At 71.9% G+C, this 56,118-nt stretch carries 51 protein-coding genes and 1 pseudogene (1 of these 52 only partly in view); 17 read left to right on the top strand and 35 right to left on the bottom strand.

What is annotated here, in order from left to right; translation table 11 throughout:
- The first annotated feature begins 94 nt into the window (after positions 1–94).
- Together AB0G15_RS28925 and AB0G15_RS28930 are read left to right on the top strand one after the other, a co-directional pair.
- Positions 95–1,015 carry an NAD(P)-dependent oxidoreductase gene (locus AB0G15_RS28925; RefSeq protein ID WP_362845802.1) on the top strand — a complete coding sequence of 307 codons (921 nt, stop codon included), beginning with the start codon at positions 95–97 and terminating at the stop codon, positions 1,013–1,015.
- 433 nt (positions 1,016–1,448) lie between these two features.
- Positions 1,449–2,990 (top strand): methionine--tRNA ligase, encoded by a 1,542-nt coding sequence (locus tag AB0G15_RS28930; protein ID WP_362845804.1) that lies wholly within the window; start codon positions 1,449–1,451, stop codon positions 2,988–2,990.
- A gap of 142 nt (positions 2,991–3,132) precedes the next feature.
- Here AB0G15_RS28930 and egtD read toward each other — a convergent pair whose 3' ends face one another.
- From egtD to AB0G15_RS28980, 10 genes are all read right to left on the bottom strand, one after another.
- The gene (egtD, locus tag AB0G15_RS28935; protein ID WP_362845806.1) at positions 3,133–4,113 is read right to left on the bottom strand and encodes an L-histidine N(alpha)-methyltransferase; all 981 of its coding nucleotides are present in this window, start codon (positions 4,111–4,113) and stop codon (positions 3,133–3,135) included.
- An 84-nt stretch (positions 4,114–4,197) separates the two neighbouring features.
- Positions 4,198–4,914, bottom strand: a complete 717-nt coding sequence (gene egtC, locus AB0G15_RS28940) for an ergothioneine biosynthesis protein EgtC (RefSeq protein ID WP_362845808.1) — start codon at positions 4,912–4,914, stop codon at positions 4,198–4,200.
- On the bottom strand, positions 4,915–6,327 hold the full coding sequence (gene egtB / locus AB0G15_RS28945; protein ID WP_362845810.1) for an ergothioneine biosynthesis protein EgtB: 1,413 nt from the start codon (positions 6,325–6,327) through the stop codon (positions 4,915–4,917). It abuts the gene before it with no gap.
- A gap of 149 nt (positions 6,328–6,476) precedes the next feature.
- On the bottom strand, positions 6,477–7,727 hold the full coding sequence (locus AB0G15_RS28950; protein ID WP_362845812.1) for a glutamate-cysteine ligase family protein: 1,251 nt from the start codon (positions 7,725–7,727) through the stop codon (positions 6,477–6,479).
- Positions 7,728–7,931: 204 nt separating this feature from the next.
- On the bottom strand, positions 7,932–8,324 hold the full coding sequence (locus AB0G15_RS28955) for a zf-HC2 domain-containing protein (protein ID WP_362845814.1): 393 nt from the start codon (positions 8,322–8,324) through the stop codon (positions 7,932–7,934).
- A gap of 84 nt (positions 8,325–8,408) precedes the next feature.
- Positions 8,409–9,059: a sigma-70 family RNA polymerase sigma factor gene (locus tag AB0G15_RS28960; protein WP_362845816.1), complete on the bottom strand. Its 651-nt coding sequence runs from the start codon at positions 9,057–9,059 to the stop codon at positions 8,409–8,411.
- A gap of 315 nt (positions 9,060–9,374) precedes the next feature.
- Positions 9,375–11,276, bottom strand: a complete 1,902-nt coding sequence (locus AB0G15_RS28965; RefSeq protein ID WP_362845818.1) for a DUF2264 domain-containing protein — start codon at positions 11,274–11,276, stop codon at positions 9,375–9,377.
- On the bottom strand, positions 11,273–12,121 hold the full coding sequence (locus tag AB0G15_RS28970) for a carbohydrate ABC transporter permease (RefSeq protein WP_362845820.1): 849 nt from the start codon (positions 12,119–12,121) through the stop codon (positions 11,273–11,275). Before AB0G15_RS28970 ends, AB0G15_RS28965 begins: the two co-directional genes overlap by 4 nt.
- A complete protein-coding gene (locus AB0G15_RS28975; RefSeq protein ID WP_362845822.1) occupies positions 12,118–13,086 on the bottom strand; it encodes a sugar ABC transporter permease in 969 nt (322 codons plus the stop codon). Before AB0G15_RS28975 ends, AB0G15_RS28970 begins: the two co-directional genes overlap by 4 nt.
- An 18-nt stretch (positions 13,087–13,104) precedes the next feature.
- Positions 13,105–14,322 (bottom strand): ABC transporter substrate-binding protein, encoded by a 1,218-nt coding sequence (locus tag AB0G15_RS28980; protein ID WP_362845824.1) that lies wholly within the window; start codon positions 14,320–14,322, stop codon positions 13,105–13,107.
- 184 nt (positions 14,323–14,506) lie between these two features.
- On the opposite strand from AB0G15_RS28980, the gene AB0G15_RS28985 reads away from it, so the two are divergent.
- The 3 genes from AB0G15_RS28985 to AB0G15_RS28995 all read left to right on the top strand — a co-directional run bounded on the left by AB0G15_RS28985 (position 14,507) and on the right by AB0G15_RS28995 (position 17,145).
- Complete coding sequence (locus tag AB0G15_RS28985) at positions 14,507–15,868, top strand: ROK family protein (protein WP_362845826.1); 1,362 nt, start codon at positions 14,507–14,509, stop codon at positions 15,866–15,868.
- Positions 15,869–16,023: 155 nt separating this feature from the next.
- Positions 16,024–16,482, top strand: a complete 459-nt coding sequence (locus AB0G15_RS28990; RefSeq protein WP_362845828.1) for a winged helix-turn-helix domain-containing protein — start codon at positions 16,024–16,026, stop codon at positions 16,480–16,482.
- Positions 16,483–16,872: 390 nt separating this feature from the next.
- The gene (locus AB0G15_RS28995) at positions 16,873–17,145 is read left to right on the top strand and encodes a hypothetical protein (RefSeq protein ID WP_362845830.1); all 273 of its coding nucleotides are present in this window, start codon (positions 16,873–16,875) and stop codon (positions 17,143–17,145) included.
- 79 nt (positions 17,146–17,224) lie between these two features.
- Here AB0G15_RS28995 and AB0G15_RS29000 read toward each other — a convergent pair whose 3' ends face one another.
- The 4 genes from AB0G15_RS29000 to AB0G15_RS29015 form a co-directional block, all read right to left on the bottom strand.
- Positions 17,225–17,851 carry a hypothetical protein gene (locus AB0G15_RS29000; RefSeq protein WP_362845832.1) on the bottom strand — a complete coding sequence of 209 codons (627 nt, stop codon included), beginning with the start codon at positions 17,849–17,851 and terminating at the stop codon, positions 17,225–17,227.
- A gap of 312 nt (positions 17,852–18,163) precedes the next feature.
- Positions 18,164–18,430, bottom strand: a complete 267-nt coding sequence (locus AB0G15_RS29005) for a hypothetical protein (protein WP_362845834.1) — start codon at positions 18,428–18,430, stop codon at positions 18,164–18,166.
- 60 nt (positions 18,431–18,490) lie between these two features.
- Complete coding sequence (locus AB0G15_RS29010; protein ID WP_362845836.1) at positions 18,491–18,880, bottom strand: hypothetical protein; 390 nt, start codon at positions 18,878–18,880, stop codon at positions 18,491–18,493.
- A 4-nt stretch (positions 18,881–18,884) separates the two neighbouring features.
- Positions 18,885–19,250, bottom strand: a complete 366-nt coding sequence (locus AB0G15_RS29015; RefSeq protein WP_362845838.1) for a hypothetical protein — start codon at positions 19,248–19,250, stop codon at positions 18,885–18,887.
- A 113-nt stretch (positions 19,251–19,363) separates the two neighbouring features.
- On the opposite strand from AB0G15_RS29015, the gene AB0G15_RS29020 reads away from it, so the two are divergent.
- Positions 19,364–19,774, top strand: a complete 411-nt coding sequence (locus AB0G15_RS29020; protein ID WP_362845840.1) for a hypothetical protein — start codon at positions 19,364–19,366, stop codon at positions 19,772–19,774.
- Positions 19,775–20,042: 268 nt separating this feature from the next.
- Here AB0G15_RS29020 and AB0G15_RS29025 read toward each other — a convergent pair whose 3' ends face one another.
- Complete coding sequence (locus tag AB0G15_RS29025; protein WP_362845842.1) at positions 20,043–20,237, bottom strand: CsbD family protein; 195 nt, start codon at positions 20,235–20,237, stop codon at positions 20,043–20,045.
- A gap of 523 nt (positions 20,238–20,760) precedes the next feature.
- Between AB0G15_RS29025 and AB0G15_RS29030 the strand changes: the two genes are divergently transcribed.
- On the top strand, positions 20,761–21,339 hold the full coding sequence (locus AB0G15_RS29030; RefSeq protein WP_362845844.1) for an ATP-dependent Clp protease proteolytic subunit: 579 nt from the start codon (positions 20,761–20,763) through the stop codon (positions 21,337–21,339).
- A gap of 52 nt (positions 21,340–21,391) precedes the next feature.
- Here the strand turns inward: AB0G15_RS29030 and AB0G15_RS29035 are convergent, their stop codons facing one another.
- On the bottom strand, positions 21,392–21,589 hold the full coding sequence (locus AB0G15_RS29035) for a hypothetical protein (protein WP_362845846.1): 198 nt from the start codon (positions 21,587–21,589) through the stop codon (positions 21,392–21,394).
- 192 nt (positions 21,590–21,781) lie between these two features.
- The gene (locus AB0G15_RS29040; protein WP_362845848.1) at positions 21,782–22,507 is read right to left on the bottom strand and encodes a DUF2470 domain-containing protein; all 726 of its coding nucleotides are present in this window, start codon (positions 22,505–22,507) and stop codon (positions 21,782–21,784) included.
- Positions 22,508–22,600: 93 nt separating this feature from the next.
- On the opposite strand from AB0G15_RS29040, the gene rpsD reads away from it, so the two are divergent.
- The gene (gene rpsD, locus AB0G15_RS29045) at positions 22,601–23,215 is read left to right on the top strand and encodes a 30S ribosomal protein S4 (protein WP_362845850.1); all 615 of its coding nucleotides are present in this window, start codon (positions 22,601–22,603) and stop codon (positions 23,213–23,215) included.
- Here rpsD and AB0G15_RS29050 read toward each other — a convergent pair.
- The 3 genes from AB0G15_RS29050 to AB0G15_RS29060 form a co-directional block, all read right to left on the bottom strand.
- Positions 23,203–24,333, bottom strand: coding sequence for an ion transporter (locus AB0G15_RS29050; RefSeq protein WP_362845852.1), 1,131 nt, complete (start codon positions 24,331–24,333; stop codon positions 23,203–23,205). The two genes, rpsD and AB0G15_RS29050, sit on opposite strands and share 13 nt — an antisense overlap.
- 221 nt (positions 24,334–24,554) lie before the next feature.
- Positions 24,555–25,172 (bottom strand): glyoxalase, encoded by a 618-nt coding sequence (locus tag AB0G15_RS29055; protein ID WP_362845854.1) that lies wholly within the window; start codon positions 25,170–25,172, stop codon positions 24,555–24,557.
- 38 nt (positions 25,173–25,210) lie between these two features.
- Complete coding sequence (locus AB0G15_RS29060) at positions 25,211–25,543, bottom strand: VOC family protein (RefSeq protein ID WP_362845856.1); 333 nt, start codon at positions 25,541–25,543, stop codon at positions 25,211–25,213.
- Positions 25,544–25,693: 150 nt separating this feature from the next.
- On the opposite strand from AB0G15_RS29060, the gene AB0G15_RS29065 reads away from it, so the two are divergent.
- Positions 25,694–28,474, top strand: a complete 2,781-nt coding sequence (locus AB0G15_RS29065) for a LuxR C-terminal-related transcriptional regulator (RefSeq protein WP_362845858.1) — start codon at positions 25,694–25,696, stop codon at positions 28,472–28,474.
- A 133-nt stretch (positions 28,475–28,607) separates the two neighbouring features.
- On the opposite strand, the pseudogene AB0G15_RS29070 reads toward AB0G15_RS29065, so the two are convergent.
- From AB0G15_RS29070 to AB0G15_RS29080, 3 genes and pseudogenes are all read right to left on the bottom strand, one after another.
- Positions 28,608–28,700: pseudogene (locus tag AB0G15_RS29070) on the bottom strand (TetR family transcriptional regulator); the annotation flags it as partial.
- Between the two features lie 77 nt (positions 28,701–28,777).
- On the bottom strand, positions 28,778–29,011 hold the full coding sequence (locus AB0G15_RS29075) for a hypothetical protein (protein WP_362845860.1): 234 nt from the start codon (positions 29,009–29,011) through the stop codon (positions 28,778–28,780).
- Between the two features lie 4 nt (positions 29,012–29,015).
- Positions 29,016–30,377 (bottom strand): S8 family serine peptidase, encoded by a 1,362-nt coding sequence (locus AB0G15_RS29080; protein WP_362845862.1) that lies wholly within the window; start codon positions 30,375–30,377, stop codon positions 29,016–29,018.
- Between the two features lie 171 nt (positions 30,378–30,548).
- Between AB0G15_RS29080 and AB0G15_RS29085 the strand changes: the two genes are divergently transcribed.
- The gene (locus AB0G15_RS29085) at positions 30,549–32,639 is read left to right on the top strand and encodes a spermidine synthase (RefSeq protein WP_362845864.1); all 2,091 of its coding nucleotides are present in this window, start codon (positions 30,549–30,551) and stop codon (positions 32,637–32,639) included.
- 276 nt (positions 32,640–32,915) lie between these two features.
- Here AB0G15_RS29085 and AB0G15_RS29090 read toward each other — a convergent pair whose 3' ends face one another.
- Together AB0G15_RS29090 and AB0G15_RS29095 are read right to left on the bottom strand one after the other, a co-directional pair.
- On the bottom strand, positions 32,916–34,403 hold the full coding sequence (locus tag AB0G15_RS29090; protein ID WP_362845866.1) for an LCP family protein: 1,488 nt from the start codon (positions 34,401–34,403) through the stop codon (positions 32,916–32,918).
- Between the two features lie 828 nt (positions 34,404–35,231).
- Complete coding sequence (locus tag AB0G15_RS29095; RefSeq protein WP_362845868.1) at positions 35,232–36,194, bottom strand: neutral zinc metallopeptidase; 963 nt, start codon at positions 36,192–36,194, stop codon at positions 35,232–35,234.
- Between the two features lie 921 nt (positions 36,195–37,115).
- Between AB0G15_RS29095 and AB0G15_RS29100 the strand changes: the two genes are divergently transcribed.
- The 3 genes from AB0G15_RS29100 to AB0G15_RS29110 all read left to right on the top strand — a co-directional run bounded on the left by AB0G15_RS29100 (position 37,116) and on the right by AB0G15_RS29110 (position 39,765).
- The gene (locus tag AB0G15_RS29100) at positions 37,116–37,985 is read left to right on the top strand and encodes a LysR family transcriptional regulator (RefSeq protein WP_350966547.1); all 870 of its coding nucleotides are present in this window, start codon (positions 37,116–37,118) and stop codon (positions 37,983–37,985) included.
- A 97-nt stretch (positions 37,986–38,082) separates the two neighbouring features.
- The gene (folP, locus tag AB0G15_RS29105) at positions 38,083–38,916 is read left to right on the top strand and encodes a dihydropteroate synthase (RefSeq protein WP_362845870.1); all 834 of its coding nucleotides are present in this window, start codon (positions 38,083–38,085) and stop codon (positions 38,914–38,916) included.
- A 231-nt stretch (positions 38,917–39,147) separates the two neighbouring features.
- Positions 39,148–39,765: a VOC family protein gene (locus AB0G15_RS29110; RefSeq protein WP_362845872.1), complete on the top strand. Its 618-nt coding sequence runs from the start codon at positions 39,148–39,150 to the stop codon at positions 39,763–39,765.
- A 296-nt stretch (positions 39,766–40,061) separates the two neighbouring features.
- Here the strand turns inward: AB0G15_RS29110 and AB0G15_RS29115 are convergent, their stop codons facing one another.
- The 5 genes from AB0G15_RS29115 to AB0G15_RS29135 all read right to left on the bottom strand — a co-directional run bounded on the left by AB0G15_RS29115 (position 40,062) and on the right by AB0G15_RS29135 (position 46,752).
- Positions 40,062–41,846 carry a S8 family peptidase gene (locus tag AB0G15_RS29115; RefSeq protein WP_362845874.1) on the bottom strand — a complete coding sequence of 595 codons (1,785 nt, stop codon included), beginning with the start codon at positions 41,844–41,846 and terminating at the stop codon, positions 40,062–40,064.
- Positions 41,847–42,015: 169 nt separating this feature from the next.
- On the bottom strand, positions 42,016–43,446 hold the full coding sequence (locus AB0G15_RS29120) for an aspartate aminotransferase family protein (RefSeq protein ID WP_362845876.1): 1,431 nt from the start codon (positions 43,444–43,446) through the stop codon (positions 42,016–42,018).
- Positions 43,447–43,714: 268 nt separating this feature from the next.
- Entirely contained in the window at positions 43,715–44,359 is a 645-nt protein-coding gene (locus tag AB0G15_RS29125; protein WP_362845878.1) for a TetR/AcrR family transcriptional regulator, read from the bottom strand.
- Between the two features lie 58 nt (positions 44,360–44,417).
- Complete coding sequence (locus AB0G15_RS29130) at positions 44,418–46,088, bottom strand: HAMP domain-containing sensor histidine kinase (protein ID WP_362845880.1); 1,671 nt, start codon at positions 46,086–46,088, stop codon at positions 44,418–44,420.
- Entirely contained in the window at positions 46,078–46,752 is a 675-nt protein-coding gene (locus AB0G15_RS29135) for a response regulator transcription factor (RefSeq protein ID WP_362682642.1), read from the bottom strand. The genes AB0G15_RS29130 and AB0G15_RS29135 overlap by 11 nt, the downstream gene beginning before the upstream one ends.
- 173 nt (positions 46,753–46,925) lie before the next feature.
- Between AB0G15_RS29135 and AB0G15_RS29140 the strand changes: the two genes are divergently transcribed.
- From AB0G15_RS29140 to AB0G15_RS29150, 3 genes are all read left to right on the top strand, one after another.
- On the top strand, positions 46,926–48,125 hold the full coding sequence (locus AB0G15_RS29140) for a DUF2092 domain-containing protein (protein ID WP_362845882.1): 1,200 nt from the start codon (positions 46,926–46,928) through the stop codon (positions 48,123–48,125).
- A gap of 333 nt (positions 48,126–48,458) precedes the next feature.
- Positions 48,459–49,499, top strand: coding sequence for an ABC transporter ATP-binding protein (locus tag AB0G15_RS29145; RefSeq protein ID WP_362845884.1), 1,041 nt, complete (start codon positions 48,459–48,461; stop codon positions 49,497–49,499).
- A gap of 13 nt (positions 49,500–49,512) precedes the next feature.
- Positions 49,513–50,484, top strand: coding sequence for an ABC transporter permease (locus AB0G15_RS29150; RefSeq protein ID WP_362845886.1), 972 nt, complete (start codon positions 49,513–49,515; stop codon positions 50,482–50,484).
- Positions 50,485–50,698: 214 nt separating this feature from the next.
- Here the strand turns inward: AB0G15_RS29150 and AB0G15_RS29155 are convergent, their stop codons facing one another.
- The 3 genes from AB0G15_RS29155 to AB0G15_RS29165 form a co-directional block, all read right to left on the bottom strand.
- Complete coding sequence (locus AB0G15_RS29155) at positions 50,699–52,057, bottom strand: sugar ABC transporter substrate-binding protein (protein WP_362845888.1); 1,359 nt, start codon at positions 52,055–52,057, stop codon at positions 50,699–50,701.
- 366 nt (positions 52,058–52,423) lie between these two features.
- Positions 52,424–53,161, bottom strand: a complete 738-nt coding sequence (locus tag AB0G15_RS29160) for a YcnI family protein (RefSeq protein ID WP_362845890.1) — start codon at positions 53,159–53,161, stop codon at positions 52,424–52,426.
- Between the two features lie 41 nt (positions 53,162–53,202).
- Positions 53,203–53,754 carry an MFS transporter gene (locus tag AB0G15_RS29165; protein WP_362845892.1) on the bottom strand — a complete coding sequence of 184 codons (552 nt, stop codon included), beginning with the start codon at positions 53,752–53,754 and terminating at the stop codon, positions 53,203–53,205.
- 103 nt (positions 53,755–53,857) lie between these two features.
- Between AB0G15_RS29165 and AB0G15_RS29170 the strand changes: the two genes are divergently transcribed.
- Positions 53,858–54,334, top strand: coding sequence for a hypothetical protein (locus AB0G15_RS29170; RefSeq protein ID WP_362845894.1), 477 nt, complete (start codon positions 53,858–53,860; stop codon positions 54,332–54,334).
- 96 nt (positions 54,335–54,430) lie between these two features.
- Here AB0G15_RS29170 and AB0G15_RS29175 read toward each other — a convergent pair whose 3' ends face one another.
- Entirely contained in the window at positions 54,431–55,894 is a 1,464-nt protein-coding gene (locus AB0G15_RS29175) for an ATP-binding protein (RefSeq protein ID WP_362845896.1), read from the bottom strand.
- 50 nt (positions 55,895–55,944) lie between these two features.
- On the bottom strand, positions 55,945–56,118 hold the 3' end of the coding sequence (locus AB0G15_RS29180) for a helix-turn-helix transcriptional regulator (RefSeq protein WP_362845898.1). It continues 657 nt past the right edge of the window; only the last 174 of its 831 coding nucleotides appear in the window; its start codon lies beyond the right edge, outside the window — the gene reads right to left on this strand; it ends in the stop codon at positions 55,945–55,947.

The raw sequence follows: 56,118 nt of genomic DNA on the forward strand, positions 1-56,118 counted from the left end.
CAAGAGAGAACGCATCTACCAGGGCACCATCGACGTCGCCTCGATCCGCATCTGGCTCCGCGACCCAGTCAAATGATCCGCGGGACACTGCCTAGTGGCAGGAGCGACCGGAGCGATGGGCACGCAGCTGGTGCCGCGTCTGATCGGCGCGGGATACGAGGTCTTCGCCATGACACGGAACGAGTCGAACAAGGCCAGGCTGTCCGAGCTGGGCGCGGTGCCGGCCGTCGCCGACGCGCTCGATCGCGGCCAGGTCGAGGCAGCCGTGCGCGAGGCGAAGCCGGATGTGATCGTTCATCAGCTGACCGCCATCGGACACGTGGACACACGCCGTTTCGACCGCAGTTTCGCCGCCACCAACCGGCTGCGGATCGAGGGCACCGACAATCTCCTCGCGGCAGGGCGCGCGGCAGGTGTGCGGCGGTTCGTGGCGCAGAGCAACGGCGCGTTCACCTATGCCCGAACGGGTGGGCCGGTGAAGAACGAAGAGGACCGGCTGGATCCGTCGCCGGTCAGCCAGATGGCCCCGATGATCGCCGCGATCGGGCATCTGGAGAGGGCCGTGCTGGGTGCCGACTGGACCGAGGGGATCGTGCTTCGCTACGGCGCCTTCTACGGACCGAGCACCTCGATGGAGCCGGGTTCCGAACAGCTCGAGATGATCCGAAAGCGCAGGTTTCCGATCGTCGGCGAGGGCGGCGGGGTGTGGTCGTTCATCCACATCGCCGACGCGGCCGAGGCGACCGTCGCGGCGGTCGAGAACGGCGCCCGCGGTGTCTACAACATCGTCGACGATGACCCCGCCCCGGTCGCCGAGTGGCTGCCGGAGCTGGCCCGGATGCTGGGCGCCAAGAAGCCGATGCGCGTGCCGCGGTTCGTCGGGCGGCTGGCCGCCGGGGAGGCCGGCGTCGTGCTGATGACCGAGCTTCGCGGCGCGTCGAACGCGAAGGCCAAGCGCGAGCTGGGCTGGCGCCCGGCGCACCCGACCTGGCGGCAGGGCCTCCGGACGTCATGACTCCAGGCCGATCTCGTTGCCGGACAGGGTCATGAGCAAGGGAGCGGAGTAGCCGTCTTCGGCCAGGTGAGTGAGCCGGGAGCGGAGTAGCCGTCTTCGGCCAAGTGAGTGAGCCGGGAGCGGCGAAGCCGGCCGAGGGTGAAACCGCGCCTGCGGGCGTCGTGCTGCCGGGTGTCCTGCTTGACAGGTACTCGGCGCGTTCGTATGACAGGCGGCCCCGGCCGGTGCTCGGGCAATGGCCGCCCGCTGTGAAACCACCGGCTCGCGCCGGGCGGCGGGTGTTAGCCTGACCGCATGAACGCGTCCGCATGTCAGGTGACGATGCCCCGCTCACGGGGCCGCTGACGCTACACGGACGATCGTTTCCGAGGCCCGCTCACGGGGCCTCGACGCGTTCTCACCGGTCGGAGCCCCCGTTCTCCCGGAGGTTCCGATGACCGCACCGCACACCTACGTCACCACCACCATCCCGTACGTCAACGCCCGTCCCCACCTGGGATTCGCGCTGGAACTCGTGCAGGCCGACGTGCTCGCCCGGTTCCGCCGGGCGCGGGGCGAGCGGGTGCGGTTCCAGACCGGCACCGACGACAACTCCCTGAAGAACGTGCTGGCCGCCGAGGCCGCGGGTGTTCCCGTCCAGGAGTTCGTCGACCGCAACGCCGAGGCGTTCGTCGCGCTGCGCGAGCCGCTGGCGCTCGCGGTGGACGACGTCATCCGTACCAGCCGCGACCCTCGCCACCGGGTCGGGGTGGAGCGGCTCTGGCGGGCCTGCGCCGACGCCGGTGACCTCTACCGCAAGCACTACGAGGGTCTCTACTGCGTCGGCTGCGAGCAGTTCTACACCCCGGACGAGCTCACCGGCGGACGCTGCCCGGAACACGGCGTCGAGCCCCAGCGGGTCGCCGAGGAGAACTGGTTCTTCCGCCTCTCGCGCTACGCGGACCGGCTCCACGACCTCGTCTCCGGCGGGCGCCTGAGGGTCGAGCCCGCCGAACGCCGCAACGAGGTCCTCGGCTTCATCGCCGGTGGACTGGAGGACCTCTCGGTCTCCCGGTCGACCGCCCGCGCCCGCGGGTGGGGGATCCCCGTTCCCGGCGATCCCGGCCAGGTCGTCTACGTGTGGTGGGACGCGCTCGGCAACTACGTCACGGCCCTGGACTACGGCACCGGCGGTGAGAACTACCGGCGCTGGTGGACCGGCGCCGGCCGCCGCGTCCACCTGGTCGGCAAGGGGGTGTTGCGCTTCCACGCCGTCTACTGGCCGGCGCTGCTGCTGTCGGCCGGGCAGCCGCCGCCCACGGACGTGGTGGTGCACGACTACCTCACCGCCGGTGGCCGCAAGATCAGCAAATCCGGCGGGGGCGCGGCCGACCCGGCCGCCCTGGCCGGGCGGTACGGCACCGACGCCGTCCGCTGGTGGCTGCTGCGTGAGGTGCCCCGCGTCGGGGACGCCGACTTCACGGTCGACCGGCTCGTCGCCCGCGCCGACGACGAGCTCGCCAACGGGCTGGGCAACCTCGTCAACCGGGTCGTCACCATGGTCCACCGTTACCGCGACGGGCACGTTCCCCGGCCGGAGCCCGGAACCGGCGCCCCGGGAGGGGAAGGTCTGGAGGAGGCCTGCCGCCGGGCGCCGGAGCTCGTCCGCGCGGCCCTGGACGACTTCGAGTTCCGCCGGGCCACCGCGCCGGTCTGGGCCATCGTGGACGAGGCCAACCGCTACGTCGAGCACAGCCGGCCCTGGGCACTGGCCCGGGCCGAACGCGACGGCGACCCCGGCGCCACAGCCCGGCTCGACGCCGTCCTGGTGGCCCTCGTGCGGGCGTGCCAGACGCTGGGCGATCAGCTGGCGCCCTTCCTGCCGGGTACGGCCGCCCGGGTCGCCGCGCAGTGCACGGCCCGGGACGGCAGGCTTCCCGAACCGTGCCCGGTCTTCCGGAGGATCACCGTCCCGGAGCCGGGAGCCGCGCCCTGAGCGTCATCGCGCACGACGGCCGGGAGTCGTGTCCCGATCGTCGCCGCGTACGACGGCCGGGAGCCGTGCCCTGACGACCCTCACCGTGACGCGACGGCGACGGCGGCGGCGGGCGGCGTGGACACGTCGCGGCGGTCGGGGATCACGGGTGGGCCAGGACGAGGACGAAGTCGCCGGTCGGGTCGGTGTACTGGCGGATCATCCCGAAACCGGCCGCGAGGAGCTCCCGTCGCAGTCCTTCCGGGCGGAACTTGGCGCTGATCTCGGTCCGCATCTCCTCCCCGGCCGCGAAGGAGACCCGCAGGCCGAGGTCGCCGATCCGCACGCGCATGGCGCGGCTCGCGCGCAGCCGCATCTCGATCCACTCGTTCCTCGCGTCGTACAGCGCGACGTGCTCGAAGGCGTCCGGCTCGAAGTCGGCGTCCAGCTCCCTGTTGATCACGTGCAGGACGTTCCGGTTGAAGGCGGCGGTCACCCCGCTCACGTCGTCGTACGCCGCGACGAGCCGGTCGGTGTCCTTGACCAGGTCCGCGCCGAGCAGGAAGGTGTCGCCGGGACGGAGGGTGGCGCGCAGCTCCTTCAGGAACACCTCGCGTGCCGCCGGGGCCAGGTTGCCGACGGTCCCGCCGAGGAAGGCCACCATCCGCCGTCCGGTACGGGGCAGCAGGGCCAGGTGCACCTCGAAGTCGGCGCAGATCGCGCGTACGGTCAGGCCCCGGTAGCGGGAGGCGAGCCGGTGCGCGGCCTCGCCCAGGGTGGCCGCGTCGACGTCCACCGGCGTGTAGGCGCGCAGCGTTCCCGTGGCGGAGAGGGCGTCCAGCAGCAGGACGGTCTTCTCGCTGGTCCCGGAGCCGAGCTCGACCAGGGTGTCCGCGCCGCCGCGCACGGCGATGTCGAGGGCCTCCCTGCGCAGGATGGCGAGCTCGCGGCGGGTGGGGTAGTACTCGGGCAGCCGGGTGATGCGGGAGAACAGCTCGCTGCCCGCCTCGTCGTAGAACCATTTGGGCGGTAGCCACTTCGGCGTCGACGTCAGCCCGGCGCGGACGTCGTGTTCGAGTGCCTGGCGAAGATGGTCGCGGCCGAGATGGTTGACCAGGCTGATGGCTGACTGGCTGACGGACACGGGGCCTCCTGGGTGTGTGGGCCACGGTCCCGCTCGCCGGTCCGTGGCCGGGTGCTGTCTTTCCTGCGGTCTCGCTCCGCCCGGTCACAGGGACTGGACGCGCACCCCGTCGGGTGAGGCGAGGACCAGGCTGTGGTCCGGCACGGCCCGCCAGCCGGGCCGGTCGTCCAGCGGCTCGCTCGTCACGATCACGCCGTCGTGCGGGTGGCCGTCGAGGCGGAGGAAGAGCGTGTCGCCCCAGACGGTCGCGGCGATCGACGTACCGTCGCAGGCGAGGAGGTTCAGGCGGGCGCGGGGATCCTTCAGCCCGGCGCGGGTGACGACCTCCGCGAGGGCCTCGCCGAGCGGATCGCCGGCCCGGCGCCGGAGGAACACCGCGGCGGCGAGCCACGCGGAGTCGCACGAGCTCTCCGCGTCGTCGGCGAGTTGCCTGGCCACCTCCCGCGCGACACGGCCGTTGTGGCTGAGCAGCCACGGCCCGTCGGTGAAGGGCGCCGTCGCGGTCTCCTCGATCGGCATCCCGGCGCTGGCCGACCGCACGGCGGCCAGCAGGCAGCCGGAGCGGGCCGTCCGCGCGAGGCCCGCCAGGTTGGCGTCCGTCCAGGCGGGGATCGTCCGGCGGTAGCGGACCGGCTCCGCGCGGGCGGCGTCGTACCAGCCCATGCCGAAGCCGTCGGCGTTGATCGTGCCGTGGCGCTGCAGGCGCGGGGCGTAGGACTGCCGGAGCAGGCCGTGGACCGGCTCGTGGATCAGCGAGGCGAGGGTGCGGGGCGCACCCAGCCAGGACGCGTGGCGGCACATCTACCCTCGCCCCGCCGAGCGCCCCGGGGAGCGCTTCGGAAAGTGCCCAGGGGGGTTCGCCGTGGAACCCGGGGAGCGCTTCGTGGAGTCCTGGGAGTGTCCGGGGGAGTGCTCGGGGGAGGCCGAGCGGGCGCACCGGAAGCCGGAGAAGATCTGCCTGCGGGCCGGGCGGTCCCAGTTCCTGAACGTGGTGCGGACCACGGCCGGGTCGGAGGCCCAGGATCCGCCGCGCAGCACCCGGTAGTGGGCGCCGAAGAACACCTCGCTGTACTCGCGGTAGGGGAAGCTGCGGAAGCCGGGGTGGGGCAGGAACCACGAACCGGTCCACTCCCACACGTCCCCGATCATCTGCTCCGCGCCGCAGGGGCTCGCTCCCGCGGGGAAGGCGCCGAGCGGCGCGGGCCGTGCCGCCCGGTGCCCGAGGTTCGCCATGCCGGGCCCGGGGGCGTCGTCGCCCCACGGGTAGGTCCGCGCCCGCCCGGCCTCGGCGTCCCAGCCGCAGGCCTTCTCCCACTCGGCCTCGGTGGGCAGCCGCCGCCCCGCCCACCGGGCGTAGGCGTCGGCCTCGTACCAGCACACGTGCTGCACGGGCTCGTCCATGGGGACGGGCTCGGTCCTGCCGAAACGGGTACGCCACCAGGTGTCGCCGTCCCTGGTCCAGAACAGCGGGGCGAAGGCGCGGGTCCGCCGCAGCCAGCGCAGGCCGTCCGGGGCCCACCAGCGGGGGTCGTCGTAGCCGCCGTCCTCGATGAAGTCCGCGTAGGCGCGGTTGCCGACGGGCAGCCTGTCGATCCAGTAGCCGGGAAGGTCGAGCCGGTGGGCGGGGCGCTCGTTGTCGTAGGCCCACGGCTGGGTGTCGGTGCCCATCATGAAGGGGCCCGCGGGGACGAACACCTCGTCGGCGCCCTGCGTCCGCCGGGACCCGCCGGGCGGCAGGTCGCCGTCGCGGACCAGTCCCGGCCGTCCCGACAGCTGCAGGGTGGCGAGCATCGTCTCGTCGTGCTGGTGCTCGTGCTGGATCACCAGGCCGAAGACGAAGCCGTACCGCCGCAGCGGATCGGGGTCGTGCAGGTCGACCGTGTCCAGGACGTCCAGCACCCGGCCGCGCACGCCCTCGATGTAGTGGCGCGCCTCCACCGGTCCGAGGATGGGCAGGGACGGGCGGTCGGCGCGCGGGTGCCTGAACGCGTCGTACAGGTCGTCGATCTCCGGGCGGAGCGGGGTGATCCCGCCGACCTGCCGCAGCACCCACAGCTCCTCGTAGTTGCCCACGTGGGCGAGGTCCCACACCAGCGGTGACATCAGCGGTGAGTGCTGCGTGACCAGCAGGTCGTCCTCGGCGTCGGTGTAGGCCGTGGAGCGGTTCCGCGCGGCGGTCAGCTCGGCGGCGATCCGTTCCTTGAAGTCGCTCATCAAATACCTCCAGCGTGGAGACCCCGGGCTCTTCCGGCCCGGGCTCCCGGTCCCGTCTGCGCCGGTCCGGCTCCGGTCCGGTTCCGGTCCGGCTCCGGTCCGGCTCCGATCCGGTGCCGGACCGGGAGCGGCCCGGTTCCGGGGGGAGCTCAGATCCGTCCTTCCTGGGCCAGCCAGTCCGGCAGGCGCCCTCCCGGTCCTCTCGCCAGGTCCAGCAGGTCCGCGGCGGGGGCACGGCCGGGCGTCACGTGGCGGTCGGCGAACGCGGCCACCTCGCAGACCAGGGCCGGGCCCGCCCCCAGCCGGGGCAGCGCCGAGAGCGCGGCACGGAAACAGGCTCCGGCGGCCCTGCGCAGCCGGGGCTCCGACAGGCCGTGGCGCGCCGCCGCCGACCACATCCCCGCGCACGGTCCGGCCGCGGCCAGCGCCGCGTCGGCCGCGCGGTCGTCCGTCACCAGGGCGTGGGTCACCGCCGCGCACACCGGCCAGCTCGCCGGATGCTGGGCGTCGAGATAGCGGATCTCCAGCCAGCCGCGCGGCCGTACGGGCGGGAAGAGCGTCGTGGCGTGGTAGTTCAGGTCCGCCAGGGTCGGCGGGTGCTCGGACCAGGCCAGCCGGTCGCGGAAGGTCGAGCCGTCGAGGACCGGGCGGTACGGCTCCGCGCCGTCCCCGCTCTCGTCCCCGGCGGTGTCGCGCACGGCCATGAGCCGGGCGTCGAGCAGGTACTCGGCCCACGCGGCGCCGGGGTCGCCGCCCGCCGGGACGGCGGCCGTCCGGGTGCGGTCGAGCCGCTCCCACACCGCCTGGCGCCCCGACATCCACCCGCACGGCCGGCCCTCGCTGAGCGGCGAGTTCGCGAAGGCCGCCACGAGGACGGGCCCCAGCAGGTGGGCGCGCTCCCACCGCGCCGCGGGCCGGTCGCCCAGATCCAGGTTGACCTGGATCGACGCCGTCGAGCACATCATCAGCGACCCGTACGGCGTGCCGAGGAACCGCGCCATCACCTCGTACCTGGGCAGGCGCAGCTGCCGCCTGGCCGGGCGCAGCGGGTCGAGGCCCACCCCGCCCAGCGCCAGGCCGGCGTCCCGCAGCGCCCGGCGCACGGCGTTCACGTCGGCGGTGAGGAGGGCGATCGCGCCCGGCAGCGAGCCGGGTGGCCCGGAGAGCTCCAGCTGGCCGCCCGGCTCGAAGGTCACCACGCTCCCGCCGGGCAGCGGGGGCAGGGCGGCGGCGATCCTGGCCATCGGGACCTGCCGGGCGGGGGCCGTACGGTCGAAGACCAGGAACTCCAGCTCGATCCCCACCTGATCACCGGGGGAGCCGAGGAAGCAGCGTCGCGCGAATGTCTCCACATCCGAGGCGTTCCGGATCAGTGTGTTCTCGGTCGCCAGACCGGTCATCCCCATCCCCTTTCGCCTTAAATATCCAGATGTGTACGGATTTATAGAGTCGCGAGGCGCTCAGGCGTTACAGGGGGCGAGGGCAGGGCGGGCCCTCGCCGCGGCAGGCGGGGCGGCGAGGTGGCGAGATGGCGAGGGGTGGTGAGGGGTGGCGAGGGGTGGCCGATCCGGAACGGTGTCGCGGGAGGCGGGGTCCGCACCGGCTCAGGTGGGCCGCCCGGCGCGGAAGGCGGCCCGCAGCCGGTCGCGCATGCCCTCCGGCAGGCCTCCCGGCCGCGGCGGGCCGGGTGCGTCGGCGGTGTCAGCGGTGTCGGTGGTGTCGGTGGTGAGGGCGTTGTCGTGGTGCGGGTCGTCGGCCTTAGCGGCCTCGTCGGCCTTGGCGGCGTCGTGGGGACGGTCGGGGGCTTCGGCGGTCCGGAGGCGGCCGAGGGCCTCGACGGTGACGCGGAACTGGTCGAGATAGCGCTCGCAGCCCTCACAGCCGCCCAGGTGTTCCTCGAACCGGTGCCGGGTGGGCTCGTCGAGTTCACCCTCCAGGAAGGCGGTGACGAGTTCCACCGCCTCCTCGCAGCTGAACCGCTTCACAACCTTGACCACCTCACCGTCCCGATGACCGGATCTGTAATCGACCCTTTGACCTGACCTGACCTGATCTGACCTGATCTGCCGCGCCGCCCGGTGCTACGCCGGACGTCTCGCCGTCTCGAAGTAGTCCTCCAGTCGCCCGCGTACCGCCGTGCGGGCGCGGTGCAGCAGGACGCGCTGGTTGGCGGCGGAGATCTCCAGGATCTCGCAGACCTCCTCGGAGGTGCATCCCTCGACGTCGCGGAGCGTGATCACGGTGCGCTGCCTGATCGGCAGCTCGGCCAGGGCGGCGGCGATCCGGCCGCGCACCTCGGCGGCGAGCACCTCGCTCTCCGGGGTCGGCCAGGCGGCGGGAAAATCCTTCCAGTGTCCCGGGAGGGGGTCGTCCACCCCCTGGAAGCACGAGCGGTCGACGGTCTGCCTCTCCTGCTCGAAGGCACTGCTCCAGGGCACCGTGCGATTCTCGCGCACGCCCCGCTTCCTGGCCGTGTTGACCAGGATCCGGTAGACCCAGGTCTTGACCGACGAGCGGCCCTCGAAGCCCTCGATGCCCCGGATCACCGCCAGCCAGGTGTCCTGCACGACCTCTTCCGCCGAGTCGTTGGTGGACACGTGCGCGCGGGCCAGCCACAGCATCCCCCGCGACCAGGTGTCCAGCAGTGCCGTGAACATCGCCTCATCCCCGGCGCGCAGGGCCGCGACGACGACATCGTCCGAGGGCAACGCGCCGTCTGTGAAGGACGTCACGGTCGCCTCCTCCCGGTGGGGCATCTGGAAGATCCATGGCCGTGACGCGCGCGGCCGACGCGCGGCGCTCGCGGGCCGTCGCGACGGCGCGGCGCTCCGTTCGGCGTCCCGGCCGTCGTGGCACCCCTCCCGGTCGAGAGCGCGACCGGGAGAAAAAGGTAGGTCTGGGAGGAAAATTCCCATTCTGACCTGCTTCGACACCTTTTCGGCCACGGCCTCCGCCCGTGCGGCCGCGACCCCCGGTCGTGCCGGGGGTCGCGTGCCGTCGGGTCCTGTTCGAACCTGTCTTCTGGAATCGACGGTCTGCCGGTCTGGTCAACCGGTCCCGAAGGGGTGGCCGTCCGGGAGGAGCGCCAGGACGCCTTCCAGGCCGGGCGGTTCCGGCCAGTCCGCGGGCTCCTCGGTGCCGGAGAGGCCGAGGACCGCGCAGGCCAGCCAGTACTCGCCCGGCTCGTGCTCGCCGCGCAGCGTGGGGATGACCGTACGCGGGACGACGACGTTCGTCCCCGGCAGGGCACGGACGATTTCCCCGGCCCTTCCCGCTCCGGGCGTCCCGCCGAGGTCCTCGATCACGCACAGCCCGGCCGGGGAGCCGAGGCGGGCGTGCCCGGGCCCCTCGGCGACGCGGTGGGCGACGGGGTCGCGATCGACCGCGAACGCCCCCTCGGCCGACAGCAGCCCCCGCCCCGACCGTACGCGGTGCACCCGCACGTGCCACGGGGAGCGGGCGAGCAGCCAGGTGTCGACCTCCACGTCCGGCCACGGCGCCCACCGGGCGTGCAGCACCCCGTCGCGCGCGGAGAAGTCCCCGGGCGCCTCGCAGGGCCGCCAGTGCGTCCCGTCGTCGCTCAGGGCGAGGGTGCTGTCGAAGGCGCCCTGCTCCAGCCCCCACGAGCCGGCGGGCACGCTGAACCCGAAGGACGTCGAGTAGGCGAACTTGGCGTACTTCGCCGCGCCGTGCCGCACCCACGTGTTGTGCTGCCCCGCGCTCAGCATGACGACCTGCCTGCCCTCCTCGCACCGCATCAGCGCGACACCGGCCTCGGGCTGCACGCCGGTCTCGGGGAGCTCCCGCGCGGGCTCCTCGCCCGCCGCCCAGAAGGGATGATCGCCGGCGAGCGCGAGCGGCAGGAACGCCTTCATCGCCCAGTACGGGGAGCCGGGGGCGTTGTACTGCTCGGCGAGGGCGGGCTGGGCGTAGCCGTACCCCAGGGTCAGCAGGCCCGAGGCGTCGCGGAGCGGCCGCCGCAGCCACCAGCGCAGGTGCCGCATCAGGTGGCCGCGCACCTCCCCCCACGGCAGGGCCTCGACCCCCGCGAAGCCCAGGGCGCCCCAGAATGCCCCCTGGGCGAAGCGGTAGGTCAGGCTCCGGCCGAAGGGCACCGCGGCCCCGTCCGAGGTGAACCAGTGCTGGAAGTCGAGCGCGAACGCCGACGCCCGCCCGCGCAGGCGCTCCGCCCGGCCGGGGTCGCGGTCACCGGCCAGGGCGGCGTAGACCAGGCCGTAGAAGTGCATCGCGAAGGGGACGTAGTAGTCGCGCTGCGCGGTGGGGCCGTCGCTGTACCAGCCGCCGTCCAGGGCGAAGGACTCCAGCCGCTCCAGCCGGGCGTGGTTGGGCCCTGGGTCGAAGCGCACCCCGACCCGGTCCAGCCCGAGCCCCACCAGCACGGGGAAGAACCGCCAGTTGTTGTCGGCGGTCTCGCGGGTCATCGCGTGGAGCAACCAGGCCGAGAGGTTGTCCCGTTCCCGGCCGCTCAGCGGGTCCCACACGGCCTCGGGGGCGAGGGCGAGCGCCAGGCCGATCGCGGCGGTCTCCACCAGCCGCTGGTCGACGTCGGTCGCCGCCCCCCAGAACTCCCCGTGCCCGGGGTCGGTCCCGGCGGCGAGACCGCGCCGCCACAGCTCCCAGTGCCCGAAGGACCCCCCTCCGGCCGCCAGCGGCGCCAGCCCCCACAGCGGGCGGGCGAACGCCTCCAGCTCGGCGGCCTCGTCGCCGTAGTGGGCCGCGTTCGCCCCGAGCCGCAGGCGCGCCCGCCCGGGGCTGAAGCGGGGGACCAGCGGCTCGGCCAGCTCGGTCACGAGCCGGCGCATGTCCTCGCGGCCGCGCATCGCCCCGCCCGCTCCCGGCGGATCCTCGCGGTCGCGCATCGCCCGGCTCGCGGCCGGCGGATCCTCGTGGCCGCGCGGCACCTCGCCCGCGGCCGGGGAAGGGGTCAACTCTTGAGCCCGGTGAACGCGATCCCCTGCATGATGCGGCGTTGGAAGATCAGCAGGACGACGATGACCGGGACGACCGCGAGGGTCGCGCCCGCCATGATGTAGTACGACCGTCCGGACTCGCTGCTGGCCAGCTGCTGCAGGGCCAGCGGCAGCGTGTAGAGTTCGGGGTCGTTGAGCACCACCAGCGGCCAGACCAGGTCGTTCCAGTGGAAGATGAAGCTGGTGATCGTCACGACCGCCAGCACCGGCTTCGACAGCGGGATGATGATGCGCCAGAAGATCTGCATCCGCCCCGCGCCGTCGATGCGCGCCGCCTCCTCCAGCTCGGCGGGCAGCGACATGAAGAACTGGCGCAGCAGGAAGATGTCCAGCACCGAGGCGATGTTGGGCAGGATCAGGCCCCACCCGGAGTCGAACATGCCGAGCGACTGGGTGACGTGGATGCGCGGCACCAGCAGCGTGATCGTGGGGACCATCATGCCCGCGAGCAGGACGACGAACAGCTTGTCCCTGCCGGGGAAGGGGATCCTGGCGAAGGCGTAGGCGGCCAGCGCGTCCACGAGGAGCTTGGCCGGGACCAGGATCAGGCAGACCCAGACGCTGTTGACGAACGCCTGGCCCAGCCCGCTGACCTCCAGGACGTGGTCGTAGTTCTCCAGCGTGGGGGAGAACTCGCCGGTCTTGCGGTCGAGCGGCAGCAGGCTGGGCACCTTGGTGTAGACGTCCGAGCCGTGCTTGAACGAGGTCGCCAGCATCCACAGGAACGGGACGACCGACACCAGGGCCAGCAGCACCAGCGCGATGTAGATGGGCGCGAGCCGTACTTTCCTCGCGGCCTTCACGACGCCTCCTGCTTGACGAACTTGAACTGCAGCGCAGTAATGATCATGATGAAGACGAACAGGATGAACGACATCGCGCAGGCCGCGCCCATCGCGTCGTAGCGGAACGCGAACAGGTACAGGTGCAGGACGTAGGTCAGGCCCGACTGCTCGGGGCCGCCGGTGACGCTCCTGCCGCCGCCGCCCGAGAAGATCACGTACACCAGGCCGAAGACCTGGAGCGCCGCGATCACGCCGGTGACCAGCAGGTAGAAGGTGGTGGGCCGCAGCATCGGCACGACGATCTTCCAGAACCGCTGGACAGGTCCCGCGCCGTCGATGATCGCCGCCTCGCGGATCGAGTCGGGGATGCCCTTCAGCCCGGCGAGATAGATGATCATCGAGATGCCGCACTGCCAGGCGGCGATGAACGACAGCGCCGGGATGACCAGGTCGGGGGTGTTGAGCCAGTTCTGCGGCGGGATGCCGACCAGCCCGATCATGGTGTTGACCAGGCCGTACTGTGGGTCGTAGAGCCAGCGCCAGATGGCGCCCACGGCCGCCTCGGCGGTCACGACCGGCAGGAACAGCAGCAGCCGGAACGTGTTGGAACCCCGGCGGATCGCGTTGATCAGCAGCGCCTGGACGAGCGCGGTGCCCAGCGTCAGCGGCACGGCGATCAGCGTGTACTGCAGGGTGACCTGGACCGACTTCCAGAAATGCGGATACTTCACGTCGTCGAACAGCAGGTCGGTGTAGTTGGCCAGGCCCACCCAGTTCGGCGCCGTCCGCAGGTTCCAGTCGGTGAAGCTGTAGTAGAGGGCGGCCAGTGCGGGATAGAGCAGGAAGATGACGAAGTAGATCACCGCGGGGGCGATCAGCAGCCACCCGATGACGTGGTCGCGTCGCCCGAAACCCGGGCGACGGCCTCGCCGCCCGGGAGGAGGCGTCACGGCGGGCTTGTCAGCCAGCACCGGAGATGCCACGTTTGCCTCGCTTTCGCGTTAGCCGTTCCACTTGAGCAGCGCGCGCGTCTTGTCCGCGGCCTCGGTCAGCGCCTGCTGGGAGGTGACCTTGCCGCTCAGCGCCGCCTCGATGGCGGGTGCGATGATCTCGTCGTTGATCTGGATCCACTCCGGCAGGGCCGGCCTGGCCTGGGCGACCTTGAGCTGCTCCAGGAACGCCGCCTGGTCGGGCCCGAACGTGGCCGCGTCCCGCTCGGCCGCCTCGATGTTGGTCGGGAAGCCGCCCAGCGCCTGCGCCAGCGTGGTGTTGTTCTGGGCGTTCGTCAGGAAGGTCAGCCACTTCCACGCCAGCTCGGCGTTCTTGCCCTTGCTGAAGACCACCGCGTTCTCGCCGCCGATGTTGCCGGCGGGCTCGGTCTTGTACGGCAGCGGGGCGGTGCTGAACTCCAGGTCGGGGAAGTCCGCCTTGATGGTGGCCACGTCCCACGGGCCGGAGATCATCATTCCGGCGAGGCCGTTCTCGAAGGGCTTGTCCGAGTCGGTGATCTGCCGGGGCGACGAGGGCAGCAGGTCCACCCAGAGCTGGAGCGCCTCGACCGCGGGCGGCTGGTCGAACAGGATCTTCTTGCTCTTCTCGTCGACGAGGGAGCCTCCGGCGCCCCCGACGAAGCCCGGCCACATCCAGCCGCCGTAGCCGTCGCCCTTCGGCACGACCATGCCCGCGACCTTCGGGTCGGCCTGGTGGATCTTCGCGGCCGTCGCCTTGAGCTCGTCCCAGGTCTTGGGAGGCGTCGGCACCAGCTTCTTGTTGTAGAAGAGCGCCACCGCGGTGTGGTCGAGCGGCAGCCCGTAGAGCTTGTCGTTCACCTTGTTGGTGTTGAGGGCGCCCTCGTAGAAGATCTTCTCGTCGACCGTGCCGGCGGGCATCTCCTTGATGGTGCCGTCCAGCGCGTACCTGGCGACCAGCGGCTGGTCCAGGATGCCGACGTCGGGGACGGTCCCGGCGGCGACGGCGCTGCCCAGCTTGGTGTTGTAGTCGTCCTTGGGGATCTTGACGATCTTGACGTCGACGTTGTTGGCCTTCTCGAAGTCGGTACGCAGCTTCTCGATGACCTCCCCTGCCTGCGGGGTGCGGTCCTGGAACATCCAGTAGGTCAGTGTCGTGGCCTCCGAGGCCGTCCCGTTGTCGCCGCCGCAGGCGACGAGTCCGGCGAGCAGTGCCATACCGGCCGCAGCCCCTGTGACTCTCCTGATCATTTCTTCCTCCTGATGGGGGGTGCAACGGACGATAATGTAAGATGTGAAAAAAGTTCAGTCCCCTTGAGAAACGCTTTGGTAACACGGAGGAGAGACGGGCGTAGGTCACCCGTGGGGCAGGGGCCGTCCGGGAGTCCGGGGCCGCGCGAAGATCTTCGAGTTCTCAATTACCATGTGCCGTGACATGGGGAGGTGGGCCATCGTGAGGCCCGAGCGCAGGACGGTCCGCGACGTGCGCAAGGGCAACCGGGCCATGCTGCTGCGGACGCTCTACTTCAGCGGTCCCGTGACCCGCAACGAGCTGACCAGGCTCACCGGGCTCAGCGCCGCCACGGTCAGCAGCATGACGGGCGACCTCCTCGCCGAGAACATCGTCGTCGAGGCCGGCCAGGCCGAGTCCGACGGCGGCCGCCCTCGCGCGATCCTCCGCGTCAACCCCGTGTACGGCCACGTGATCGGCGTCGACGTCGCCGAGACCCACGTGCGCGTCGAGCTGTTCGACCTCGAGATGAACGAGCGGGCGAGGGTCGAGTACGCCCTGCGTCCCGCCGGGCACCAGATCGAGCTCGTGGTGCGCCACATCCTCGCCGGGATCGAGGTCGTCCTCGACGACGCGGGTATCCCGGCCGGTCAGGCCCTCGGCGTGGGGGTGGGCGTCCCGGGCATCGTCGAGGACGGTCCCGACGCGCTCATCCACACCAGGACCTTCGGCTGGGACGGCGTACCCATGGGAGCGCTCCTACGGGCAGGCACCGCGCTCCCGCTGTTCGTCGAGAACGGTGCCAAGGCGCTGGGACGCGCCGAGCTGTGGCCCGCCCTCCGCCGGGGCGGCGACCCGGGCCGCGAGGGCGCGGGACGCGGCATCAGTGGCATAGGCGGTGCCGGTGGCATCGGCGGCGTCACACCAGGTTCCGGTGGCCCGGGAGGTTCAGGTGGCCTGGCGGGCTCGGGTGGTCCAGGGCGCGAGAGCGACGGCGCGGGACACGGGTCCGGTGACGCGGTGATCGTGCTGATCGGCTCCGGCGTCGGGGCCGCCATCGTCTCCGACAGCGTGACCTTCCGCGGCGTGAGCAGCAGCGCGGGGGAGTGGGGCCACACCAAGATAGTGGTGAACGGCCGGATCTGCCGGTGCGGCGGGCGCGGCTGCCTGGAGGCGTACATCGGGGCCGAGGGCATCCTCGACCGCGCAGGGGTGCCCACCCGGACGACCGACTGGCAGGCCGAGCTGGCCGCCCTGGTGGAGTCCAGGTCGCCGGTGATCACCCAGACCGTCACCTACCTGGGCGTCGGCCTGTCCAACCTGATCAACCTCATCAACCCCGAGCGGATCGTCATCGGCGGCTGGCTCGGGCTCCTGCTCGGCAGGCACCTGCTCGACGACATCCGCGCCGCCTCGGCGGAGAACTCCCTGCCCCGGCCGTACGCGGCGACCTCCATCGTCCTGGGTCGCCTCGGCCCCGACGCCGTGGCCCACGGGGCCGCCACCCTCGTCCTGGACGAGTTCCTGAACGCCCATCCCTCCGCGCGGATCCCCGCGTCCCGCTGATCCGGGGGAGTCTCCCGGCCGGAAGAGGTCCCGCCGCCCCGCACGGCTTCGCGGGCCGGGCCAGGCTCACCGATTCCGCCCTGACAGGGAAACGCGGGGGTGACATGGGGTGGGTGCCTGTTAGATCCTATTTGCCCAGATGAGAGCCTTAAAGTATGAGATATTCAGACAGGGGTGGTGGGCTGTCCGCCCAGGAGCGGGCCAGGCGCGAGAGGCTGCGGTTCCAGGCCGCGGACATGTTCGCGGGGGAGATCGCGCCGGCGCGGGTGGCCCGGCTGCTGGGAGTCACCCGGAAGTCCGCCTACGAGTGGTACGCGCTCTGGCGGCGGGGCGGCAGGGCGGCGCTGGTCTCCAAGGACACCGGTAGTGGCCGCAAGCTCACCGACGAGCAACTGGCGCGGCTGGAGGAGGCCCTGGAGGAGGGCGCCGCCGCCCACGGATGGGCCGACAGCCGCTGGACCGCTGAACGCGTCGCCGCGCTGATCGCGGAGAGGTTCCAGGTCTCCTACACCGCGCGAGGGGTGGCCTATCTGCTGGACCGGCTGGAGTGGACCGGCCGTTTCCAGTTGCCGGTACGCCGGACCGCGCGGCGGACGGGGCGACAGGCCGGGTGACAGCCGGGTGACAGCCTGGGCGGCGGAAGAAACGACGGACGGGCGGTGGACGGGGCGACAGGCCAGGCGGGGCGACGGACGGGGCGGTGGACCGGATGACGGGCGGGGCGACGGACGGGGTGGCGGACCGGATGACGGGCGGGGCGACGGACGGGGTGTGGATCCCCGGTGTGGGCGGGCTCGTGATCCCGGCTCCGGTGTAACCTCCGCCTTTCCTTTCCGGCGACAATCCCGGACCAAGGCTTTGTCCTCTCTGGGGCGAAAGTCCTTATGCCTGTGAACTAGCGTCTTACGTGACGTCGATTCAGCATATTTCCTGGAAATCTGTTCGACGCCCTGTAAGTCCTGGCGGCACGCCGGGTTCAATCATTAGACACGGAGTGATTTTTCATGTTCAAGCATGCTCTCGCCGCCGGAACCTTGGTGGCATCCACCCTGATCGTCGGCCTGACGATGGCGGCCCAGCCCGCCGGCGCAAGCGCGGCGCCCCAGCAGGTCGCCTCCCTGTCGGCACTCCCGGCGACCGCGGGCGGCAGCAGCTTCGACCCCTTCAACCCCTTCGGTTTCTACCCCCGCTATTCGCCCTTCGGCGTTTACAACACATATGTTCCTTTCGGCTTCCGGCCTTACTACCGTCCCTTCTTCTTCCACACTCACTGGTAAGCCCGAAAACGGTAGAGCACGGTAATGGCCGAGCATGACGGCGCCGGGCGTGGCCGACCACGCCCGGCGCCGTTCGCCGTCACGGTGACGGTGGCGTTGCCGCCGCCCGTCGCGGTCCGGCCACACGATCCGGCCGGGCCGATCGCCGCCGTCCGTACGCCGTCCGCCCGAACGGTTTGAAGACCGAGAGCACCACGTTGAGCACGTAGAGGGTCAGGGCGACGCTCGGCGCGATGACCAGGACGCGGTCCACGCCGCCGAGATCCAGGGAGAGCAACTCCCCTGGGAGGGCCTTCGACACCGTGGCGGCGGCCGTCTCGATGTGGGAGCGCAACGCGAGTATGGACGCGGTGGCCGCCACCAGCGTGGTCACCAGCTTGATCAGCACCCAGCGGTACCTGACGAATCCCCACGGCGTGCCCAGGCAGAGCAGCACGCCGGTCAGCAACGCGCCGAGGCTCACCGGGACGATCAGCACGTCACCGAAGACGTCCATGGCCAGGTAGGAGGCCCGCAGCACCTCCGGATCCCCGGTCATCAGAGCGGCGACCCCGAGGCTGAGCAGGCCGAGGTCGAGCCCGAGCCAGCCGACCGAGATCACCACGTGCAGGGTCAGGACGGTCCTGCGGACCGGAGGTGACATGACCGGCACGGGGCGGCGGGCGGTACGCGCGGTGCGGTCGTCGGATGGGGCGGTCGCGGGCATGGGCGCCTTCCGGGCACGTGCCGCGCCGTGTACCGGCCCCTGTCGCGAGGGCCGTCAGGAGACCCGGGGCGTGGGGAGGACCGGCGAAACGGCCCGGCGGGAGCGGGACGGGATCGTCATGGTGTCCCCTCCACTCTGACCGGGAACGTCCACCGGGCCGTCCTCCACCGGTTGGCCTCTCACGTACGCCCTCCGTCGTACGGGGACGTCATTCGTGAGGTGGCCCGCCCCCGTCCCGCCCCGCGCGCGGGACGGAAGGTGTCCGGGCCGGGGACACGCGGCGGGCGCGTCCCGGGAGCCGCTCGCGGCGGCTCAGCCCGCTTCCGTCGTCGTACCCGGAGCGGTACGTGACTGCCGGCGCATCGCCAGCACGATGTCCGCGATCGCGATCACGGCCAGCACGGCCATCGCGACGGTGAGCCAGGTGATCCCGGCCACGACGCCGAGCACTCCGAGGCCGATCACCGCTATCAGGGCGAACGAGCCCAGGCGGATGTGAACGACGTCGCGCGGGGTGGCCGCGACCATGGGCTTCCCGCTCGCCGAAGTCTCCTCCGGCATCTGTCCTTCGGCCGTCATGTTTCCCTCCTTGGTTGAGACGCACCCTTTACCCGGATGCCCGGCTGTCATGTGTCCAGCTCACGTCCGGCGTGACTGTTCGAGGGCTTCCACCAGTCCTTCGGGATCGGAGACCGTCAGGGTTGCGCCCGGATGGGTCAGGAAACCACCGGGTGCCAGAGCGGGCACCGGGGTGTGGAACCGGACGCACACGCCTCGCCTGGCGTTGGTGCCGAACGTCACCCCGCGGTCGGCCAGAGACAGGCGCGGTCCGATGGCCTTCCACGGCGCGTACGGGCCGGTCACGGTGGTGCCCGCGACGTTGGACAGGGGTGTGCGCAGCGACCAGAAGCCGAAGCGGACCGAGAACTCGTCCTCGCGGACCTCGGCGAAGGCCCTGCCGGGCCCCACCCCGAACAGCAGCAGCGGTATACGCCACGCCGGGTCGAAGCCGAACGCGAAGCGCGTCATCTCGTCAGGACTCCCACGGGGCGGCCTCGCCCATCTTGGCGTAGTACTTGGCCAGGTGGGCCTTGATCCGGCCGAGGTCCTCCTCCGGCACCTTGACCCCGCCCCGGGCCCCCTGGAGGACCCCTCCCGCGGCTCGCACGGCATGGGGCACCACCTTGAGCCTGCCGTCGATCACATCGGCGATGGGTAGCTTGTAGCTTCCGAAGTTCTCCGGTTCGTCGCCGTCGTACCAGAGATGGGCTTCCCGGTAGCGGTCGTTGGGCTCCTCCGTGGCACCCGACCACGAGCGGACGCGCTTCTCGGCCGCTTCGCCGTCCCAGGTCCTGTCGTGATCGGCCAGTGGCAGATCCTGAAAGCGGGTGACCGTCATGATCTCGCTCCCTTCGTCGAGGGTTCCCATACCCGGGTGACCGGACCCATGCCTGCCCGCGACATATTTGGGCTTTCCCGGGGGAGGGGATCGGCATGACCGACACTCCTGAGGTGAGCGAAGAAACGGCCGAGCGTGAGACCCCCGAGCAGGACCTGCCGCCCGCGGGCCCGCGAGGGGCCGACGGCGAGAGCCGGGTCGTGGCGGAGCGGTCGGGGTCGGACACGGCCTTCCCCGAGCGGCCGTTGCTGGCGGACCCCGACGACGCGCGCCGCACCCCTGAAGAGGAGAGCCCCGAGGGGGCGAGCCAGGCCGAGGCCGCGGCCGACGGCAAGACCGACGACGGGGCCGGAGCCGACGGAGCCGGGGCCGACGGAGCCGGGGCCGACGATGGGGCCGACGGAGCCGGGGTCAGTGCCGAGGACGGCGATGGCGGCGAGGACGGGACCGAGGAGAGCGAGGGGGGCAGGAAGGGCGCGTCCGGCAACGGAACGCCGGAACCGGAGGTCGGCCCGGCCTCCTGACCCGGCCTTCCGGGGGTTACCCGGCCTTGGCCTTCCGAGGGTTACCCGGCCTCCTGGAAGTCGTTCTCTTCGAAGCCTCCCGGCCCGGCGACCTCCCTCCCGGCCCGCCGACCTCCGGGGAGCCGCCCCCTGACGCGGCGGAGGAGGTCCCGTGACGCGGCGGGGGAGGAGGTCCCGTGAGGCGGCGGGGGGTTTCCGGAAAACGGAGGTCCCGTGACACGGCGGAGGGGGTCCCGGAAAACCGGGACCCCCTCCACATGGTCGAGGTTCAGCTCTTGAAAGCGTCCTTGACCTTCTCCGCGCCGTCCTTCAGCTTCTCCCCAGCCTGCTTGAGGTGGCTGTCGGCCTGGTCGGTCCTGCCCTCGGCCTCGAGTCGCTCGTTGCCGGTGGCGCGTCCCGCGCCCTCCTTGACCTTGCCCCCGAGCTCTTCGGCCTTGTTGGCAATCTTGTCGTCGGCACCCATGGTGCAATTCCTCCCGTTTGTGGAATCTTGTCCATGCACTGGTTCCCCTCTCCCGGACAGGAGGGGGTAAACATGCCCGCCCTGGAGGCCAGGCCAGGCCAGGCCAGGCCGATCCGGAACCGGCCGGCCGATGAGGACGCCCGGAGGACGGGTGCGCGGGTCGCGCCCACTCCCGGAGCCGCCGGCCGGGTCGGTGGGTCGGCCGGATCGCCTCCACCGCCGGACGTCGCCCGCACGGCGGGATCGCGTCCCTCGCCGTAGGGGGACGTGCCCTGGCCGAGAAACGCCCGTGCCGTGACCGCGAAACGGCCGTGCCAGGCTTCGGAGGGGCGCCGGGCGCGGGTTCCGGAACGGCCGGGTGCGGTGCCGCGGCGGCCGGGTCCGGCGGGAAAACGGAATGACGGACGCTGCGCTTTCAGCGGAAAGCGCTGACAGCGAACGAACGGAAAACGCGGTCTCCGGCGGGACTATGGTCGCGAGTATTCGTTATTCGCAAACCCCGGGTTCGGAGTGGGTGGAAGACATGAGCGGTCCCCGGATCGTCCCCGAAGACCAGCTGTACCAGCGGCTGCTGCGCAAGCGGATCGTCGTGCTCGGCAGCGAGGTGAACGACGAGGTCGCCAACCGGATCTGCGGGGAGCTGCTCCTGCTCTCCGCCGACGACGACCGGCGCGACATCTGGCTCTACATCAACTCACCCGGTGGCTCGGTGTCGGCCGGAATGGCCATCTACGACGTGATGCAGTACATCCCCAACGACGTCGCCACCGTGGCCATGGGCATCGCGGGGTCAATGGGGCAGTTCCTGCTCTGCTCGGGAACCCCGGGCAAGCGCTACATCCTGCCGCACGCCAGGGTGATCATGCATCAGCCCTCGGGGGGCCTCGGGGGCACGGCCGCCGACATCGCCATCCAGGCCGAGCAGATGCTCTACACCAAGCAGACGATGCGCGAGCGGATCGCCTTCCACACCGGCCAGCCGCTGGAGCGGATCGAGGAGGACTGGGATCGCGACCGCTGGTTCACCGCCACCGAGGCCAGAGACTACGGTTTCGTCGACCAGGTCATCCGGAACACCAGCGAGGTGGTGTCCGAGAGCTGACATTCCGTTCCCGAGGCGACCTTCTCTCGGGATGATCGCATCCTGGGAATAATTACGCTTCCGGGATGGTTTCGCGCGGAATGGCTTGACGCCATTTCCCGTTGAGGCGGGAAATGGCGCCACGGCGGTAAAACATCGGCGGTAAGACATCGTCCCGCCTGCCGTTGAACGGCTGCCGCCCGATCACCTCAACGCGCCAGATCACCTCAACGGCTGTTTTCCGGCCGTCCTCCGGGCGTTCTCCGGTCACTCGCCGTCCCGCGTCCCTCACCCCCAGCTTCCCCGCCGCCCCCGGCCGTCTTCTGCCGCCCGTGGTCGCGCCGCCCGTAATGGCTCCGGCAGCGTGGTTCCGCCCGTAGTGGTTTCGTCCGTGGTGGCTCCGGCAGCGTGGTTTCGCCCGTGGTGGCTCCGTCGGCGGTGGCTCCGCCCGTGGTGACTCCCGTCAGTGGTGGCAGAGCAGGCAGCGCACGGCGTGTTCGAGAGACTCCGCGTCGGTGATGGGTGAGGGCCAGGGAAGCCGGATCAGTGTCGGGTCGTCCACGCCGCAGCGGACGGTCGCCCCGAAGCGGTCGAGCTCCCAGAGCCAGGCCTCCGGCACCGGCGCGGCGAGCAGGGAGCCCAGTGCGGCCTCCAGCTGCCTGCGGTGGGCGTCGTTGACATGGTGGAGCATGCGCTCGGCCTCACCCATCAGCGGATCGGGGGCGGCGCCGAGATACTCCTCGGCGTCCAGCACACCCGACTCCGGCCCCATGAGATAGATCACCCTGCCGATGTCGACGCGGAGCAGCCGGGGGCCGCCCGTCCCCTCCAGCACCTCGAACAGGGCCTCGTCGGGGCAGCGCTCGGCGATCGACACCGCCGTCTCCCTCACCTCGGCCTCGGGCACGGCCTGCACCCAGCCCTGCACCTTGAGCAGGCCGCGTGACAGCTCGTGCTCTCCCAGCGAGCGGTTCGACGTCAGATCCACGGTCACCACGGGCTCGGCCCGCGCGTCATGGAGCGGGTCACCCGGCAGGACGAGGAGCACGGGCCGGCCGGCGCCGTCCACGCCGCCCCTGGCAGGCCTCGCGGGGCCGGTGGTCCCGGAGATGGACACGTGGGCGGGAGCGGCCGTGGCGGCGAGGGTGCGGACCCGCTCGGGGATCGGCGGAGCGGTGACGGGCTGCATGGACCGGCTCTCCTTGAGGTCGGGAGATACTGCTGTTGCTATGTAAGATTAGCCTTGCCTAACTAAGGTAGACCTAACCACAAAGGAGTGAGCATGCGCTACACCGGACCGAAGGTGCGACTGTCCCGGAGGGCCGGCGTGCCGCTGACCCGCAAGGCCGTCCGCTACTTCGAGGAGCGCCCCTACCCGCCGGGTGAGCACGGTCGCAAGACCAACCGGCGGCAGACCGGTGACTATGGACTGCGGTTGATGGAGAAGCAGAAGCTCCGCTGGTACTACGACGTCTCCGAGCGGCAGATGCGCCGCTACTGGGACCTGGCGTTGCGCGGCACCGGACGTGCGGGCGCGGAGCTGGTGGTGCTGCTGGAGACGCGCCTCGCCTCCCTGGTCCTGCGCTCCGGCCTCGCCCCGTCCATTTACGCGGCCCGCCAGTACGTCGCCCACGGTCACATCACCGTGGACGGCCGCAAGGTCGACATCCCCAGCTACCTGGTCAAGCCGGGCCAGGTCATCGCGGTGCGCGAGAAGTCACGCCGGATGCAGCCCTTCGTCGCCGCGTCCGAGGGCGTTTACGCGGACGACCGGGTCGCCGCCTATCTCGACGTCGATCACGCCGAGCTCAAGTTCACCCTGTTCAGCCGCCCGCTGCGCGAGCAGATCGTGGTCCCGGTGGACGAGCAGCTCGTGGTGGAGTTCTACTCGCGCTGACCTGACGCCGATCCGCGGCGCCGGCCCGCCGCCCCCCGGGTGGCGGGCTTCTTCGCGCCACCGTTCCTTCGCGCGGCCCTGGAGTCCCTTCGCGCGCCCCTGGAGTCAGAGCCGCCGTTCTTCTCCGGGCGCACGTCGCCGTTCGCCGCCGCGTTTTCGGAGACCGGGCCGCCGTTTCCCGCTGAGCGGACGTCTGGGCGCGCGTCGCCGTTCGCCGCGGTGTTCCGGGCGTCGCCGTTCGCCGTGTTCCCGAGGGACGGCACGGGGTCCGGGGCGCCGTTTCCCGCCGCGCGCGGGCGGCCCTTCGCGGCAGGGCCCGGACCGCCGTTCGGCGTCACCGGGACCCGGTCCCGCAGCTCCCGCACCTCGGCCCGGAGCGTGGCCAGCTCGGCGAGCACCGCCCTGCCCAGGTCCTCGGTCGCCTGCACGGACTCCTCGGCGTGCTCCTCCTCCATCGCGCTGACCACCACCGCGATGAACAGGTTCAGCACCACGAAGGTGCACACCAGCATGAACGCCACGAAGAACACCCACGCCGACGGGTGTACGGCCATCACCTCGCGGGTGATGTCGGACCAGGCGTCCCCGGTCATCATCTGGAACAGGGTGAACAGCGAGGTGGGCAGGTCGCCGAAGTACTCCGGGGCGGTGACGTGATAGAGCTTCGTGCCCATCACCGCCGTGACGTAGAGCACCAGTGCCAGCAGCAGCACGATCGAGCTCATCCCCGGCATCGCGGTGAGCAGCGCGGTCACCACCCGGCGCAGGCTCGGCACCACGGAGATCAGCCGCAGAGCCCGCAGGATCCGCAGCGCCCGCAACACCGAGAGCCCGCCCGCCGTGGGCAGCAGCGAGACCGTCACGATCGCGGCGTCGAAGAGGTTCCACGGGTTGCGGAAGAACCGCCAGCCGTAGGCGTAGAGCCTGGCGACCAGTTCGACGACGAAGATGTAGAGCGCCAGGTGGTCGACGACGGTGAGCACCGTGCCGTACCGCTCGACGGTCGACACGGAGGTCTCCAGCCCGAGGGTGGCCGCGTTGATCACGATGACGGCGATGATGAACTGCTGGAAACGGTGCGTTTCGAGCAGAGCGCGGAGACGCTCGCGCGGAGGCACGGGGGCTCCCGGGGGTCGGAGAGGCCAAGGACAAGCCAAGATCATAACGGACTGGTGAAGTTCCGGATCCGCCGTTGATGTCATGAAACATTCCGGTCATTCGATCTTCGCTGTCCGGAAACATCGCCTGATCCGAAAACGGGCACCGCGCACGTCGCCTCCCCGCCCCGCGGCGGGCCGGTCGGACGGCGGGCGTCATCGCCGTCCGACCGGTGGTGGGTTCACCGGACAGAGCGGGAGGCGGCCTCCCAGGTGAACCCGTCCGGGTCGGTGAGGGCACCGGCGTCGGTGTCGATGATGAGCCGGTGTGAGCCGGTTCCGTCGACGGGAACGCCTGCGTCCTTGGCGGCGGCGCGGCGGCTGTAGAGGGCCAGCCTGACGGGCGCGGTGGCGAACTCGACGTACTTGCGACCGAAGCTCTTGGTCACCGACAGGCCGCGCTCGACGTAGAAGCGCTTGGTCACGGCGACGTCCTCGACGCCCAGCAGGAGCACGATGTCGTCGATGTTCCGGGTGGCCGGTCCGGTGTCCTTCTTCGACGACGATGCGATCTTCCAGATGGTGCCGTACGGATCACGCAGGACACCGCCATACCCCCAGAAGCTCTTCGTGGGTGCTTTCAGGGTGGTCGCACCGCCCCGCAGGGCGGTGCCGAAGAGGCTGTCCACCGTGCTCGGCTGGGACACCACCAGCGACATGAGATACCCGCGGAAGCCGGTCGTGGGCGCCTGCGAAGCGCGGGTGAGTACGTGGGCTCCCACGCCGAAAGCGGTGGCGTAGAAGTCATCGGCGGCCGTGGGGTCGGGGACTTCGAACGTGACGGAGTGAATGGAGGTCATCGCGGTTTCCTTGTCAGTCCTGGATGAGGCCGAGCTTGTCAGTCCTGGATGAGGCCGAGGACGTTGCCGTCGGGGTCGGTGAAGGTGGCCACCAGGCGGCCGCCGCCGACGTCGTGCGCCGCCTCCCGTACCGTGGCCCCTGCGGCGGTCACCTCGGTGAGCTTCGCCTCGATGTCCGGCACGTGCCAGTAGGCCACCGGGGCGGTCATGCCCTGCGGTCCACCGTTCGGCACCAGCCCGATGTGCTGATCGCCGGCCTCGAAGCCGACGTAGTAAGGAGTGTCGTTCTCCGGCTGGAGGCCGAGCAGGGCTGCGTAGACCTTCTTGGCCTTGGCCAGGTCGGACACGGGGTGCAGCACAGTCTTGATCATGATTTCTCCTGTGGGCGCGATCTGTTGTGCTCCCAGCTTTCATCCCGGCCCGGTCGGTGAGCATCCGTGGCGGCCACGGAACCGACCACGGAACCGGCCACGGACCGCCGGCCAGGATGGAGCACGGAGCGGATGCGACAGAATGCGACCATGGCGACAGAGGGTGATATCTCTCCGAGGGAGGCCGAGGTGCTGGAGCTCCTCGGATCTCACTTCAGCAACGCTGAGATCGCAGCGCGGCTGTTCATCTCGGTACGCACCGTCGAAAGCCACGTCTCCTCACTGCTGCGCAAGCTGGACGTGCCGGATCGGCGAGCTCTCGCCCAGCGCGCGACCGTCGATCGGCCTCATCGGGAACCGGTCCCCCTGCCGGCCCCGCTGACCTCGTTCGTCGGCCGGGCCGGGGAGCGGGCAGAGCTGTCCGAGATGATCATGGCGCACCGCCAGGTGACCGCGACCGGTCCTGGCGGCGTGGGCAAGACCCGGCTCGCGTTGGCGGTGGCGGCGGAGACGGCCGGCCGGTACGCCGACGGGGTGTGGTTCGTCGACCTGATCCCGGTCACCGATCCCGGCATGGTCGCGACCGCCGTCGCGGGTGCGCTGGGACTCGGCGAGCAGCCCGGCCGCGACTTGACCGAGTCGGTGGTCACCGCGCTGGCCGACCGTCAGGCGTTGCTGGTGTTCGACAACTGCGAGCACGTTGTGGACGGGGTGGCGCTGTTTCTCGAGCGGCTGCTCGCGGCCTGCCCCCGGGTGACCGTGCTGGCGACCAGTCAGTCCCGGCTGATGGTGCCGTTCGAGCGGGTGTACCAGGTCCCGCCGCTGTCGCTGGCCGGCGAGTCGGACGCGGTCGCGTTGTTCATGGAGCGGGCGCAGGCAGCCGGCCGGCCGCCGGATCCGCCACAGCACGACCAGATCGCCGCGATCTGCGCGCGGCTGGACGGCATGGCGCTGGCGATCGAGCTGGCCGCGGCCCGCTACCCGACGCTCGGGCTGGACGGCATCACCGCCGCCGTGTCCCACCCGCTTCGGATGCTCACCGGCGGCTCCCGCGCCGATCAGCGGCACCGCTCGGTTCGGGCCGTGCTGGACTGGAGTCACGCCCTGCTGGAGCCCGCCGACCAGGAGCTCCTGCACCGGGTGTCGGTCTTCGTGGCGCCGTTCACCGCATCGGCGGCGGCCGAGGTCGCCGGGTCCGCGATAGACGTGGTCGCCGACGGGCTGGCCCGGCTCGCCGAGCAGAGCCTGCTGGGGGTGACGGCGTCCCCGAAGGGCACCCGCTACCGGGCATTGGAGACCATCCGCCAGTACGGGACGGAACGGCTCGGCCAGGCCGGTGAGCTGGCCGGTGCCCGGGCCCGGCACCTGCGCTGGTGCCTCACCCAGGCCGTTGACCTGGTGGTGGCCGGGCAGGACTGGCGGGCCCGGTTCGACGCGGTCGCCGATGACCTCCGCGCAGCGCTGAGGTGGGCGGCGAGCGAGCCGGAGCGGCGCGCGGACGCCTACCGCCTGGCCCGGCACCTGGCCGAGCTGACGTTCACCCGCCATCTGATCGGGGAATCGCAGCAGCGATACGAGCAGGCTTCCGCGCTCGCCGACGACCCCGCCGCCACCGCGTCCATGCTCCGGCAGGCCGCGGAGGTGGCCGGCTGTCGCACGCGCGGCGATGACATGTACCGCCTCCACCGCGCCGCCGCGGATGCCGCTCGCCGTGCCGGGGACACCGCCGGCGCCGCCGTGGACCTGGCCACCGCCGCCACCGTCGCGTACCGGTTCTCGAGCACGTTCGCGCGGATCCCGTCCGAGGAGGAGGCGGTCGCCCTGGTCCGCGAAGCGCGGGAGCTGGCCGGTGACGACCCGGCCGCCGAGGCGGCGGTGGCGCTGGCGGAGGCCGGGGTCCTCAGCGACGCGTTCGGCGCGGTCCAGGGCCCGGCCGACAACGCCGTGCCGGAGACGCTCGCGCGCGCCGAACGTGCGGTCGAGCTGGCTCGCCGTATCGGCAACCCGCTCGCGGAGTCCGCGGCGCTCGACGCGCTCACCGCGGCACACGCCTGGGCCGGTGACATGTTCGCCTGCGCGGCCACAGCCGGGCGCAGGATCACGCTGCTCTCCTCCATGCCGGACAGGCCGCAGACGCCGGGCGGCATCCACGAACTGATCGACGGGCTCGGCATGGCCGTTCAGACCAGCCTCGGCGTGGGGAACCTGGCGGACGCCCTCCGGAGGGGACGGCAGCTGGCCGGCCATCCGGCACTGGCCGAGGTGGGTCATCGGGCCACGAGCTGGCTGCTGGTCGCCGACGCGCTGGCGGGCAACGTCCACGAACTGCTCTCCGGCGGCGCGCGCTTCCTCGATGCGTGGCGGCGTGCCGGCAGCCCGGCCAAGGCGGCCCTCGGCCCGGCGGCCGCCGCAGTGGCGATGATCCACAACTTCCGGGGCGACCACGACGACGAGCGCGAATGGCAGATGGTCCTGGATCGGCTCGGCGACTCATCCGAGCGCACGTACGGCTACGGGGCGCTTTTCGACGCGATGCGGATGCTCCATCACGGGCACGCCGGGGAGGCCATGGAGCGGATGGCGCCCGAACCCGGCGAGGTGTGGAAGTGGGTGACCTGGATCTGGCTTCACTGGTACGTGGCGGTACGCGCCGAGGCCACCGTTCTCGCCGGAAGCCCCGGCGCGCGCGACCGCCTGGCCGACGCCCGTGCTGTCACCGCCGGCAACCCGGTCGCCGGCGCCATCGTGGAGCGGGCAGAGGCCTTCCTCGACCGGGACCACAAGCGCCTGCTCGCCACCGCGGACGTGTTCGAGGCCGCCGGTTGCCGCTACCAGGTGGCGCGGACGATGGTGCTGGCCGGTGGCGAGCATGCCACCCGTGGCGCCGCCGTCCTGGCTGATCTCGGGCTCGCACCCATGACCGTTGCCTGAGTACGCACGGGCACCGGCCGGCTCGCGGATCCCGCGTTCCTCCACCATGTCCTTCGGCGCCCGCGCGAACAGAGGCTTCGGCCCTGCTCAGCAGGTCCTCCACCTCCTCCTGCCGGTCGAAGAGCAGGCCCTCCTCGGTGCCGAAGTAGTCGAAGACCGTGTTGACCGACACGTCGGCGGTCCGGGCGACCTCGGCCACCGTCACGTTGCCGAAACCCTTCGTCACGATCGGCCCCTGGGAAGGGGCCAGGCCGGAACAGGGACCGGGCCGGAACGAAGGACCCCGTCCGGCGGGCGCGGTGTTCAGCCCGGGGGGCCGTACGGCTCGATCCTCGGGTCGGAGTAGGGGCCCCCGGCCGCCTCGGGGGCGACCCGGCGGGCGGCGGACTCGCTCACCCGCAGGCCGTACAGGCCCTGGTCGGGGTCGATGAGCACCAGGCCGTACTCGGTGTCGACGTCCTCCTCGGGTAACTCCAGGCGCCGCATGGCCTGCGCGAGCGTCGCGTCGGGCGGGAGCCGTACGGTGATCAGGAGCATGCACTCACGCTACGCGTTTGGCGCGGCGGCGCAACGAGGCGAGCATCCCGGCGGTGTCGACGACGCCGTAGCCGTAGTCGTGGTCGAACCCGATGTCGCCGTGGTCGTCGGCGGTGCGCCGGAGCAGGGTGCGCAGTTGGGCGGGTGACAGGCGAGAGGAGGGCCACAGGGTGCGTACGGCCGCGACCAGCCCGGCGGCGACGGGGCACGCGGCCGAGGTGCCCGAGTCGGCCTCGTCGTCGCCGAAGGCCCCCGAGCCGGAGAAGTGGGTGTAGGCGCAGAGGTCGGGCTTGCGGGCGGTGAGGCGGCCCGGACCCTGTGAGGAGTAGCCGACCCGCTCGCCCCGGACGTCGACGCCGCCGATCGACAGGACGCGCGGGTGGGAGTTGGCGCCCGTGATCGGCCGGTCGGGGTACGCGCACCGGCCGTCGGGACAGTCTCGCCCGCAGTTTCCCGCGGCGAACAGCACGTCGGCGCCCGCCCGCTCCAAGCTGGAGACGATCAGGTTGAACGGGTGGGCCGGGTTGTCGGAGTAGTTGCCGGGATGGCCCGCGGGGAAGTCCCAGTCGGGAGAGAAGGAGCCCCAGCTGTTGCTGACGACCAGGGAGCGCGAGGCGGCGGGCTGGGCCTCCAGGACGGTCCGCAGGTGGGCGAAGGCCGCCACCGCGTCCGACAGCAGGCCGTCCAGCGCGCTGCCTCCGGGACGCCGGGACAGCAGCACGGGCATGTCGATCAGCGACGCCCCCGGCGCGGCGATGAGCGCGTCGAAGGCGCACATCGTGCCGTGGTCGACGGGGAACTCGCCCGCCGTGCCCCGTACCCCCGAGGGCTTCCAGCTGCGCTGCGCGTCGAGGGCCACGGCGCGGTCGAGGCGCCGGGCCACGTGCGCGGCGTTGATGCCGGTGTCGAGCACCGCGAGCGCGACGCCCGAGCCGTCGAGACCCTCGCGGGCCAGCTCGGCGACGTTCAGCAGCCGCTCCACCTCGTGCCAGTCGCCCACCGGGGGCGTTCCGCCGCAGGTGAGACCCCGCTCGATCACCGGGTCGGCGAAGACTCCTACGACGTCGGGACGGAGCGAGGGCAGCAGGGTGATCCGGGTGGAGATCTCGTCGTCGGAGATCTCCCCGCGGACCAGGACCGAGGCCTCGTCGCCGGCGAAGGAGAACGTCAGCGGCTGGTTGAGCGAGAGGGGATCGCCCCCGGCGGCGGGAACCGGCCGGGGGGCGACGACCGGGGTGAAGGAGGGGTCCACGACGACCCCGGGCAGCGCGTCGGCGACGTCGGCGGCCGCCGGAGTGCTCACCGCGGGGTCGGCCACGGCCGCGACGACGTCGGGGGAGGGACGGAGCTGGAGCAGGACCCGCATGTGCACCACCGGGGCTCGAGGGGATCGGATCCCACCACGTTCCTTCATCCGCCTCGATCCCGTCCAGCCGTTGAAACCCCTCCCTATCTGGACTCACGGCATGTAACCCGTGCAAACGACGGGCGTGGATTTCCTTCCCTGCGCGGGTGTCGATCACTAGCGTTGGGCGTCATGACCGCAGCGGCGGAGACGACTCCATCCCCCAGCCCCGATGTCCGGCACACGCACTGGTTGAGCACGCGGCCCAGACTGATAGTGGCCAGTGGTTTCATGCTCTTCCTGGAGCTGGCCCTGATCCGGTGGACCGGGTCGAACATCGTTCATCTGAGTTACTTCACGAACTTCGTCCTGCTGGGGTCCTTCCTCGGCATCGGGCTCGGCTTCCTGCGGGTGGGACGCAGCACCCGGCAGCCCTACTACTCGCCGATCGTGCTCGCCGTCCTGGTCGTGGTCGTGTGGCGCTTCCCGGTCACCGTGGACCGCCAGACCGAGGGGGTCCTGTACTGGACGAGCCTGAGCGCGAGCGGGCCGCCCGCCTGGCTGATCCTTCCGGTGATCTTCGCCGCGGCGGCGATCGTGCTGATGGGCCCGGCCGAGCTGGTCGGGCGGTGCTTCCCCGAGCTGGAGCGGCTGGAGGCCTACCGCTACGACCTGATCGGCAGCCTCAGCGGCATCGGGCTGTTCACCGCGCTGTCGTTCCTCAGCGCGCCCCCGGTGGTGTGGGGGACGATCGCCGCGATCGCCTACGCGGTGCTGCTGTGGCCCCGCAAGGTCTGGGCCCGCGCGGCGCTGCTCGTGCCGTCGCTGATCGTCGTCGGCGTCCTCGCGACGGAGTCGCTGACGGCCGGGGCGCTGTGGTCGCCCTACTACAAGGTGACCTACGTGCGCGGCTACTGGAACGACGTGCCGCTGATGAACATCGACGTCAACGGCATCCCGCACCAGCAGGCCACCCCGGCCAAGAGCCGCCTGGAGTGGGAGCGCCAGTACGCCCTGCCGTACGAGCGCGCGGCCTCCGGCAAGCTGGACAACGTGCTCATCGTGGGCGCGGGCAGCGGCACCGACGTGTCCATCGCGCTGTCGAAGGGCGCCAAGCACGTGGACGCCGTGGAGATCGACCCCAAGCTGCTGGAGCTCGGCCGTTCCTACCACCCGGACAGTCCCTACTCCGACCCCCGGGTCACCACCCACGTCACCGACGGCCGCGCCTTCCTGGAACGGACCTCCGACAAGTACGACCTGATCCTGTTCGCGCTGCCCGACTCGCTCACCCTGGTGTCCGGGGCGAGCTCGCTGCGGCTGGAGAGCTACCTGTTCACCCGGCAGGCGATGGAGGCGGCCAGGGACCACCTCAAGCCCGGCGGCGCCTTCTCGATGTACAACTACTACCGCGAGACCTGGCTGGTGGACCGCCTCGGCTCCACCATGCAGGCCGCCTTCGGCCACAAGCCCTGCGTCGACATCGTCAGCGAGACCGGCCAGCAGGCGGTGATCACCGCGGGGCTCACCACCGAGGCGCAGCGGTGCGGCTCGGAGTGGGCGGGTGCGAAGGCCGACACCCCGCCGCCGGCCAGTGACGACCGGCCCTTCCTCTACCTGAAGGACCGGACGATCCCGCAGATCTACATCATCACCCTCGGCCTGATCCTCATCGTCAGCCTGCTCGCCGTCCGCGCCGTCGCCGGTCCGTACCGGCGGATGCGCCCGTACGCCGACCTCTTCCTGCTCGGGGTGGCGTTCCTGTTGCTGGAGACGAAGAGCGTCACCGGGTTCGCGCTGCTGTTCGGCACCACCTGGGTGGTGAACGCGATCGTGTTCGGCGGGGTGCTGGTCGCCGTGCTCGCCGCGGTGGAGGTGACACGCCGCTTCAGGGTGCCCTCCCTGCCCGTGATGTACGGCGTGCTGCTCGCCGGGCTGGTCCTGGCCTGGCTGGTGCCCAACTCCTGGCTGCTGAGCCTGCCGTTGCCGCTGCGCGCGGTGACCGCCGTGGTCGTGGCGTTCCTGCCGATCTTCGCGGCCAACGTGGTGTTCGCCAAGCGCTTCGCCGACTCCGCGGACGCCACGGTGTCCTTCGGTGCCAACCTGCTGGGCGCGATGGTCGGCGGCTGCCTGGAGTATCTGGCGCTGGTCATCGGCTACCAGGCGCTGCTGATCGTGGCGGGCCTGGTCTACCTGGGAGCCTTCGCCCTGCTGCCCAGGACCTCCGGGGCCGTCGCGGGCGGCGGGGGAGCCGGGGGCGCCGGCGCGGTCAAGGTCGGCTGAGCCGACGGGCTCCGGGCGGCACTGAGCCGGAGCCCTGGAGCCCTGGAGCCACGGAGCCACGGAGCCCTGGAGCTCTGCGCTCCCGAGGTCCTGGATTCCCGGGGTCCTGGAGTCCCGGGGCCCTGGAAGTCCTCTGGGGTCTTGAAGTCCCGGGGTTCTGAAAGTCCTGGGGGCCCGGAAAAGCGTTGTGGCCCGTCCTCCCGCGAGGGAGGGCGGGCCACCTGCGTGTGGCGACCGCGCGTGGCCGTCAGCGGCGAGGCCGCTCGCGCGGGGCGGTCAGAACCCGCAGAGCTCGTCCAGGGACTCGGCCTCGCCGTTCTGGGTGGGCGTCTGGCTCGGCTTGGCCGCCGTCGGCCTGGAGGCCGTGGGGGTGGCGGCGGGCGTCGCGCCGCTCGCGCCGGGCGAGGCCGTCGCGGCCAGGGGGCGGCGGGCGGGCTGCAGCGACCGGCGCAGCGCCCTGGCGGTCGCCGTACGGATCTTCTGCCAGTCGGGCGAGCCGGTGTAGAACTGCGGCGGCACGAACTGGAGGCTGACGATTTTGGCGTCCTTGACCTTCAGTCCCAGGTCGATGATGTGCTCCAGCAGCTCTCGGGGGATGTCGGTCTTGGCCATCTTCTTGGCCACGTTCGCGATCTTGGCGAAGTTGGTGAGCACGACCGACGGGGTGGCCTGCTGGGCGAAGGCGCCGATGACGCAGCGCTGGCGGGCCATCCGGGAGAAGTCGTCGCTGCCGACGCGGGAACGCCCGTACCAGAGCGCCTCCTCGCCGGAGAGCTTGCGGTATCCGGCCTTGATGGTCCCGGCGGTGCCGTAGAGGCCGCCCCACGGGACGTCGCGCTCCACCCTGATCCTGAGGCCGCCGATGGCGTCCACCAGGTGGGCGAAGCCGAACATGTTGACCAGGGCGTAGTAGTCGATCTTCAGGTTGAGCGTGTAGCCGATGGCGTCCATGAGTGCCCGGGGGCCCCGCTGCCCGTTCTTGACCCCGGGCATCAGCTCGGGGTGGTCCTCGGCGTACTGCCAGACCTCGTTGAGCAGGCCGCCGTTGGGCAGCTCGCGCATGAAGCCGTCGGGGAACCGCTTGCCGAGCGCGGTGCCGGGCGGGAAGCGGACGTGCTGGAGGTTGCGGGGAAGGCTGAACATGGCGGTGTTGCCGGTCGCGACGTGCACGCTGGCCATGGTCATGCTGTCGGTCCGCACGCCCTCCCGGTTCCCGGCGCCGTCACCGCCGACGAGCAGGAAGTTCACCCGCTTGCGCCCGCCCCACGGGTCCTCGTGCTTGACGGGGACGGCCGTGGGGTTGCTCGCGGCGCTCTCGAAGATGGCGTTGGCCGTCTGCTTGCCGGTCATCACGGTGCTCGCGGTCAGCGCGAACGGCGCCATCACCGACACGCACAGCACGCCGACCGCGACGCCCGACACGATCTGCCCCCTGCCGCTGAGCCGGTCGGGCCCGAGGGAGATGTAGGAGAAGAGCACCAGCAGGAACCAGGCGATCGCGCCGACGACGGCCAGGACCACCGCGGTCGTCAGAATGCCGTCGCGGGCCACGAAACCCGCGTTCTCCGTACCGCCGAGGACGAACCAGCCGACCAGGGCGGACAGCAGCAGCGCACCGAAGATCGTGAGCAGGATGTATCCGGTGCGGCGGTGTCCCGACCGCAGGTGCGCCGCGCCGGGAAGGACCGCCGACAGCGCGGTCCAGCCGATGAGCGCGCCGACCGTCAGCGGCCTGGCGAACTGAGGCCGCTTCCCGGGAGGCACGGGCGGACCGGGCGGTCCGGGCGGTCCGGGGGGAGATCCGGCGGGTCCTCCGGCCTGCCCCGTCGCCTGGCCCGGTCCTGAGCCCTGGCCCGGTCCTGAGCCCTGGCCCGGTCCTGAGCCCTGGCCCGGTCCTGAGCCCTGGCCCGGTCCTGAGCCCTGGCCCGGCCCGGCGGTCTGGCGGCCGGGCCGGGTGCCCGCTCCGGTCTGCGAGGGAGAGGCCGTCCGCCCGTCGGGCGCGCCCTGAGGGGGAAGGGTGTCGTGCCCGTTGTGCGAGGGCTGCCCATTGGGTACGCCGTGCGGGGAAGGTGTCTCCTGCCTGTTGATCCCCTGTCCGTTGTGCGCGTCCGGGAGGGAACGCGCCTCCTGCCCGTTGGCGGCGCCCCGTGCGCCGGGCCGAGGCTGCGGAGGGAGCGTCCCCCGCCCGTCCGGTACGCCCTGGACCAGGTCGGGAACCGCTCGGCTCCCGTTGTGCGCGTCCCCGGCGGGGGGCGCCTCCCGCCCGGCGGGAGTGTCCCGGGCCGGCGGCGTGCCGGGTGGGCCAGGGGGGATTCGCGTCTCGGCCGGACCTTGCGCGCCGCCGCGGCCCGCGGCCGGGCCTCCGCTGCGGCGCCGGGGGCGCCGTTTCCCACTGTCGCCGGCGAGATCCCCCGAGTCTTGCCCAAGGCGCATCGTCACACCGCTTCCTACTACGTTTTGCCCCGGTCTACCTGGCAAAACAGCCAAGGTTCCCCGATTGAACGGAATTTGCCAGGATTCTAGTCCCCATACCTGGACATGACAGACAGATGGTCAATCTGTGGTTAATGATCCCTTAAGTCGTGATGTCGCCTAAGACGTGGACGAGGAGGGCGCCAACCAGGTGTTGCACTGGAACGCCTTGTTCTTCTCGTAGCCCTGGCGGAACCACCGGTTGTTGTTCGCCGGGGAGCCGTGGTCGCGGGGGTAGCCGGGCCAGTCGCCCACGCGGGAGTAGAAGTAGTAGAGGGTGTTGCGCCGCGCCGGGGTCACCGGGTAGCTGGCCGAGACCGAGCGCATGAACATCGCGCCGAAGCAGGTCGCCTGGAGCTCGAACCTGCGGCTCAGCGCGAGCTTCCCGCTCCGGCTGCTGGACCGCAGCGACCGCTGCCACCAGGTGTCGGACAGCCCCGACAGCTGCTGCACGTGGTGCCCGTACTCGTGGGCCATCATGCTGATGACCCCGCCGTGCCAGTCGGTGATGGAGCCGTACCCGCCGGAGTTGCCGACCCCCCGCACCATCGCCCTGGTCGAGGCGTAGATGGTGGTGTTGCGCGGGCAGTAGTACGGCACCATGCTGCCCGGCGAGGGGAAGTCGCCGCAGGCGCCGCGGCCCTTCGTCGCGGTGAGGGCGTAGCCGGGCGGGCGCCAGTCCATGCCCTGCTTGCGCATGATCTGCGACCAGCCCCGGTCCATGCACTTGGACGTCCTGAGGATCAGCGCCTTGAGCTGGCTGTGGCTGTAGATGCTGGCCGACCCGGCCGGGCAGTTCACCCTGGGCAGCCCGCCGGCCCGGTAGAGCGTGTTGTTCTCCAGGCTGGTGTTGAGCGTCCGCACCTTGACCGGGGGCGTGATCGTGTCCTCCGAGATGTCGGAGGAGGCCGTCGTCCGCCGCGGCTCGGCGGACGCGGTGCGCGAGGGCTCCGCGGTGGGCGTGTACGACGGCCTGCTGTCCGCGAAGGTGGGGAGCGCGATCGGCGAGACCGGGTCCGGGCGGCGGCTGTTCTTGGCCACCGCGCCCAGCACCACGAGCCCGACGAACACCAGCGCGAACACGCCGAGGATCCCGCCGACGATCGCCCCGGCACCGCCGGAGCGAGGGCGCTGCGGCTGCCACTGCGGCGGCGGGTGGGCGTGCCGCTGCCGGAGGTCCGGCGGCGGTGGCGGTGGCGGGGCCGGCTGCCCGTACGGCGCCCAGCCCCCGGGCTGCGTCGGCAGGTGCGGGTATCCCTGTCCCGGCGGCGGCTGCGGAGGCGCCGGCGGGGGCGGGGGCGGGAAGCGCGGCGGGTATCCCGGGGGCGGCGGCTGGGGGTGGCCCTGCGGTGGTCCCGGCGGGTACCCCCGGCCGGGCGGGGGCGGGGGTGGGACCGGCGGCCGGGAGGGAGCGGGCGGGTACCCGTATCCGGGAGGGAATCCCTGTCCTGGCGGCGACGCCGGGTGGCTCCCGTGCCCCGGCGGCGACGCTGGACGGTTCCCCTGTCCCGGTGGTGCCGGCGGATGTCCCGCCTGTCCCGGTGGTGCCGGCGGATGTCCCGCCTGTCCCGGTGGTGCCGGCGGATGTCCCGCCTGTCCCGGTGGTGCCGGCGGACGTCCCGCCTGTCCCTGCGGGCCCGCCTGCCCCGGATACGTGGGCAGGTGCGGATATCCCCGTCCCGGTGGTGGCGGCTGCTGCGGATATCCCGGTGGCGGCGGCTGAGGATGGCCCTGAGCCGTCCACCCGGGAGGTGGCTGAGGGGGTCGCCCCTGAGGTGGAGGGGGCGGTGGGGGGTGGTGCCCGTTGCCTGTCACGCTGTCTCCCCGTTGACCCGAGCGTCCGATGTGAGCTACAGGTCCGGACTTTTGCCGAATTTGGGGCGTAAGCATACTGATTTATCATCCGTCACGGATGTCGCTGCATTCGATTACATTCCGAAATCATCCGAGGTGATCTCCGCGATGTACCGGACCGATCCAGGGCTCGTGACCTAGCTTCAAACCATGAATCTGCAGCAGCTCCGCTATGTGGTCGCGACGGCGGAGCATCGCACCATGACCGACGCGGCCAGGTCGCTGTACATCGCACAACCTGCCCTTTCCCGTGCGATCAGGGATTTGGAACGAGAGCTCGGGATGACGTTGTTCGCACGTTCCGGACGTGGCGTGGTCGTCACGGCGCAGGGACGCCGGGTGGTCAAGCTGGCCCGGGAGGCGCTCGACGCCGTCCGCGAGATCGAGTCACTGTCCACGCACGGCCACGCGTCCGAGGCGGAGCTTCGCATCGCCTCGATCCCCAGCCTCGAACCGGGGCTGGCAGGACGCCTCCTCCCCGCGTACACCGCCGAACATCCCGGGGTACGCATTCACATCGTCCGCTGTGACGGGCGGGACGGCGTGGTGAGCGCCATCAGGGACCAGCGGGCCGACCTCGGCCTGACGGACCTTCCCGTCCCCACCGATCTGATCAGTCATCCGCTGGAACGCCAGGAGATCGTGCTGATCTCCCCGCCCGGCGTGGACCTGCCCGACCCGGTGCCGATGAGGAGACTCAACGGCATGCGGCTGGTGCTGCCGGTTCCCGGCAGTTCCCGGCGCCGGGAGTTCGACGCGCTCTTCGCCAAACACGGTGTGGCCCCCGTGGTGGCGACGCAGCTCGACGAGCGCGGCAACTGGCTGAGCACCGTCCGTTCGGGTACGGCCTCGATGCTCTGGTACCGGGGGATGGCCGAGCAGGCCGCCCGCGCCGGGCTCGTGGTCCGCACCCTCGATCCCTCGGTCCGCCGGGTGATCGCCATCGTTCACGCGCGACGGCGGTTGCCCGCCATCGCCCAGGAGTTCCTGTCCGTGGCCGAAAGTGGGTCGGCCGCGTAGGAGCCCCGAGGCTCATCGGTTTTCCCCAGTTTTCCCCCAGAGGCGGCGCAGGTGGGAGCGCCGTCCTCTCCGACACCGGGCTATAGGCTCGGTCTCGATGACTATCTTGCGCCTGCGCGGCCGTGAGTTCCGGCCCGGCGAGTTCGCGATCATGGCGGTGGTCAACCGCACCCCCGACTCCTTCTTCGACAGGGGAAGGACGTACGGCTTCGCGGCGGCCCTGGAGGCGGTGGACGGTGCCGTCGCGGGAGGCGCGGACATCGTCGACATCGGCGGCGTCAAGGCGGGTCCCGGCGACGAGGTCGATCCCGCGGAGGAGATCCGCCGGGTGGCCGACCTGGTCGCGGAGGTGAGGCGTCGTCACCCCCGGCTCATCGTCAGCGTCGACACCTGGCGCGCGGAGGTCGCCGAGGTCGTCGCCGAGGCGGGCGCGGACCTTCTCAACGACACCTGGGGCGGGGTCGACACCGAGCTGGCCGGGGTCGCCGCCAAACACGGCATCGGCCTGGTCTGCGCGCACGCCGGTCGCGTGACCCCGCGCACCCGCCCGCACCGCATCGCCTACGCCGACGTGGTCGCCGACGTCATCGGCTACACCGTCGACCTCGCCGAGCGCGCCGTCGCCGCGGGGGTGCCCAGGGAGTCGATCCTCATCGACCCGGCGCACGACTTCGGCAAGAACACCTGGCACTCCCTGGAGGTCAGCCGCCGTCTGGACGAGATGGTCGCCACCGGCTGGCCGGTGCTCGTCGCGGTCTCCAACAAGGACTTCGTCGGCGAGACCCTCGGCGGCCTGCCGGTGGACGAGCGCCACGCCGGGACCACGGCCACGCTGGCGGTCTCCGCCTGGCAGGGGGCCCGGGTCTTCCGGGTCCACGACGCCGCGTCCGCCCGCGCCGCCCTGGCCACCGTCGCCAGGCTGCGCCGATGACCGTTCCGGCGACGGCACCGGTGACGGCGCCGGTGACGACGACCGTTCCGGTACCGGTGAGGGCGCGGGTGAGGGTGACGACACCCGCGCCACCCGCGACGCCGTCGCCCGGCCACCCCGATGCCGGTGCCGACGCCGGCACCGGTGATGACGCCCGCCTCGCCTCGCGTCGCGGGCACACCTCTCCCGCGGGCGCCGCGCCCGCCGCGAACACGGACGGGAGCCCGACCCATGCCGGAAGAACTACTCGACCACCTCGTCTACGCCACCCCCGACCTGTACGCGACCGTACGGGAGATCGCCGGCCTGCTCGGCGCCGAGCCCGCCGAGGGCGGGCGTCACGTGGGCCTGGGCACCCGTAACTACCTGCTGGGCCTGGGCGGGCGCCGCTACCTGGAGATCATCGGTCCGGACCCCGACCAGCCTGACCCCGGCCTCGCCCGGCCGTTCGGCCTCGACCTGCTGCCCGGCCCGCGCCTGGTCACCTGGGCGATCCATCCGGCCGACCTCGACGCGACCGTCGCGCGGGCCCGCGAGCGCGGGTACGAGCCGGGCGAGATCCACCCGATGTCGCGCCGCACCCCGGAGGGCGAGCTGCTGGAGTGGCGGCTCACCTCCTCGCCCGACGACACCGGCGACGGCCTGGTCCCGTTCCTGATCGACTGGGGGACGACGGCGCATCCCGCCGAGCGCGGCCTGCCCGTGGTGGAGCTGACCTCCCTCACCGCCCGCCACCCCGACCCCGCGGCCGTCGCCGCGGACCTGGCCGCGCTCGGGGCCGAGCTGGAGGTGGCCGCCGGTGACGAGCCCCGCCTGGTGGCCGTGGTCGGCGGGGTCACGCTCTTGTAGAGCGTCGTCCCGACCGGCGGGGGGATTTCAGAGCGTCGTCCCGACCGGCCGGGGAACGGGCCGGAGCCGGGCCCGGCCTGACTCTCGTCCGGAAGGACCGGCCGGCCCCGATCCGGGAGAGGAGCGGGCCGGAGGCGGCGAACCTGGGGAAGGGCGAGCCGGACCCGCTCCGGGGGTGAACGGGCCCGCTCCCGGGGGACGGACCGGACCTCCGAGGAGGAGAGGGGCCGGGCCACCCTCGGGGGGAAGGGTGGCCCGGCCGCGAGGCGTGGGCGCGCCCCGCACTCCAGGAAGGTCTACTGCGAGGTGATCTTGACGTTGTCGACCCCGGCCTCCACCAGGCTCGCTCCGGAGGCGTCGGCCGCCTCCACGACGACACGGACGACCTGCCCGGCGTGGCCGGAGATATCGGCCGTGGCGGTGGCCCAGGCGGCGGCGCGGTTGGACGCGGCGCCGGTCTGGTTCAGCACGGTCGTGGTGGTCGCGCCGACCACGCGGACCCGGACGTAGTCCGCGCTGCTCGCGTTGTTCAGGTGGCCGAGGTACCAGGAGAAGGACAGCGTGAGCGTCCCGTTCGCGGGCAGCGTGATCGCCGGCGACTGCGCGCTCGTCACACCGCCGTCGATGTCGCCGTCACCCGCGCTCGACCCGGCCGCCGCGCCGCTGACCAGAGCGTACGTGCCACTGGGGGTGGTGCCGGGCTGGGTGGTCACGCCGCCGCTCGACGTCTGTCCCGGGTCGCCGCGCTCGAAGCGGCCCGTCGTCGCGGTGTCGGTGCCGCCGGGGTTGACCGTCCAGCCGCGCTCGGCCTCGAAGTCGTCGGAGTACACCACGGTGGGCTCGGGGCCGGGTCCGGGGCCGCCTCCGGCGTACAGCAGCAGGTTCGGTGATCCGGTGCCGGGGTTGGTCACCACGCCGGGCGTGGCATTGGTGACGATCGTGTCGCGCACCTGCGCCGGGGTGGCGGCGGGGCTGCCGCTCAGGACCAGCGCCGCCGCGCCCGCGACGTGCGGGGAGGCCATCGAGGTGCCGTTGATCGTGTTGGCGGCGGTGTCGTTCGTGTTCCAGGCCGAGGTGATGGCCGAACCGGGGGCGAACAGGTCCAGGCAGGTGCCGAAGTTGGAGTAGGACGCGCGGGCGTCGGCGCTGGTGGTGGCGCCCACCGTGATCGCGGCGGGGAGCCGCGCGGGGGAGCGGGTGCACGCGTTGGTGCTCTCGTTGCCCGCGGCGAGCGCGTACACGACGCCGGAGGCGATGGAGGTGGAGACCGCGGTGTCGAGCGCGGTGCTCGCGCTGCCACCCAGGCTCATGTTGGCCACCGCGGGCTTGACCGCGTTGGCGGTGACCCAGTCCACGCCCTCGATGATGATCGAGGTGGAGGTGCTGTTGCCGCAGCCGAACACCCGCACGCCGACCAGCGTGACGGCCTTGGCGATGCCGTACTGGCCGCCGCCGACCGTTCCCGATACGTGGGTGCCGTGGCCGTTGCAGTCGGCCACGTCGTTGTCGTCGTCGTAGACGTCGCGCCCGGCCTGCGCCCGCCCGCCGAAGTCGGAGTGGGTGACCCGGATGCCGGTGTCGATGATGTAGGCCCGCACGCCGGAACCGGTGTTCGGTGCGGTGTAGGTGCCGTCGAGCGGCAGGTTCCGCTGGTCGGCCCGGTCCAGGCCCCACGAGGACACGGCCTGGTCGACCAGGGTGAACTCCTGGTCCTGCTCGACGTAGGCGACGTCGGGCCGCGCGGCGATCCGCCGGGCCTGCTCCTCGCTCGCCCGGACGGCGAAGCCGTTGACGGCACGCTGGTAGACGGCGCCGACCTGTGCGCCCTCGCCCTCGGCGACCTCGCGTGCCCTGCGTTCGCGGTCGACGCGGCTGAACCGGCCCTTGAGGACCACGATGTAGCTGTCGGGGAGCGCGGTCGCGCTGTCGGCCTTGACGATGGAACCGGTGGAACGCGTGGAATCCGTGGAACCGGCGGAATCCGTGTGCTGCAGCGCCGAGGCCGGGGTGACCGAGCCGAGGGCGAGCAGGAGTGCGGCGGTGACCAAACCCGCTGATCGGAGGGCGGGGGCCTTGCTCATGTTCGCGGACCTCCTGGAGGGGGTGGGCCCGGCATCCCGGTCGGGGATCCCGGGCGGCGGTGGAGCGTCCCCATCGTCAGCCAGCGTGATATTTACTGCAATATCGTGACATAGGTAAACCAATTTGTTATGTGGTCGTCCGCGGATGGCCGGGAGCGGACAGGGGAGGTCAGGCGTAGATGACGGAAAGGAAGCGGATCAGGATCGCCTCCCGCCGGTCGGCGGGGAGGGCGTCGAGAACCGCGTTGACCACGGCCATCTCCGGCTGTCCGGAGCCGCCCAGGTCCACCCCGACCGCCGCCGCCAGCTCGCCGAACGCGGCGTCGTCGAGCGCGTCCAGGTCCAGGCCCGCCACCAGCTCCACCAGCCCCTCCGGCAGCTCCGCGGGCCCCCGTTCGCGTGCCGCCTCCGTGGCCTCCGCGATCACCTCCAGCATCGCCTCGACGCCCCGCAGGGTCACCCCGGTCACCGTGATGTGGATGTTGGCCGGGATGCCCGCGTAGGACAGCTGCGGCTGCAGGAACCACCCGCGCTTCCTGGCCTCGTCCGACAGCACGAACACGTCCACCCCGTCCGCGTCCTCCGTGGAGCCGAAGGCGATCAGCGCCGACTCCGGGTCGCCGAGCACCCGCAGCCCGGGGATCTTCGCGATGCCCTCGCGGAGCTCGCGGGCCGCCGCCAGGGTGGTGCGGCCGAGCTCCAGGTAGCCCTCCCGGCCCAGGGCCTGGAAGGTGGCCCACGCGCCGCCCAGCGGGCCCGCGGACTTCGAGCTCTGCACGGTGGCGTTGATCACCGTGTAGCCGGGCCACGACGCCGAGGCGAAGTACGCCCTGCGCCTCAGCGCCGGGTCGGCGAACAGCACGACCGAGGCGCCCTTGGGCGCGTACCCGAACTTGTGCAGATCGCAGGAGAGCGACGTGACCCCGGGAACCGACAGGTCGAAGGGCGGGACCTCCGCCCCGGCCTCGCGCAGCCACGGCAGCAGCCATCCGCCCACGCAGGCGTCCACGTGGCAGAGCACGCCGCGCGCGGCGGCGATCCCGGCGATCTCGGCGATCGGGTCGATCACGCCCTGCGGGTAGGACGGCGCCGAGGCGACCACCAGGACGGTGTCCTCGGTGATCGCGGCCTCGACGTCCGCGGGGGAGGCCCGGAACGTCACCGGGTCCACCGGTACGGCGTCCACCACGACCCCCAGGTAGTGCCCGGCCTTGTGGAAGGCGGGGTGCGCGGTCACCGGCACCGCCATCCGGGGGCGGCCCGCCGTCTCGCGGGAGTCCCGCGCGGCCTTCACCGCCAGCATGATCGACTCGGTGCCTCCGCTGGTGAAGATGCCCGACCCCCCGCCGAGCTGCTCGGCGACCGCGCCGACGACCTGCTTCTCCATCTCCACCACGCTGGGGAAGGCCGTCGGGTCGAGGGTGTTGACCTCCAGCATCTCGAAGTAGGCCCTGGCGGCGGCCTCGTGCACCTCGGGCCGTCCGGTGTCGTAGACGTACGCGGTCACCTTGCCGCCGCGCACCGGCAGGTCGTCCTGCTTGAGGCGGGCGATCTCGGCCAGCAGTTCATCGGTGTTGCGGCCCTTGTCAGGCAGGCTCATCGGTCTCCTCGGGGGTACGGCTCGCGCGGGCCGGAAGGACGCGGCCCGCAAGGGCCGCCGGGGAAATGCCAGCATCACACGAAATAACACGAAATCGTGCCGTACGGAGATCCGGTGGCGCGCACCGGCCCGGCATACGGGAGGTGGCCGGGAACCGGGCGGAGGCCAGGGCGGGGGCCGGGGCCGGGTAGAGGCCAGGGCAGGGGGCGGGGGCCAGGGCCGGGGCGGGGGCGGGGGCGCAGGATGGAGGTGGGGAGCCGGGCGGAGGTCAGGGCAGGGGCGGGGAGCCGGGCAGGGCGGTGACTCGGTGCACCATCTGGTGCAGGTAGGCGCGGAACCGCCGCACCGCGGCGGGGTCGTCCGCGTTCTGACGGTTGCCCTCCTCGTCGAGCATCCCGGTCCGGCAGAAGCCGTTCACGCACCACACCACCGACCAGAAGGCGTACCTCATGTCGGCGTCGGCGTCCACGTACCCGGCGGCCGTCGCGGGGACGAACACGCTGAAGATACGGATGAGCTGCGGCTGGATGTATCTCCGTTCCAGCTCGGTGATGTCGCTGGCGTCCGAGAGCCACCGGTGCATCCAGAGGGAGGGGAACTCAGGATGGGCGAGACACAGGTCGAGGTAGTGGTCGATGATCCGGTGGATGGCCAGCGCCGCCTGCTCGGGGGTCGCCGTGGACGCCCCCTCCATCGCCTTGTCCAGGGACGCCCGATCGGTGCGGTACGCGTGCTCCATGATCTCCAAGTAGAGCTCTCGCTTGCAGCCGAACTCCGCGCCGAGCGCCTCGACGCTCAGCCCGGCGGCCTCGGCGATCTGGCTCGTGGACGTGCTGTCGTACCCCAGCGCGGCGAACAGGCCGGTGGCGACCCGCAGGACAAGCTCCCGCCGGCTGCCGTCAACGGAAGTCATGAGTGTGACGCCAGGTCCCTGTCGATCCCCGGCCAAGCGGACGAATCGCAAGCCTCGGTCAAGATAGTGGAAGCCGTACGACCGCCCGGAGGCCCGGGGAGGCGTCCTCCAGGTGGACGGCGCCGCCGTGGGCGTGGACCGTCTCGCGCACGATGGCCAGGCCCAGCCCGGCTCCGCCCTCGTCGCGGCTGCGCGCGCTGTCCAGCCGGGTGAACCGGTCGAACACCCGCTCCCGGTCGGCCTCGGGGATGCCCGGCCCGTCGTCGGTGACGGTCAGCACGGCGTCGGCCCCCTCGGCCCGCAGCTCGACCACCACGGGGGCGGAGGTGTGCCGCAGCGCGTTGTCGACCAGGTTGACCAGCACCCGGCTCAGGTCCAGCGCGTCCCCGGTGACCCTGACCGGCCCGCTTCCCTGCCCGCTCCTCGGTCCGCCGGCCGTGCCGGGTGCACTCCTCGGTCCGCTTCCCGGTCCGCCGGCCCTGCCGGGTCCGTTCCTCGGTGCGGCGGCCGTGCGGGGTCCGCTTTCCGGCCTGTCGTCGGCTGCGCCGGGTGCGTTCCCCGGTTCCCTCTCCGGTTCGCCCGCGATCCGTACCGTGACGGCCTCGCCGTACCGCTCGACGGTCTGCGCGACCAGCTGGTCCAGCTCCACCGGCTCCCCCCGCGCGGGCGTGCCGCCGCGCTCGTCCAGCCGGGCCAGCGAGAGCAGGTCCTCGGCCAGCCTGGACAGGCGCATGGTGTCCTCCAGCACACCCTCGGCCGTCTCCCGCCAGTCCTGCCCCTCGGGGTGGCCGAGCGCCACCTCCAGCTGGAGCCGGATGCTCGCCAGCGGGCTGCGCAGCTCGTGCGCCGCGTCCGAGACCAGGGCCCGCTGCCGGACACCGGCCTTCTCCAGCCGGGCCAGCATCGCGTTCAGCGTCGTGGCCAGGCTGTGCACCTCGTCGCGCGCCTCGGGCACCGGCAGGCGGCGCGAGCGGGCGGTGTCGGTGATCTCGTCCGCGCCCCGGCGCAGCGCCGCGATCGGCCGCAGGGTCCTGCCGATGATCACCCAGCTGGCCCCCGCGAGCAGGATCAGCAGCAGCGGCGTACCGATGACCAGCACGTGCCCGGCCGTGGAGACACTGGTCTGCACCTCGCTGAAGGGGCGCGCCGCGATCACCGTCTGCCCCCGGTCGGCGCTGAGCACCCGGACTCGGAGCATGTGCGGGATGCCGTACGGCTTCCCGTCCAGGAAGCGCGCCTCGCCCATGCCGATCGCCGCCGCCCGCTCCCCGGCGCCCAGCAGCGGCACCAGCCTGTCGGTGCCGGTGGTCGTGTGGGTGATCCGTCCCGTGCCGTCGATCACCTGCAGGAGCGTGCCGTCAGGTGAGGTCATCTCGTCGGGCAGCCGTCCGGCGTCGGCCAGCGAGACCGTGTCCCTGGCCCGCTGGTAGATCGAGTCGTCGATGGTGGCCAGCAGCGCGTTGCCGAGCACGGTGATCATCACGTAGGCCGAGACCACCAGCGCCACCGCCAGCACGGCCGAGGCGACCGCCGTCAGCCGGAAGCGCAGGCTCTTGCGCCGCCACCGGCCGACCGCGCGCCCTCCCCCGTGCGCGGCCGCGCCGGCCGGGGAGGCGGCGCCGGCGGGGGAGGCCGTTCCGGTGGGATGTCCCGCGTCCGCCCCGGCGGCGGGCCTGTCCCGGGAGGCCAGGGGATCCCGGCGGGTCCGGCGGGCCGGATCAGCCGCCATCGCCGGCCAGCCGGTATCCCGCTCCCCGTACCGTCTGCAGCGCGTTCCGGGAGAACGGTACGTCGATCTTGCGCCGCAGGTAGCCGACGTAGACCTCGACCACGTTGGGATCGGTGTCGAAGGTGTCCCAGACGTGCTCCAGGATCTCCGTCTTGGAGACCACCTCGTCGTGGTGGCGGATCAGGAACTCCAGCAGCGCGAACTCCCTGGGCGTCAGCTCGATCGGCGTCTCGCCCCTGGTGACCCGCCGCCGCGCCGGGTCGAGCGCCAGGTCCCCGGCCCTCAGCACGGACGGGCGCCTGTTCGCCCCGCGCCTCAGCAACGCCCTCAGCCTGGCCACCAGCACCACGTACGAGAACGGCTTGGTCAGGTAGTCGTCGGCGCCGAGGTCGAGCCCGTCGGCCATGTCGTACTCGCCGTCCTTGGCCGACAGCATCAGGATCGGCACCCAGTTCTCCTCGGCCCGCAACTGCTTGCAGACGTTGTAGCCGGAGATCCTGGGCAGCATGATGTCCAGCACCACGACGTCGTACTCGCCGTGCCTGGCCTGGTGCAGGCCGTCCTCCCCGTCGTGCGCGAGATCGACCGCGAACCCCTCGGCCTGCAGGCCACGCTGCAGGGCGGCCGCCATCCTCCGCTCGTCCTCCACGACGAGAACCCGCATGTGACCGCCCCTTTCACCACCCGTCGCCACCTGGACGTGCCCATCCTCGACCACCCTGCCTGAGAGACGGCTGAGAAGCCTGTGAGCCCTCTCAGTCTGTCTCAGCTTCGGCACAGGACCTGTCACGCAGTCTGCTGTTGACAGGGATCGACGGCATACCGTGGAGGAATGAGATGTCTGAGCAAGCGAGACGGGGCCGCGCGGTGAGGTGGGCCGTACCGGCCGCCGCGATCGCGCTGGTCGCCGGAGCCATCGGAGCCGGACCGGTCATCGCCGCCGTCCAGGGGGATCCCACGCTGCCCGAGCGCACCGCGGAGCAACTGCTGGCGAGCGCCGCCCAGGCGAGCCGGAGCGGGTTGAAGCCCATGTCGGGCACCGTCATGCAGACCGCCTCGCTCGGGCTGCCCGGACTGCCCGGCGTGCCGGGCGTGGGCGGGTCCTCGCCGGCCGCCCTCCTGGCGGGCTCGCACGAGCTCAAGGTCTGGTACGGCGGGGAGGACAGGTTCCGCTTCGCCCTCCCCGGACGGATGAGCGAGACCGACCTGATCGTCAACGGCGACCAGGTATGGCTGTGGCAGAGCGACGTCAACAAGGCCACCCGCGTCAAGGCGGGAGGCGCCGAGGGCCTCGGAGAGGGCAAGCCGGGCGTCGGCACCGGTGACGCGCACAAGGCGCTGCCCACGGCGACCACACCCCAGCAGCTCGCCCAGGAACTGCTGGGACGGATCGGCGCCGACACCGTGGTCAGCGTGACCAACACCGAGAAGGTCGCCGACCGCGCGGCCTACCAGCTCGTCCTCGCGCCCAAGGACACCTCGTCCCTGGTCAAGGAGGTCAAGCTGGCACTGGACGGGGAGACCTTCGTCCCGCTGCGGATCCAGGTGTACGCCAGGAGCGCGGCCGAGCCCGCCTTCGAGGTCGGTTTCACCTCGGTCACCTTCACCCCGCCCGCCGCGGAGAACTTCACCTTCACCCCGCCCGCGGGGGCCAAGGTCGAGGAGGCGTCGATCGGCGAACTCTCCGGTGAGCACGGCGCGCGGCGGGACGAGAAGCTGAAGGAGGGGCAGGAGATCAGGGAGAAGGCCAGGACCGTCGGTACGGGCTGGACCACGGTCGCGGTGATCCCCGCCTCCGAGATGGCGAAACTGGCCTCGGCGCCCCAGGGCGAGGGCCCCGCGGGGCAGGGCTCGGGACAGGACGCCGCCGCGGTCACCGACACCCTGCTGAAGTCGGCCAAGCCGATCAGCGGCACGTGGGGCAGTGGCAAGGTCATCCAGACCAAGCTGGTCTCCGCGCTGCTGACCGACGACGGCCGCCTGCTGGTCGGCGCCGTCACCCCGGAGAAACTGTCCGAGGCGGCCGGTCAGAAGTGAGCCCGGCGCCGGGAGCCCGACGCCCCCCGCGCTGGGCGGCGTCAGGCTCCCTGCCGGGGGGGCGCGGCCGAGGTTCACGGCCGGGGTCCGCGACCAGGGTCCGGCGGCCGGGGTCCGTGGCCGAGGTCCGCGACCAGGGCCCGGCGGCGTGAATCGGGGACGCCGTCCGGGCCACGCACGACGTTCCGGAAATCCGGCGCATCCGACGTATCAGCCGCTTCATGAGCGCTCGGGGCGCTCGTGAACGTCCAGGGCGCGAGCCCTGACCGGGACGGCCGCGTGGCCGTCCCGGAACCGACGAGCAGTGGGGGAGAAGTGCCGATCGTCCAGAACGTGAGGAACAGCGGGAGCGGGGAGGACCCGGCCGGCGAGGTCCGGGAGGACCCGTCGGGCGGAAGCGCCGTGCTGACCGGCGAGAGACCGGCCCCGAGCCCCTCCGGCGGGGAGTTCGCCATCGTCACCAGCGGGCTGACCAAGCGCTTCGGGGGCGGCCAGGTGGCCGTGGACACCCTCGACCTGGCCGTCCCCGGCGGGTCGGTGTTCGGCTTCCTCGGCCCCAACGGCTCGGGCAAGACCACCACGATCCGCATGCTGCTCGGCCTGGTGACCCCGACGGCGGGGAGCTGGCGGCTGCTCGGCACGCCGATGCCCCGCGGAGCGGGCGGCGTGCTGCCCAGGGTGGGTGCCCTGGTCGAGGGACCGGCCTTCTACCCCTACCTGTCGGGCGAGGCCAACCTGCGCCGCTACGACGCCGCCGATCCCTCGGCCGACCCGCGCACCGTCTCGGCCAGGATCGGGTACGCGCTGGAGCGGGTGGGCCTGGCCGCCGCGGCCCGCAAGCGCTACCGGGCCTACTCGCTCGGCATGCGCCAGCGGCTGGCCATCGCCGCCGCGCTGCTCGGCCCGAGGGAGCTGCTGATCCTCGACGAGCCGACCAACGGCCTGGACCCGCAGGGCACCCGCGAGGTGCGCGGCCTGGTCAAGGAGATCGCCGCCGAGGGGACGACGGTGTTCGTCTCCTCCCACCTGCTGGCCGAGGTGGAGCAGATGTGCTCCCACATCGCCGTCATGCGGACCGGGCGGCTCGTCGCCCAGGGGGCCATCGCCGAGCTGCGGGCGGGGGAGACGGTCAGGATCCGGGTGGAGACCCCCGACACCGTCGAGGCGGCGGCCGTGCTGGCCGGGCTCGGCCTGCCGGATGTGCGTCTCGGCGACGGTGACGTCAGCGCCGCGCTGGGCACCGACGTGCCCGAGCGGGTGTGCGCGGCCCTGGTCGGCGGCGGCGTCGCCGTCCGCGGCCTGGCCGTCCAGCGGCCCAGCCTCGAGGACATGTTCGTGGGCCTGACCGGAGAGGGATTCGATGTCGACGGTTAGCGGGAAGGAAGCCGTGTCCACAGAGAACGCCACACGCACCACTCCCGGCGGGGAGCCCGCCACGGGGGCGGGCCCCGCGCAGGGAACGGCCCTCGCGGGCGGCGGGCACGTCTCCGGGGGGCCGGCCCCCGCCGGGCGGGCGGTGGGCGCGCCCCGGGCGTGGCTGCGGCTGCTGGGCTCGGAGGCCGGCCTGATCTTCCGGCGGCCGAGGAACCTCGCCATGCTCGCGGTGCTCGCCGTGATCCCGGTGCTGATCGGGATCGTGCTGCGGACCTTCGGCGGATCCATGGGCGACGAGGGCGGCGGGGGCGGCGGGCCGGCGATCTTCGAGCAGGTCACCGGCAACGGGTTGTTCCTCACCTTCGCCGCGCTCTCGGTCCTGGTGCAGTTGCTGCTGCCCGTCACCGTCGCCGTCGTCGCCGGAGACTCGATCGCCGGGGAGGCGGGCATCGGCACGTTGCGCTACCTGCTCGCGGCCCCGGCCGGCCGGACCCGCCTGCTGGCCGTCAAGTACGTCGGCGTGATCCTCTTCTGCCTGGCCGCCGTCACCGTCGTGGCACTGTCCGCGCTGCTCACCGGCCTGCTGCTGTTCCCCGCCGGTCCGATCACGCTGCTGTCGGGGGGGACGATCCCCTTCCTCGACGGCGTGCTGCGAATCGGCGTCGTCGTGCTGTACGTCACCGCGGGCATGGCCGCGCTGGCCGCCGTCGCGCTGGCCCTGTCGACCCTGACCGAGGTGTCCGTCGGGGCGATCGCCTCGACCGTGGTCGTCGTCATCGTGGCCCAGGTGCTGGGAGTCATCCCGCAGTTGTCGGCGATCCGGCCGTACCTGCTCACCGATTGGTGGAACGGTTTCGACGGGGTCCTGCGGGATCCGGTGGCGACCGGCGACATGGGGCAGGGGCTGCTGGTCTTCGCCGCCTACGCCGTCGTCTTCGGCTCCATCGCCTGGGCGCGCTTCACCGGCAAGGACATCACCGCCTGACCCACCGCGCCTCCCCCGCTGGAAGCCCGGGAAGTCCGGGAAACAGGGAATCCGGGAATCCGGATGCCCGTGCGTCAGGAGAGTTCGCCTTCGATGCCCCGGTGGTCCGGAACCGCGCGACCACCGGGGTTTTCGTCCCGTCGTCCATACCTCTGGCGACAGTGCAGGCCGCCTCCCGCGACAGTGCCGGCGGTGAAGGAGTCGATGGGAAGGCTCATTTTCCGGGGGAGACCCTGAAGCCCTGCCGCCGCGCGTGGGCGCTGAGCTGCAGCTGCCAGGCCCTCAGGCCGATGTCGAGGTCGGTGGCGTTGGACAACGACCGTCCCACGCTGTCGCCGAAGAGGCCGTTGGCGTAGAGCTGGAACGGCAGGTACTGCCAGCCCTTCACCACCTGCGCGGAGCCCTTGCTGAACAGCCTGTTCGCCCGCTGACCCCCCAGGATCGGGATCTCGACGTCGAGGAACTCCTTGTCCCCCAGCAGGCAGGTCGTCGCGGGGAAGACCCCGGAGACGGTGTTCAGCGACCTGACCGCCTCGGGGTCGGAGTTCAGCCAGCGGGCGAACCCGAAGGCGGCGAGCCGGTGCTTGCTCGCCGAGAGCACGGACACGCCGGAGCCTCCGTTCTCGGCGTTGACCGGTTTCCCGGCGTCCCAGCGGGGGATGGGTGCGGCGCGCCACTTGCCTTTGGTCTCCGGGATCGCGCCCTCGATGACGCCGGGTGCCCAGGCGCCCGTTATCCACAGCGCGTACCTGCCGCTCGCCATGTTCTTCCACCACGCGTTGGTCCAGGTCACGTCAGGTTCGACGAGTTTCTCCCGCGTCAGTCTGGTCCACAGCCTCGCCCACTGCCTGGTCCCCTCGTCCTGCAGGTCGATCCGGAGGGTCGTGGCGTTCTCGATGCCGAACGGCCGCCCGCCCGCCTGCCAGATCAGGCTGTCGGCGATGCCGGAGTCGGTCGGGTCGACGCTGGTGACGAAGACGCGGGGATCCTTCTTCCTGATCTTCTCGGCGACCCTCACGAACTCCGCCCAGGTTGCCGGCGGTGTCAGGCCGAGCCGGTCGAAGACGTCCTTCCGGTAGATCATGGCCATCGGGCCGGTGTCCTGGGGGACCGCGTAGACGCTGCCGTTGAGGTCCACCTGGTCCCAGGCCGAGGGGCTGAACTTCTTGGCCAGCTTTTCCACGCCGTACGGGTTGAGGTCGGTCACGACTCCGGAGAACGCGAAGCGGGGCAGCGCGAAGTACTCGATCTGCGCCACGTCCGGAATGCCGGTGCCGGTCTTCAGCGCCGCCCGGAGCCTGGCGTACTGACCCCTGGATCGGCCGGCGTTGATCAGATTGATCTTGATTTTGGGGTATTTCCGTTCGAACAGCGCCACTGTCTTCTGAAGGTTGGGCACCCACGACCAGAACGTCAGCGTGGTCTCGGTCCGCAGGGCCCTCTCGATGTCGGCGGCTCTGATCTCGGGTGGCGGAGACTGCGAGAGGTGGCGGGGCGGCACGCCGCAGGCCGCTAGGGCGAGCAGGACGACGGAGAGCGCGGCGAGCGCTGTGGCGCGCGTGCTGTGCCGCATGACGAGGACCTCCATGAGGGGCGGGAGAACGTTGCCCGGCGGCTCCGGCCGACGGAACGGGCGGTGCCGCGGAAGGGGGAGGTGATGGGCCGGTATAAGGGAAGCGATGTGACGGGCATAACAGTAGAACGCCGCCCTGAGCTGCAAACATTTCCGAAACGCGCGGCTCGCCGCCCCGTTTTACGGCACGGTGACGGGCCGGCGCCGCGAGAGGCCGGGAGGTACGCGACGCGGCACCCTCCCGCGAGGCGGGCGGCCGCGGCCGGTGACGGAAAACGCGGGACGGCCCCGGGAAGGAGGATTCCCGGGGCCGCCCCGCGCGATCGGAAGGAGACCGAAGACGGCCGGAAGGCGGTCAGGAGGCGGTCAGGAGGCGCGGCCCCGGCGCAGGCCGAACGCCGCGACCACGAGCCCGGCGAGCCCGAGCACCAGCCCGGCCCCGCCGAGAAGGCGGGCGGTGCCGTCCGAGCTCTCCGCGGCGGCGACGGGAGCCACCGACGGCGCCGACACCGCCGGGGCCGTGGCCGAGGGGGTGGCGGAGGCGCCGTGACCGTCTCCCTCGGCGGAGGCGGGGGTGAGCTTCAACGTCGGGGCCGGGCGTTCGGGCTCGGAGCCGTCGGCCTTGGGCTCGTCCGCCCACTTGACGACCTCGCCGCCGCTGTAGGTCTGGGTGGCGGGGAAGACGAGCTGGTCGGTGTCGGTGGGCAGCGCGCCCATGGACACCTCGAACTCCTGGAACTGGCCGGGATCGATCTTCCCGCCCGACCAGGTGACCTTCGTGACCGCCTCGGTGAGCTCGCCGTACTCGGTGGTGACCGGCTTGGGCAGCTTGCCCTCCACCACCTTGACGTCCCAGCCCGGCACCGGCTTGACCGAGACGAAGGCCAGGGGGTGGTCGGTGGGGAAGGTCACCTCCAGCTTGGTCGTCGAGGCGTCGTCGCGCTCGTTCGGGACCCGGAAGGCGACCTTGGTGAAGCCGCCCTGCTGGGCGCTGCCGGGATTGATGGTGACGTGCGCGAGGGCGGGAAGGGCGAGACCGAGGGTGAGGGCGGTGACACCGGCGGTGACGGCGGCCAGGCGGCGGCAGGCATGCGTGAGCGACATGGGGTTCTCCACTTCGGGTTTTCGGGTTTTCCGGGGTCGGGTCAGGCGGCGGGAAGCGGAGGACCGCGCCGGCTGACGGAGTGACGGAGGACGGCGGGCGCGGGAACGGGCGCGGCCGGGACGTACGCGGGACCCGGCGGGACGGCGGCCGCGGCGGGGGACCGCAGCAGCGGGAACATGGCGCCGAGGCGGCGACCGGCCGAGCGGAGCAGCACCCACAGGGCGCTCTCGCCGCGGGCCAGCCACCATCCGGTGATCAAGGTCGCGGTGAGGTGCGCGACGAGCATGCCGAGGCTCTCGCCCAGCCCTCTGACGTGCGGGTGCGGGGGTGGGATCCCCGCGACGCCACCGAGCGCGAACAGCTCGTGCAGCGACAGTTGCAGGGTGGCGAGCCCGGCGTTGATCGTCACCATCGACCGCTCACGCCCGGCGAGCAGCACGGCCGTCACCATGACCGCCGCTCCCGCCACGGCCACCACCCACGGCCGTGGCCAGGAACCGCCCGCGGCCGCGTGGCCGAGGACGGCGAGTGCCAGGCAGACGGCCGAGAAGGTGGCCGCGCGCGTGAGGCGTAACGGGAGGCGGGCGCGCATGGTGACCCATATGTTCTCACGCTGCGGGATGTCTGCCGTTCTGAAGTTTTTGTCGCTATGGTTGCCGCGACCGTGACAGGTCCTTCGAGCCGAGGTGGTGGCGATGCGGCACGTCGTTGGGGTGCTTGTGGGGCTGGTCGTGGCGGCCGTGCTTCTCTTCGGCGCGGGCTGGGCCGTGCAGGAGGCGGGGGCGAGCCTGGTGCCCCTTCCCGCGGAGAGCGGTTCGAAGACCTGGATCGCCCTCGGGGTGATGGCCGGGATCGGCCTCCTGGTCGGCCTGGTGGTCGCCGGGCGCGTCTCCCCGCTGGCGGCCTTCGTCCCGTCCATGGTCCTGCTCGCCTGGACCGTGGTCTACGCCCTGGACGTCAGGCGAGCCATGGGCCTGGTCCCCGACGATCCGACCTTCCACGAGGTGCTCCTGCAGGCCGGTCGTGGCATGGGCCTGCTGCTGACCACGGGCGTCTACGCGCTCCTCGGCATCCTGCTGTTCCTGCCGGTGCTGATGCCCTCCCGCTGGGCGCCGAGGTTCCGGGGCGACGAGGAGGAGTACGAGGAGTCCGACGCCCAGGGCTACCGCTGAACCCTCGATCGGCGCACCCGTCGTCGCGCGTCCACCGGCCCCGCGCGTCACCGCGCGTCCACCGGCCCTGCCACCGGCCCCGCGCCGTCACCCCGGTCACCGCCGGCGGTGACCGGCCGAGCTGACGGGGCCCTCCGTGCCGGTGTTCTCCTTCCGGACCCCCTCCTCCCGGGAGGCGTTCTCCTTGCGAGGGGCCTCCTCGCGGGCGGGCTCCTTGCCCTTCGCCCTCCCGGCGGGCAAGGCGGCCTTCCCCGCCCCGGCGTGCCGGCCCTCCGGGCCGGCCCCGAGCGGCTGCGCGTCCTCCAGCGGGAGCCGGAGGACGAACCGCGCCCCTCGCGGCGAGTCCTCGATCAGCAGGGTTCCCTGGTGGGCGTGGGCGATGTCGCGGGAGATGGCGAGGCCGAGACCGCTGCCGCCGGAGTCGCGCAGGCGTCCGTCGTCCAGGCGGGTGAAGCGTTCGAAGACGCGCTCGCGGTCGGCGGGCGCGATGCCCGCGCCGTCGTCGACCACGGCCACGACGGCCTTGCCGTCCGCGAAGCCGACGGAGACCTCGACGCGGCTGTCGGCGTGCCGCCGCGCGTTGCTCAGCAGGTTGTTCACCACCCGGATCAGCTGGATCCGGGAGCCCCGGACCTGTACGCGGGCGGTCACCTGGACCCGTACGGGCATTCCGGTGCCCTGGGCCGCCTCCTCCGTCACGAGGGCGCCGAGATCGATCAGCTCCTGCGGCGCCGGATCGGCGTTGCGCAGCCTGGCCAGCTGCAACAGGTCGTTGACGATCGCCTCCAGCCGGCCGCTGGCCGTCAACGCCGCCCGGATGGTGTCGCGCGGATCGACGTCGTCGGGGTAGAGCAGGGCCTCCTCCAACTGCACGCGCAGGCCCGCGATCGGGGTCCTGAGCTCGTGGGAGGCGGTGGAGGCGAAACGGCGCTGCTGCTCCACGGCCTCCTCCAGGCGGGCCAGCGTCTGGTTGGCGGTGCAGGCGAGCAGGGCGATCTCGTCCTCGCCCCGGGGGATGGGCACCCGCAGGCTCAGGTCGCTCACCGTGATCTCGGACATCCGCGCGCGGATCGCCTCCACCGGGCGCAGCGTCCGTCCCACGACGCACCAGGTCATCCAGGCCGCGAGGGCCAGGAGGATGAGGACACCCGCGCTGATGAAGTACTCCAGGTGGTGCTTGTGCAGGATGGCGGGTTCCTCGACGCCGGCGTAGACCACCGGGGAGTCGGCCGCGGGAGAGACCCGGATGGCCATCACCATGACGGATTTCTCGGTCAGCTGCTGGAACCGGTCGTCGGCCGGGGGGCGGCTCGTGCTGATCGGCGGCAGGCCCGCGGCCTGCCTGCTGGAGTTGATGACCACGCCGCGGGAGTTCACCAGCTGGACGAGGTCGACCGGGGCGGCGGCGGGGATCGGCTCCGGGATGCTGCCGATCCGCACCAGCGCGCTCCACTGGCTGGCGACCCGCTCGGCGTTGCCGAAGCCGTCGTCCTGGATCCGGTAGCGGATCGCCATGTCGATGCTCGCTCCCACCACGGCGAGGATGACCAGCAACAGCATCGTCGTGATGATCGTGTAGCGCGCTTGGATCGAGCGCGGTCGCGGCCCCCTCATGGTGACGTCAGCGCCGCGAGGCTGCCCAGCAGGTCCAGAGCGTGCGCGGAAGGGCTTCCGGGCTCGGCCTGGAAGACGATCAGTTTCTGGCCGGGAGAGCCGTTGATGTTGAACACCTCGTACGTGAGCGTCAGGTCGCCGACGTCATGGTGACGGAAGCGTTTGGTCGC

It is taken from the genome of Streptosporangium sp. NPDC023825 (assembly GCF_040639575.1).
GTDB lineage: Bacteria > Actinomycetota > Actinomycetes > Streptosporangiales > Streptosporangiaceae > Streptosporangium.

Excerpts from the sequence above, each read along its gene's own strand:
- AB0G15_RS28930 (WP_362845804.1), top strand. The coding sequence starts at position 1,449 with ATGACCGCACCGCACACCTACGTCACCACCACCATCCCGTACGTCAAC.
- egtC (WP_362845808.1), bottom strand. The coding sequence starts at position 4,914 with ATGTGCCGCCACGCGTCCTGGCTGGGTGCGCCCCGCACCCTCGCCTCG.
- egtB (WP_362845810.1), bottom strand. The coding sequence starts at position 6,327 with ATGAGCGACTTCAAGGAACGGATCGCCGCCGAGCTGACCGCCGCGCGG.
- AB0G15_RS28950 (WP_362845812.1), bottom strand. The coding sequence starts at position 7,727 with ATGACCGGTCTGGCGACCGAGAACACACTGATCCGGAACGCCTCGGAT.
- AB0G15_RS28980 (WP_362845824.1), bottom strand. The coding sequence starts at position 14,322 with ATGATCAGGAGAGTCACAGGGGCTGCGGCCGGTATGGCACTGCTCGCC.
- AB0G15_RS28985 (WP_362845826.1), top strand. The coding sequence starts at position 14,507 with ATGGGGAGGTGGGCCATCGTGAGGCCCGAGCGCAGGACGGTCCGCGAC.
- AB0G15_RS28990 (WP_362845828.1), top strand. The coding sequence starts at position 16,024 with ATGAGATATTCAGACAGGGGTGGTGGGCTGTCCGCCCAGGAGCGGGCC.
- AB0G15_RS28995 (WP_362845830.1), top strand. The coding sequence starts at position 16,873 with ATGTTCAAGCATGCTCTCGCCGCCGGAACCTTGGTGGCATCCACCCTG.
- AB0G15_RS29000 (WP_362845832.1), bottom strand. The coding sequence starts at position 17,851 with ATGCCCGCGACCGCCCCATCCGACGACCGCACCGCGCGTACCGCCCGC.
- AB0G15_RS29005 (WP_362845834.1), bottom strand. The coding sequence starts at position 18,430 with ATGACGGCCGAAGGACAGATGCCGGAGGAGACTTCGGCGAGCGGGAAG.
- AB0G15_RS29010 (WP_362845836.1), bottom strand. The coding sequence starts at position 18,880 with ATGACGCGCTTCGCGTTCGGCTTCGACCCGGCGTGGCGTATACCGCTG.
- AB0G15_RS29015 (WP_362845838.1), bottom strand. The coding sequence starts at position 19,250 with ATGACGGTCACCCGCTTTCAGGATCTGCCACTGGCCGATCACGACAGG.
- AB0G15_RS29025 (WP_362845842.1), bottom strand. The coding sequence starts at position 20,237 with ATGGGTGCCGACGACAAGATTGCCAACAAGGCCGAAGAGCTCGGGGGC.
- AB0G15_RS29030 (WP_362845844.1), top strand. The coding sequence starts at position 20,761 with ATGAGCGGTCCCCGGATCGTCCCCGAAGACCAGCTGTACCAGCGGCTG.
- AB0G15_RS29040 (WP_362845848.1), bottom strand. The coding sequence starts at position 22,507 with ATGCAGCCCGTCACCGCTCCGCCGATCCCCGAGCGGGTCCGCACCCTC.
- rpsD (WP_362845850.1), top strand. The coding sequence starts at position 22,601 with ATGCGCTACACCGGACCGAAGGTGCGACTGTCCCGGAGGGCCGGCGTG.
- AB0G15_RS29055 (WP_362845854.1), bottom strand. The coding sequence starts at position 25,172 with ATGACCTCCATTCACTCCGTCACGTTCGAAGTCCCCGACCCCACGGCC.
- AB0G15_RS29060 (WP_362845856.1), bottom strand. The coding sequence starts at position 25,543 with ATGATCAAGACTGTGCTGCACCCCGTGTCCGACCTGGCCAAGGCCAAG.
- AB0G15_RS29065 (WP_362845858.1), top strand. The coding sequence starts at position 25,694 with ATGGCGACAGAGGGTGATATCTCTCCGAGGGAGGCCGAGGTGCTGGAG.
- AB0G15_RS29075 (WP_362845860.1), bottom strand. The coding sequence starts at position 29,011 with ATGCTCCTGATCACCGTACGGCTCCCGCCCGACGCGACGCTCGCGCAG.
- AB0G15_RS29080 (WP_362845862.1), bottom strand. The coding sequence starts at position 30,377 with ATGCGGGTCCTGCTCCAGCTCCGTCCCTCCCCCGACGTCGTCGCGGCC.
- AB0G15_RS29085 (WP_362845864.1), top strand. The coding sequence starts at position 30,549 with ATGACCGCAGCGGCGGAGACGACTCCATCCCCCAGCCCCGATGTCCGG.
- AB0G15_RS29100 (WP_350966547.1), top strand. The coding sequence starts at position 37,116 with ATGAATCTGCAGCAGCTCCGCTATGTGGTCGCGACGGCGGAGCATCGC.
- folP (WP_362845870.1), top strand. The coding sequence starts at position 38,083 with ATGACTATCTTGCGCCTGCGCGGCCGTGAGTTCCGGCCCGGCGAGTTC.
- AB0G15_RS29110 (WP_362845872.1), top strand. The coding sequence starts at position 39,148 with ATGCCGGAAGAACTACTCGACCACCTCGTCTACGCCACCCCCGACCTG.
- AB0G15_RS29115 (WP_362845874.1), bottom strand. The coding sequence starts at position 41,846 with ATGAGCAAGGCCCCCGCCCTCCGATCAGCGGGTTTGGTCACCGCCGCA.
- AB0G15_RS29120 (WP_362845876.1), bottom strand. The coding sequence starts at position 43,446 with ATGAGCCTGCCTGACAAGGGCCGCAACACCGATGAACTGCTGGCCGAG.
- AB0G15_RS29125 (WP_362845878.1), bottom strand. The coding sequence starts at position 44,359 with ATGACTTCCGTTGACGGCAGCCGGCGGGAGCTTGTCCTGCGGGTCGCC.
- AB0G15_RS29130 (WP_362845880.1), bottom strand. The coding sequence starts at position 46,088 with ATGGCGGCTGATCCGGCCCGCCGGACCCGCCGGGATCCCCTGGCCTCC.
- AB0G15_RS29135 (WP_362682642.1), bottom strand. The coding sequence starts at position 46,752 with ATGCGGGTTCTCGTCGTGGAGGACGAGCGGAGGATGGCGGCCGCCCTG.
- AB0G15_RS29140 (WP_362845882.1), top strand. The coding sequence starts at position 46,926 with ATGTCTGAGCAAGCGAGACGGGGCCGCGCGGTGAGGTGGGCCGTACCG.
- AB0G15_RS29155 (WP_362845888.1), bottom strand. The coding sequence starts at position 52,057 with ATGCGGCACAGCACGCGCGCCACAGCGCTCGCCGCGCTCTCCGTCGTC.
- AB0G15_RS29160 (WP_362845890.1), bottom strand. The coding sequence starts at position 53,161 with ATGTCGCTCACGCATGCCTGCCGCCGCCTGGCCGCCGTCACCGCCGGT.
- AB0G15_RS29165 (WP_362845892.1), bottom strand. The coding sequence starts at position 53,754 with ATGCGCGCCCGCCTCCCGTTACGCCTCACGCGCGCGGCCACCTTCTCG.
- AB0G15_RS29170 (WP_362845894.1), top strand. The coding sequence starts at position 53,858 with ATGCGGCACGTCGTTGGGGTGCTTGTGGGGCTGGTCGTGGCGGCCGTG.
- AB0G15_RS29175 (WP_362845896.1), bottom strand. The coding sequence starts at position 55,894 with ATGCTGTTGCTGGTCATCCTCGCCGTGGTGGGAGCGAGCATCGACATG.